Annotated in this window: 41 protein-coding genes, 1 tRNA gene and 1 riboswitch (2 of these 43 only partly in view); of the genes, 13 read left to right on the top strand and 29 right to left on the bottom strand. The window is 71.5% G+C overall.

Translation table 11 applies throughout. The features are described from left to right. Both NQO67_RS14490 and hutU read right to left on the bottom strand, forming a co-directional pair. Positions 1-907: the 5' portion of an allantoate amidohydrolase gene (locus tag NQO67_RS14490; RefSeq protein ID WP_255950409.1), read on the bottom strand. It extends 386 nt beyond the left edge of the window; the window shows 907 of its 1,293 coding nt (coding positions 1-907); it begins with the start codon at positions 905-907; its stop codon lies beyond the left edge, outside the window. 46 nt (positions 908-953) lie between these two features. Then, positions 954-2,609 (bottom strand): urocanate hydratase, encoded by a 1,656-nt coding sequence (gene hutU / locus NQO67_RS14485; protein WP_255950408.1) that lies wholly within the window; start codon positions 2,607-2,609, stop codon positions 954-956. Between the two features lie 509 nt (positions 2,610-3,118). Here hutU and NQO67_RS14480 point away from each other — a divergent pair. Next, positions 3,119-4,639 (top strand): type III PLP-dependent enzyme domain-containing protein, encoded by a 1,521-nt coding sequence (locus NQO67_RS14480; protein ID WP_255950322.1) that lies wholly within the window; start codon positions 3,119-3,121, stop codon positions 4,637-4,639. 148 nt (positions 4,640-4,787) lie between these two features. Here the strand turns inward: NQO67_RS14480 and NQO67_RS14475 are convergent, their stop codons facing one another. Together NQO67_RS14475 and NQO67_RS14470 are read right to left on the bottom strand one after the other, a co-directional pair. Continuing rightward, positions 4,788-5,357, bottom strand: a complete 570-nt coding sequence (locus NQO67_RS14475; protein ID WP_255950321.1) for a hypothetical protein — start codon at positions 5,355-5,357, stop codon at positions 4,788-4,790. Between the two features lie 187 nt (positions 5,358-5,544). Next, entirely contained in the window at positions 5,545-6,390 is an 846-nt protein-coding gene (locus NQO67_RS14470) for a MurR/RpiR family transcriptional regulator (RefSeq protein WP_255950320.1), read from the bottom strand. Positions 6,391-6,584: 194 nt separating this feature from the next. Between NQO67_RS14470 and NQO67_RS14465 the strand changes: the two genes are divergently transcribed. Further along, a complete protein-coding gene (locus NQO67_RS14465; protein WP_255950319.1) occupies positions 6,585-7,004 on the top strand; it encodes a hypothetical protein in 420 nt (139 codons plus the stop codon). 528 nt (positions 7,005-7,532) lie between these two features. On the opposite strand, the gene NQO67_RS14460 is transcribed toward NQO67_RS14465, so the two are convergent. Further along, positions 7,533-8,942, bottom strand: coding sequence for a cystathionine beta-synthase (locus tag NQO67_RS14460; protein WP_255950318.1), 1,410 nt, complete (start codon positions 8,940-8,942; stop codon positions 7,533-7,535). Between the two features lie 157 nt (positions 8,943-9,099). On the opposite strand from NQO67_RS14460, the gene NQO67_RS14455 reads away from it, so the two are divergent. From NQO67_RS14455 to NQO67_RS14445, 3 genes are all read left to right on the top strand, one after another. After that, on the top strand, positions 9,100-10,152 hold the full coding sequence (locus NQO67_RS14455; RefSeq protein ID WP_255950317.1) for an SGNH/GDSL hydrolase family protein: 1,053 nt from the start codon (positions 9,100-9,102) through the stop codon (positions 10,150-10,152). A 458-nt stretch (positions 10,153-10,610) separates the two neighbouring features. Beyond that, complete coding sequence (locus tag NQO67_RS14450) at positions 10,611-11,831, top strand: acetyl-CoA C-acetyltransferase (RefSeq protein ID WP_255950316.1); 1,221 nt, start codon at positions 10,611-10,613, stop codon at positions 11,829-11,831. Between the two features lie 645 nt (positions 11,832-12,476). After that, positions 12,477-13,286 (top strand): hypothetical protein, encoded by an 810-nt coding sequence (locus NQO67_RS14445; RefSeq protein ID WP_255950315.1) that lies wholly within the window; start codon positions 12,477-12,479, stop codon positions 13,284-13,286. 138 nt (positions 13,287-13,424) lie between these two features. Here NQO67_RS14445 and NQO67_RS14440 read toward each other — a convergent pair whose 3' ends face one another. Next, the gene (locus tag NQO67_RS14440) at positions 13,425-13,736 is read right to left on the bottom strand and encodes a hypothetical protein (RefSeq protein WP_255950314.1); all 312 of its coding nucleotides are present in this window, start codon (positions 13,734-13,736) and stop codon (positions 13,425-13,427) included. 101 nt (positions 13,737-13,837) lie between these two features. Between NQO67_RS14440 and NQO67_RS14435 the strand changes: the two genes are divergently transcribed. Then, on the top strand, positions 13,838-14,068 hold the full coding sequence (locus NQO67_RS14435) for a DUF4287 domain-containing protein (protein WP_255950313.1): 231 nt from the start codon (positions 13,838-13,840) through the stop codon (positions 14,066-14,068). Between the two features lie 168 nt (positions 14,069-14,236). Here NQO67_RS14435 and NQO67_RS14430 read toward each other — a convergent pair whose 3' ends face one another. Next, on the bottom strand, positions 14,237-15,154 hold the full coding sequence (locus NQO67_RS14430; protein WP_255950312.1) for a Bax inhibitor-1/YccA family protein: 918 nt from the start codon (positions 15,152-15,154) through the stop codon (positions 14,237-14,239). A gap of 215 nt (positions 15,155-15,369) precedes the next feature. After that, positions 15,370-16,563 carry a 4-hydroxybenzoate 3-monooxygenase gene (locus tag NQO67_RS14425; protein ID WP_255950311.1) on the bottom strand — a complete coding sequence of 398 codons (1,194 nt, stop codon included), beginning with the start codon at positions 16,561-16,563 and terminating at the stop codon, positions 15,370-15,372. 824 nt (positions 16,564-17,387) lie between these two features. Between NQO67_RS14425 and NQO67_RS14420 the strand changes: the two genes are divergently transcribed. Further along, positions 17,388-17,585 carry a hypothetical protein gene (locus NQO67_RS14420; RefSeq protein WP_255950310.1) on the top strand — a complete coding sequence of 66 codons (198 nt, stop codon included), beginning with the start codon at positions 17,388-17,390 and terminating at the stop codon, positions 17,583-17,585. Positions 17,586-17,711: 126 nt separating this feature from the next. Here the strand turns inward: NQO67_RS14420 and NQO67_RS14415 are convergent. Further along, positions 17,712-17,794: transfer RNA gene (locus NQO67_RS14415), tRNA-Leu, on the bottom strand. A 450-nt stretch (positions 17,795-18,244) separates the two neighbouring features. Between NQO67_RS14415 and NQO67_RS14410 the strand changes: the two genes are divergently transcribed. Beyond that, on the top strand, positions 18,245-19,111 hold the full coding sequence (locus NQO67_RS14410) for an ABC transporter ATP-binding protein (protein WP_255950309.1): 867 nt from the start codon (positions 18,245-18,247) through the stop codon (positions 19,109-19,111). 122 nt (positions 19,112-19,233) lie between these two features. Beyond that, on the top strand, positions 19,234-21,768 hold the full coding sequence (locus NQO67_RS14405; RefSeq protein ID WP_255950308.1) for an ABC transporter permease: 2,535 nt from the start codon (positions 19,234-19,236) through the stop codon (positions 21,766-21,768). Positions 21,769-21,820: 52 nt separating this feature from the next. Here the strand turns inward: NQO67_RS14405 and NQO67_RS14400 are convergent, their stop codons facing one another. The 14 genes from NQO67_RS14400 to mfd all read right to left on the bottom strand — a co-directional run bounded on the left by NQO67_RS14400 (position 21,821) and on the right by mfd (position 42,438). Then, on the bottom strand, positions 21,821-23,230 hold the full coding sequence (locus NQO67_RS14400) for an SAM-dependent methyltransferase (RefSeq protein ID WP_255950307.1): 1,410 nt from the start codon (positions 23,228-23,230) through the stop codon (positions 21,821-21,823). A 316-nt stretch (positions 23,231-23,546) separates the two neighbouring features. Next, positions 23,547-24,944, bottom strand: a complete 1,398-nt coding sequence (locus NQO67_RS14395; RefSeq protein ID WP_255950306.1) for an NAD(P)/FAD-dependent oxidoreductase — start codon at positions 24,942-24,944, stop codon at positions 23,547-23,549. A gap of 705 nt (positions 24,945-25,649) precedes the next feature. After that, positions 25,650-26,612 (bottom strand): Ppx/GppA phosphatase family protein, encoded by a 963-nt coding sequence (locus NQO67_RS14390; protein WP_255950305.1) that lies wholly within the window; start codon positions 26,610-26,612, stop codon positions 25,650-25,652. A gap of 108 nt (positions 26,613-26,720) precedes the next feature. Next, on the bottom strand, positions 26,721-27,242 hold the full coding sequence (locus tag NQO67_RS14385; protein WP_255950304.1) for a DUF501 domain-containing protein: 522 nt from the start codon (positions 27,240-27,242) through the stop codon (positions 26,721-26,723). A gap of 122 nt (positions 27,243-27,364) precedes the next feature. Beyond that, positions 27,365-27,871 carry an FtsB family cell division protein gene (locus tag NQO67_RS14380; protein WP_255950303.1) on the bottom strand — a complete coding sequence of 169 codons (507 nt, stop codon included), beginning with the start codon at positions 27,869-27,871 and terminating at the stop codon, positions 27,365-27,367. A 301-nt stretch (positions 27,872-28,172) separates the two neighbouring features. Beyond that, complete coding sequence (gene eno / locus NQO67_RS14375) at positions 28,173-29,462, bottom strand: phosphopyruvate hydratase (RefSeq protein WP_255950301.1); 1,290 nt, start codon at positions 29,460-29,462, stop codon at positions 28,173-28,175. Between the two features lie 427 nt (positions 29,463-29,889). After that, positions 29,890-30,630, bottom strand: a complete 741-nt coding sequence (locus NQO67_RS14370) for a LysM peptidoglycan-binding domain-containing protein (protein WP_255950300.1) — start codon at positions 30,628-30,630, stop codon at positions 29,890-29,892. Between the two features lie 4 nt (positions 30,631-30,634). Next, a riboswitch (cyclic di-AMP (ydaO/yuaA leader) is annotated at positions 30,635-30,862 on the bottom strand. A 263-nt stretch (positions 30,863-31,125) separates the two neighbouring features. Next, positions 31,126-31,941, bottom strand: a complete 816-nt coding sequence (locus tag NQO67_RS14365; RefSeq protein WP_308295662.1) for a transglycosylase family protein — start codon at positions 31,939-31,941, stop codon at positions 31,126-31,128. A 487-nt stretch (positions 31,942-32,428) separates the two neighbouring features. Continuing rightward, positions 32,429-33,688: a cytochrome P450 family protein gene (locus tag NQO67_RS14360; RefSeq protein WP_255950407.1), complete on the bottom strand. Its 1,260-nt coding sequence runs from the start codon at positions 33,686-33,688 to the stop codon at positions 32,429-32,431. A 266-nt stretch (positions 33,689-33,954) separates the two neighbouring features. Continuing rightward, positions 33,955-35,049, bottom strand: coding sequence for a nucleoside triphosphate pyrophosphohydrolase (locus NQO67_RS14355; protein WP_255950406.1), 1,095 nt, complete (start codon positions 35,047-35,049; stop codon positions 33,955-33,957). 214 nt (positions 35,050-35,263) lie between these two features. Further along, complete coding sequence (locus tag NQO67_RS14350; protein ID WP_255950298.1) at positions 35,264-35,929, bottom strand: SurA N-terminal domain-containing protein; 666 nt, start codon at positions 35,927-35,929, stop codon at positions 35,264-35,266. A 201-nt stretch (positions 35,930-36,130) separates the two neighbouring features. Continuing rightward, positions 36,131-37,720, bottom strand: a complete 1,590-nt coding sequence (locus NQO67_RS14345; RefSeq protein ID WP_308295661.1) for a serine/threonine-protein kinase — start codon at positions 37,718-37,720, stop codon at positions 36,131-36,133. Further along, positions 37,717-38,529, bottom strand: coding sequence for a hypothetical protein (locus tag NQO67_RS14340; protein WP_255950297.1), 813 nt, complete (start codon positions 38,527-38,529; stop codon positions 37,717-37,719). Before NQO67_RS14340 ends, NQO67_RS14345 begins: the two co-directional genes overlap by 4 nt. A gap of 351 nt (positions 38,530-38,880) precedes the next feature. After that, entirely contained in the window at positions 38,881-42,438 is a 3,558-nt protein-coding gene (gene mfd / locus NQO67_RS14335; RefSeq protein WP_255950404.1) for a transcription-repair coupling factor, read from the bottom strand. 451 nt (positions 42,439-42,889) lie between these two features. On the opposite strand from mfd, the gene NQO67_RS14330 reads away from it, so the two are divergent. Beyond that, a complete protein-coding gene (locus NQO67_RS14330) occupies positions 42,890-44,263 on the top strand; it encodes a hypothetical protein (protein WP_255950296.1) in 1,374 nt (457 codons plus the stop codon). Between the two features lie 156 nt (positions 44,264-44,419). Here the strand turns inward: NQO67_RS14330 and NQO67_RS14325 are convergent, their stop codons facing one another. From NQO67_RS14325 to NQO67_RS14305, 5 genes are all read right to left on the bottom strand, one after another. Beyond that, positions 44,420-46,990, bottom strand: a complete 2,571-nt coding sequence (locus NQO67_RS14325) for an ABC transporter permease (protein ID WP_255950295.1) — start codon at positions 46,988-46,990, stop codon at positions 44,420-44,422. Then, positions 46,987-47,805: an ABC transporter ATP-binding protein gene (locus NQO67_RS14320; protein WP_255950294.1), complete on the bottom strand. Its 819-nt coding sequence runs from the start codon at positions 47,803-47,805 to the stop codon at positions 46,987-46,989. Before NQO67_RS14320 ends, NQO67_RS14325 begins: the two co-directional genes overlap by 4 nt. A 610-nt stretch (positions 47,806-48,415) precedes the next feature. Then, entirely contained in the window at positions 48,416-49,318 is a 903-nt protein-coding gene (locus NQO67_RS14315) for a coiled-coil domain-containing protein (protein ID WP_305125779.1), read from the bottom strand. 431 nt (positions 49,319-49,749) lie between these two features. Beyond that, on the bottom strand, positions 49,750-52,725 hold the full coding sequence (locus tag NQO67_RS14310) for an SUKH-4 family immunity protein (protein WP_255950293.1): 2,976 nt from the start codon (positions 52,723-52,725) through the stop codon (positions 49,750-49,752). Positions 52,726-52,732: 7 nt separating this feature from the next. Then, a complete protein-coding gene (locus NQO67_RS14305) occupies positions 52,733-53,737 on the bottom strand; it encodes an SMI1/KNR4 family protein (protein ID WP_255950292.1) in 1,005 nt (334 codons plus the stop codon). 620 nt (positions 53,738-54,357) lie between these two features. Here NQO67_RS14305 and NQO67_RS14300 point away from each other — a divergent pair. Both NQO67_RS14300 and NQO67_RS14295 read left to right on the top strand, forming a co-directional pair. Then, the gene (locus NQO67_RS14300) at positions 54,358-55,008 is read left to right on the top strand and encodes a YwqJ-related putative deaminase (RefSeq protein ID WP_374118986.1); all 651 of its coding nucleotides are present in this window, start codon (positions 54,358-54,360) and stop codon (positions 55,006-55,008) included. A gap of 221 nt (positions 55,009-55,229) precedes the next feature. Further along, positions 55,230-55,742 carry an SUKH-3 domain-containing protein gene (locus NQO67_RS14295; protein WP_255950291.1) on the top strand — a complete coding sequence of 171 codons (513 nt, stop codon included), beginning with the start codon at positions 55,230-55,232 and terminating at the stop codon, positions 55,740-55,742. A gap of 113 nt (positions 55,743-55,855) precedes the next feature. Here NQO67_RS14295 and NQO67_RS14290 read toward each other — a convergent pair whose 3' ends face one another. After that, complete coding sequence (locus NQO67_RS14290) at positions 55,856-57,283, bottom strand: sensor histidine kinase (protein WP_255950290.1); 1,428 nt, start codon at positions 57,281-57,283, stop codon at positions 55,856-55,858. 186 nt (positions 57,284-57,469) lie between these two features. Here NQO67_RS14290 and NQO67_RS14285 point away from each other — a divergent pair, with 186 nt between their 5' ends. Next, positions 57,470-57,671, top strand: partial view of a hypothetical protein gene (locus NQO67_RS14285; RefSeq protein WP_255950289.1) — the 5' end (the start) only. It continues 698 nt past the right edge of the window; the window shows 202 of its 900 coding nt (coding positions 1-202); it begins with the start codon at positions 57,470-57,472; its stop codon lies off the right edge, out of view.

The following is a 57,671-nucleotide window of genomic DNA, read 5'->3' as shown; positions in this document are numbered from 1 at the left end:
GGGTCGACTGGTCGGCGGCGCGGGAGTCCAGCCAGCCGCGGACCAGGGACGGGATGGCGTTGACGCCGTTCGGCTCGACGGCGACCTTGCCGAAGGTGGCCAGCGCCCCGGCCAGCTCGGCCTCCCGGCGGGCGGCCAGCACGGTCTCCGCGTACGGCAGCATCGGGTCGCGGCGGTCGGCGAGCCGGGTGGTGCCGGCGTGGTTGGCCTCGCCGCGGAAGTCGAACCGCCACCGGCCGTGCGGCCAGATGGCGGAGGCGATCCCGATCGGGTCGCCCGACAGGTCCAGGGCCCGGCCCTGTTCCACGTGCAGTTCGACGAACGCGCCGATCCGGGCGAGCCGCTGCGGATCCGGACCGATGACCTCCGGGTCGTGGCCGGCGGCCGTCATGGCCTCCGGCAGGCTGACGCCGTCCGCGTCCCGCAGCGCGAACGCCTGCGCCCGGGTGAGGCGACCGGCGGCGAGCCGGGATCCCACGCAGGCGAGGCCGAAGCGTGCGCCCTCCTCGTCACCGAAGTTGACGATGCCGAGGGGGCGGGCGAGCCGGGCGGTCCCGGCGCCGCTTCCGTTGCCGGTACCGGTTCCCGTGCCGGTATCGGTTCCCGTGCCGGTCCCGCGGAGGTCGTCCAACGCGGCGAAGGCGGCGACGATGCCGAGGGGGCCGTCGAAGGGGCCGCCGTCGGGGACCGAGTCCAGGTGGGAGCCGGTGACGACGGCGTCTCCCGCGGCGGGGTCGCCGAGCCAGGCCCACTGGTTGCCGTTGCGGTCGACCTCGTAGGTCAGGCCCCGGGTCTCGGCCTGTGCGCGGAACCACGCCCGGCAGTCGGTGTCGGCGGGGGTCCAGGCGTAGCGGCGGTAGCCGCCGCTGTCCTCGCTGCGACCGAGCGGGTGCAGGTCGCGCCACATCTCGTGGAACCCGGGCCCCGCGCCGGCGTCATGTGCCCCGCGGGCGTTATCGGTCACCGTCGCCGTCGCCCTCGCGCATCGGCACCCGTACTCCCTTGTCGTCCGCGACCTGCTCCGCGATGTCGTAGCCGGCGTCGACATGGCGGATGACGCCGGTTCCCGGGTCGTTGGTGAGCACCCGCCGGATCTTCTCGCCGGCCAGGGCCGTGCCGTCGGCGACCGTCACCTGGCCCGCGTGCAGGGAGCGGCCCATGCCGACGCCGCCGCCGTGGTGGATGGAGACCCAGGAGGCGCCGGAGGCGACGTTGACCATGGCGTTGAGCAGGGGCCAGTCGGCGATCGCGTCGGAGCCGTCCCGCATGCCCTCGGTCTCGCGGTAGGGGGAGGCGACCGACCCGGTGTCCAGGTGGTCGCGGCCGATGGCCAGCGGCGCCGTGATCTCGCCGCTCGCCACCATGTCGTTGAACCGCTCTCCCGCGCGGTCCCGCTCCCCGTAGCCGAGCCAGCAGATCCGGGCGGGCAGGCCCTGGAAGTGGACACGCTCGCCGGCCAGCCTGATCCAGCGGGCCAGCGACTCGTTCTCGGGGAAGAGGTCGAGGATCGCCCGGTCGGTGGCGGCGATGTCCTTGGGGTCGCCGGACAGCGCCGCCCAGCGGAACGGGCCCTTCCCCTCGCAGAACAGCGGGCGGATGTACGCCGGCACGAAGCCGGGGAAGTCGAAGGCGCGCGCGTACCCGGCGAGTTTGGCCTCGCCGCGGATCGAGTTGCCGTAGTCGAAGACCTCGGCGCCCGCGTCCATGAAGCCGACCATCGCCTCCACGTGCCGGGCCATCGACTCGCGGGCCCGCTGGGTGAACTCGGCCGGCTTCGCAGCGGCGTACTCGGCCATGTCCTCGAAGTCGACGCCGAGCGGCAGGTACGCCAGCGGGTCGTGGGCGCTGGTCTGGTCGGTGACGATGTCGATGGGCGCGCCCTCGGCGAGCAGCCGCGGCAGCAGCTCGGCCGCGTTGCCGAGCAGCCCGATGGAGAGCGGGCGGCGCGCGTCACGGGCCTCGACGGCGAGGTGCAGCGCGTGCTCCGGGGAGTCGGCCCGTACGTCCAGGTAGCGGTGTTCGATGCGGCGCTCGATGGCGCGCGGGTCGCAGTCGACGCAGATCACCACGCCGTCGTTCATGGTCACGGCGAGCGGCTGGGCGCCGCCCATGCCGCCCAGGCCCGCGGTGAGCGTGATCGTCCCGGCGAGCGAGCCGCCGAACCGCTTGGCTGCGACGGCGGCGAACGTCTCGTAGGTGCCCTGGAGGATGCCCTGGGTGCCGATGTAGATCCAGGACCCGGCCGTCATCTGCCCGTACATCGTCAGCCCCAGGGCCTCCAGGCGGCGGAACTCCTCCCAGGTCGCCCAGTCGCCCACCAGGTTGGAGTTGGCGATCAGCACGCGCGGCGCCCACTCGTGGGTCTGCAGGACGCCGACGGGGCGGCCGGACTGGACCAGCATGGTCTCGTCGCCCTTGAGGGTCCGAAGGGTGCGCACCATCGCGTCGAACGAGCGCCAGTCACGGGCGGCCTTGCCGGTGCCGCCGTAGACCACGAGCTTGTCGGGGTGCTCGGCGACCTCCGGATCGAGGTTGTTCTGCAACATGCGCAGCGCCGCTTCCTGCGGCCATCCCAGGGCGCTCAGTTCCGTACCGCGCGGGGCCCGCACCGGAACTGGGGGCGGCCCGTAGGGCTTCGTTTGAGGGTGGTGGCGGGAGACGGGCGGGCGTGATCCTGACATGATCTGCCTCCTCGCGGACTCTTCGCGCGTTCATCGAGGGTGTTCGGGGACCGGGACCCTGACTATTGAGCTTGTTATTCATATCCTGGTTACGTGAATAGGGCTAGTCAACATCGAGGGGACTCCGGGCCGGGTCCGGCGTCATGACGCGCGGGCCGGTGCCCAGGTCGGTGCATGACGCCGGTGCGTGATTGGCCGCGGCGGGGCGGGGGACTCAGAGCGGGTGCGGTACGCAGCAGCCTGTAGATGGGCAATAAGTAGGAAGTTCGCCGCCCGGAGGCCCGCCCACCAGGGCCTTGACCTGCTACGACGCGGACGATCACGGGACAGCGTGAAACCGCGTTGAGCGGGGCCGAGCGGGTGGTGCACGGTGGGGAACGGACGGTCGACGACGCGCGCACACCGGGTGGCGCCACGAGAGGACGGATCGGGGTCTGATGAGCGACAGCAACCACGACGGGGCCGGTGAGACCGCACACCGGCACGAGGGCACCATCGCCCACGACGCGGTCACCCGCCGGGACGCCGCCGTCCGGGCCGCCGTGGCCCAGGGCCTGGTGGGACCGGAGGCACCCCTCGTCGCGCTCCTGGATGTGACCGGCATCCGTGCCTCCGCGGCGGCGTTGCGTGCCGCGTTCGACCAGGTCAGCGCGGACGGCAGCCGGGTGCTGCACGCCTTCGCCGTGAAGGCCACCCCGCTGGTGCCGGTGCTGCGGTTGCTGCACGACGCAGGGATCGGCGCCGAGGTCGCCAGCCCGGGCGAGCTGGCCCTGGCCCGCGCCGCGGGCATCCCGTCCTCGAACATCGTGCTGGACTCGCCCGCGAAGACCACCGCGGAGCTGCGCGAGGCGCTGACCCTGGGGATAGCCCTCAACGCGGACAATCCGCAGGAGCTGGCCCGCATCGACGCCCTCGTCGCCGCGCTCCCCGCCCCCTCGCACCCGGCGGCCGCACGTCCCACGGACCTGCCCGCCACGGACACCACGCTCACCGCCGGCACCACCGGCGCCACCACCGGCGGCACCGCGGACGCCGCCGCGATCGCCGCGACCCGCGCCCCCGCGCCCGTGGGTCTTCGGGTGAATCCGCAGGTCGGCAGCGGTGCGATCGAGGCGCTTTCGACGGCCACCACGACCTCCAAGTTCGGCGTCCCGCTGCGCGACGCGGGGGCGCGGGAGTGGGTGGTGCGGGCGTTCCTGGACCGCCCGTGGCTGACCAGGCTGCACATCCACTCGGGATCGCAGGGCGTCGCCCTGGACCTGATCGCCGAGGGTCTGGCGGCGACGTACGACCTGGCCGAGGAGATCAACGCCAAGGCAGGGCGGCAGCAGATCGACACCATCGACATCGGCGGCGGCCTGCCGGTCAACTTCGGCTCCGACGAGCAGATCCCCACCTACGCCGCGTACGCCCGCCTGCTCGCCGAGCGGGTGCCGGGTCTGTTCGACGGACGGTACGGGTTGGTGACCGAGTTCGGCCGTTCGCTGCTCGCCAAGCACGGCACCGTACTGGCCCGGGTCGAGTACGCGAAGTCGGCCGGCGGCCGTCCGATCGCCGTCACGCACGCGGGCGTGCAGGTCGCCGCACGCACGGTGTACGCGCCGGAGTCCTGGCCGTTGCGGATCGCCGCGTACGACACCGAGGGGCGCCCGAAGGCGGGTGAGGCGGTGGCCCAGGACATCGCGGGTCCGGCCTGCTTCGCCGGCGACCTGCTCGCCCGGGACCGGGAGCTTCCGCTCCTCGCTGCGGGGGACCACGTGGCCGCCCTCGACACCGGCGCGTACTACTTCGCGCACCACTACGCGTACAACTCGCTGGCCCGGCCCGCGGTGTACGGATTCGCCGCGGACGACGCGGGGGGTGTGCGGTTCGCGGTCGTGCGCCCCGCCCAGACCGTCGACGAGATCGTCGCCGAGTCGGGCGGCGCCCACACCACGTCACTCACCAAGGGCCTGTGACCAAGGGCCTGTGACCAAGGGCCTGTGAACGGTCGGCGGTGAGTGCCGTCGACTTGGGGGCGGGCGGCGTCATGCGCCGCGCGGGCTGCCGGGCGCGACGGTACTGCCGAGTGCGAAGGGGCTGGCGTTGCGCCCGGCGGGCTGCCGGTCAGCGTCGCCGGCCGCCGCCCGGTGCCGCGTCGCCCGCGGCGAGTCCCGTGGCGCGGTACGCCTTGACGCCAGGGCCGGTGGGGCGACCGCCGTGCCGGGTGAGCCAGTCGACGCGCGTCCACAGCAGGGCCCCGTCGGAGCGCTCCCGGCGGCCGAGCTGGACCGCCTTCAGCCACAGCCCGGCACCGCAGCCGGCGAGCAGCATTCCCCCGGCGATCGGCACTGCGAAGTTGCTCGCGACCGCCACGACGAACCCGCCCAGCAGCCACCAAAGATGCCCGCGCCGCCAGTTGCGCACCGTCACCCGCCGGTCCTGGAGCACATCGTGCTTGCCGGCGCGCACGGCGCCATGCGCCAGCTCGGCGTACCGCTTGCGGCGCACGTACGCCACCGTGGCGGCGGCCACCAGAAACAGCGCCGCGCCGGCGTACGCCCCGATGTGCCGGCCGGTCAGCCCCGGTATCAGGCATCCGACCCCGGCCGCCACCACCCCGGGCCACCACAGGGGTGCGGCTCCGGCCCGCACCACCACCGCCACCCTGGCAAGCCCCTGCCCTCCGCGCGCCACGCCCGCCTCCCGACTCGACACCCGACACCGCCGGCCCGACCGGCTTTCCGGCCGGGCAGATTAGTGGCGTTTTCTGAGGTTCCGATGAGAAGCCGCGAACGCTCCGTCCGGCCTACCCGACTGACCTACTGGCTCACCCGGCGCACTCGACCCACTCGGCCCACTCGGCCCACTCGGCCCACTCGGCCTACTCGACGAAGAGTCCGCGTGCCGCCGCGCTCGCGTCGAACTCCTCCAGGCGGGCCTGGGCATCCGGGAGCGCATCGCACATGGCTTCGAGGAGGACACGGCCGAGCAGCATGGGCGCGGCGGAGGTGTCGAAGACCAGGCCGGTGCCGACGGCGGCCGGGAGCAGCAGGTCGGACTCCTTCGCCACCGGCGCGAAGGCGCTCTCGGCGACGGTGACCACGGTGAGGCCGGCCGCCCGCGCGCAGGCCAGCGCGTCCAGCGTCTCGCGCGGATGACGGGGCAGCGCGAAGCACAGCAGGGTGCTCGCACCGGTGCGGGCCGCCGCCTGTATCCGGTCACCGAGCACCGTGCCCCCCTCGTCGAGGAGGCGTACGTCCGGATGCACCTTGGCGGCGAAGTACGCGAAGCCGCGTGCCGGTGCGGCGGCGGCGCGCAGTCCGAGGACGGGCAGCGGACGGGACTCGGCGAGCAGCCGCCCGGCGCGTACCACCGGACCCGGCTCCGCCAGCAGCTCGGCGAGCTGCCGCAGATTCGCCATCTCCGCCGCCACGGCCTGCTGGTAGGTGTTGTACGAGGCCGCGTCCGCGGCGTCCTCGGAGGCGCGCGCCGGCGCCACCTCGCGCAGGTGCCGGCGCAGCGCCGGATACCCGTCGAAGCCGAGCGCCACCGCGAACCGGGTCACCGACGGCTGGCTCACCCCGGCCAGCTCCGCGAGCTCGACGCTGGACAGGAACGGCGCATCCGCGGCGCGCCGCACCATGCAGTGCGCGATCCGACGCTGGGTGGGCGTCAGCCGGTGCCCCTCGAACAGCGCTTGCAGTCGACTTGCCGGGCTGTCGCTCATCACGTCCTCTTGCCGTCGCCGCACGTCCGTGCACCATATGCCTTATTCAGTCAACGTAACTCTGCATGGACGTATGCACCACGGCAAGCCGGGCGGGGTGCGCCGGCCTCTCGTCGGGGTGTGCTTCACCGCAGTATGAAGAGGGGGGTTAGCCCCACTGTGCGGGGCGTCGGGGGTGCGTAGCGTACGGGGTTATGGACGCCCCCGACCCCGAACTCAAGAAGGACCTCGACGCCACCCTGCACGCGCGCAGGGAGCTCGGCGAGGAGTACGAATCCGCGCTGGTCGACTCGTTCCTGGAGAAGGTCGAGCAGCGCCTGGACGGCACGGTCGACCGCCGGGTGCGGCGCCAGCTCGCCGAGCAGCAGATGGTCGTGGCCCGGGGTGCCTCGGCGCCGCGCTCGGCGGACAGTTGGGGCGAGCGTTTCGGCTTCGGAGTCATCTCGCTGATCATGGCGATACCGCTCTCCGCGATAGCCGCCGTTCAGGCCGGCCTGGCCGGCCTCTTCGTGACCTGGGCCGGCATCGTGGGGGTCAATGCCTTCCAGGCGAGTCACGGCCTCCCCTCCCTCAGCCGCAAGGGTCGCGGCGACTCCTCCGACTGGGAGGAGTGAGCCGCCACGGGCGACCACGGCGACAGGGGCCGGGTAACCGCCGTGGGCCGGGGAAAGGGCTGGCGCGGAGACCGCCGCACCCCCTTGTGCGGGGGGCGGGACGACGGCGGTCCCCGCGCGGGACGCGGGCCGGGTCAGGGCCGGGCCAGGCGCGTCCTCGGCGTCCAAGGAGGTCCGGGAGCCGCTCCGGAGTTTCCGTGGCGCCGTGCGGTGTCGATGGGGGTCAGCTTCCCGTGCTCACCTGGTGGGGAAGGACCGTGCCCCGCCGACATCCACCAATGTGCCGGAGGCGTGTTACGTGGGTGCTGCGCGCACATGACACGCTCGTACCACTTGGGAAAATCACAACGGCACCATGGCCCAGGCCCCCGTGCACCCCGGGTGCCCCCCGGCGCGCGAGGCGCGCGCCAGGAGACCCGTGGCAGGGGTGGCGGGGGTGTGAGCCAGGGGACATGGCCCCAGCGCGGGCCGGCACAGGCCGGACACGATCAGTGTCGACAGAACACGATCGGTGTCGGCAGGACACGATCAGCGCAGACCGGAGTGGCTGGAGTGGCTTGCGTTCTGCGCCAGGAAGGCCAGCAGGTCCTGTCGGCTGACCACCCCGGTCGGACGCCCGTCGACCAGCACTATCGCCGCATCGGCGGTGCCGAGTACCGCCATCAGGTCAGCCACCGGCTCACCGGAGCCGACCTGCGGCAGCGGCGGGGACATGTGCTTCTCCAGCGGGTCCTCGAGCACCGCACGCCGCGCAAAGAGCGCGTCGAGCAGTTCGCGCTCCACCACCGAGCCGACGACCTCGGCCGCCATCACATCCGGGTGCCCGGCACCCGGCTTGACGATCGGCATCTGCGAGACGCCGTACTCCCGCAGCACCTCGATGGCCTCCCCGACCGTCTCGTCAGGGTGCATGTGGACCAACGAGGGCAGGGCACCCTCCTTGTAGGAGAGCACGTCGGCGACGAGCGGCTGGCCCGCCTCGGCCTCCAGGAAGCCGTAGTCGTTCATCCACTCATCGTTGAAGATCTTGCTCAGATAGCCGCGGCCACTGTCCGGCAGCAGGACGACCACCACGTCGTCGGGCCCGAGCCGTTCGGCGACGTGCAGCGCCGCCACGACCGCCATACCGCAGGAGCCGCCGACCAGCAGCCCCTCCTCCTTGGCCAGGCGGCGGGTCATCTGGAAGGAGTCCTTGTCGGAGACGGCGACCACCTCGTCAGCGACGGAGCGGTCGTAGGCGTCGGGCCAGAAGTCCTCACCGACGCCCTCCACCAGGTACGGCCGTCCGGAACCGCCGGAGTAGACCGAGCCCTCCGGGTCGGCGCCGACGATCCGGACCCGACCGTCGCTGGCTTCCTTGAGGTAGCGCCCGGTGCCGGAGATCGTGCCGCCGGTGCCGATCCCGGCCACGAAGTGCGTGATCTTCCCCTCGGTCTGCTTCCACAGCTCGGGGCCGGTCGAGTGATAGTGCGAGAGCGGGTTGTTCGGGTTGCTGTACTGGTCCGGCTTCCAGGCACCCGGCGTCTCGCGTACCAGGCGGTCGGAGACGTTGTAGTACGAGTCGGGATGCTCGGGGTCGACAGCGGTCGGGCAGACGACGACCTCGGCTCCGTACGCCCGCAGGACATTGATCTTGTCCGTGGAGACCTTGTCAGGGCAGACGAAGATGCACTTGTAGCCCTTCTGCTGGGCCACGATCGCCAGCCCCACACCGGTGTTGCCACTGGTGGGCTCCACGATCGTGCCGCCGGGCCGGAGCTCGCCGCTCTGCTCGGCCGCCTCGATCATGCGCAGCGCGATGCGGTCCTTCACGCTGCCGCCGGGGTTGAAGTACTCCACCTTTGCCAGCACCGTGGCCGAGATTCCGGCCGTCACCTTGTTGAGCCTCAGCAGCGGGGTGTTGCCGACGAGGCTGATCATCGAATCGTGGAAGTGCACCGAGGTCTCCGGGCTCCATGAAGGGCGGGATACGGGGTATGTGATGCGCTCAGCCTACGCGTCGCACACGGAGGGTTCGTTTAACCGCACGATTGGCTCACCGTCCGTACGGGGCAAGGTGTTCGTTGGAGAGGACCGAGGGAGGTGGCTGGTCGGCATGTCGAGAGCGCGGGTGGCACGTCGGATCGCTGCGGGCGCGGCATACGGCGGGGGCGGGATCGGGTTGCTCGGCGTGGCAGCGGTGGGGGTGCTGGTGGCCGAGGTACAGCTGGCCAAGCGCCAGGTGGGCAACCACGGCGGCGACGACATGCCCCCACCGCGCGCCGACGGCGTGTACGGCAAGGGGTTCGCGGGACCCGGGGCCGCCATCGAGCCGTTGCGGTTCGCGATGCTCGGCGATTCGACGGCGGCGGGTCAAGGAGTGCACCGCGCACGGCAGACACCAGGTGCGCTGCTCGCCTCGGGGCTCGCCGCGGTCGCCGAACGCCCTGTGGAGTTCCGGAACGCGGCGCTGTCCGGCGCGCGCTCCGACGATCTCGAACGACAGGTGACGCAGGTCCTGTCCGACCCCGCGTGGGTGCCGGACGTATGCGTGGTGATGATCGGTGCGAACGACGTCACGCACCGCATGCCGCCCACCCGCTCGGTGCGATGCCTGTCGGCGGCGGTACGCAGGCTGCGCACCGCGGGCGCCGAAGTCGTCGTCGGCACCTGCCCCGACCTGGGCACCATCGAGCCGGTGTACCAGCCACTGAGCTGGCTCGCGCGGCGCGCTTCGCGGCAGCTCGCGGCGGCTCAGACGATCGGGGTCGTGGAGCAGGGCGGACGGGCGGTGTCCCTGGGCGACCTGCTGGGCCCCGAGTTCGCCGCGAACCCGCGTGAGCTGTTCGGTCCCGACAACTACCACCCGTCCGCCGAGGGGTACGCGACCGCATCGATGGCGGTACTGCCCACCCTGTGCGCAGCGCTCAGCCTGTGGCCCGAGGAGGAGCGGCCCGACGTCGCTCGGGACGAGGGCTTCCTGCCGGTCGCCCGCGCCGCGGCGGAGGCGGCGGCCGAGGGCGGTACCGAGGTCAGCGCGGCGATCGAGGCGGGACCGAGGGGCCCATGGGCACTACTCAAGCGAAGGCGCCGCCGGCGCATCTCGTCGGACGGAGAGTCCCCGTCGAACTCCGACACACCCGCGACGGACGGCACGGCACTCCCCTGAGCGCAAGCACCCGCACCCCACGGGGGGTGCGCCCCGCAGGGGCGCGGGGAACTGCGCGACCAGCCCCCACCGGCCGGTGGCCCGAACACGACAGAAACAACCCCTTCAGGCCGGTAGCGACCGCAAGGTCGCGTCGTAGCCGGTCGCGCCCCGCGCCGAAGCCGCAAGATGTCACAGCCCCGCGCCCCTTTTTCGTACGCACCCTCGGCCGCCAGGCCGACGTCGCCGTCACGCCGCCGTGCGGCCCACCGTCCCACCTCCGGCAGGAAGCCGTCGCCACAGGAAGCCGTCGCCAAGGGAACCCGTCGCGCAGCAAGGCCCCGCGGCCTGAGCAACCGCTTAGGATGATGCGGTACGGGTCACACCCCCCAACCCGTGACCTGAACCGTACGCACGGGTAACTTCCTGGGCGGCGCGGCTCGCCGCCCAGACCCGCCCCCGTCATCCATGGAGCCGTGATGCCCGAAGCCGTGATTGTCTCCGCCGCGCGTTCGCCGATCGGGCGGGCCTTCAAGGGCTCGCTGAAGACGCTGCGGGCCGACGACCTGACCGCCACCATCATCCAGACGGCACTCGACAAGATCCCCGCGCTCGACCCGACCCAGATCGACGACCTGATGCTCGGCTGCGGCCTGCCCGGCGGCGAGCAGGGCAACAACCTCGGCCGTATCGTCGCCGTCCAGATGGGCATGGACCACCTGCCGGGCTGCACCATCACCCGGTACTGCTCGTCGTCGTTGCAGACCTCCCGCATGGCCTTCCACGCCATCAAGGCGGGCGAGGGCGACGTCTTCATCTCGGCCGGCGTCGAGATGGTGTCGCGCTTCGACAAGGGCAACTCCGACAGCCTCCCGGACACCCACAACCCGGTCTTCGCCGAGGCCGAGGCCCGTACGGCGGCCGTCGCCGGGTCCGAAGGCGCCGGTTGGCACGACCCCCGCGAGGACGACCTGGTCCCCGACCCGTACATAGCGATGGGCCAGACCGCGGAGAACCTGGCCCGGCTGAAGGGTGTCACCCGCGCGGACATGGACGAGTTCGGCGTCCGCTCGCAGAACCTCGCCGAGCAGGCCCTCGCCAAGGGCTTCTGGGAGCGCGAGATCACGCCGGTGACGCTGCCCGACGGCACGGTCGTCGCGAAGGACGACGGCCCGCGCCCCGGGGTCACCATGGAGGGCGTGGCCGGCCTGAAGCCGGTGTTCCGCCCGGACGGCCTGGTCACCGCGGGCAACTGCTGCCCGCTCAACGACGGCGCCGCAGCGCTCGTCATCATGAGCGACACCAAGGCCGGCGAGCTCGGCCTCACCCCGCTCGCCAGGATCGTGTCCACCGGCGTCTCGGGGCTCTCGCCCGAGATCATGGGCCTCGGCCCGGTCGCGGCGTCGCAGCAGGCGCTGGCACGCGCCGGGATGGGCATCGGCGACATCGACCTCGTCGAGATCAACGAGGCCTTCGCCGCCCAGGTCATCCCCTCCTACCGCGAGCTGGGCGTCGACATCGACCGGCTGAACGTGAACGGCGGTGCGATCGCCGTGGGCCACCCCTTCGGGATGACCGGCGCGCGGATCACCGGGACGCTGATCAACAGCCTCCAGTTCCACGACAAGCAGTTCGGCCTGGAGACGATGTGCGTGGGCGGTGGCCAGGGCATGGCCATGGTCATCGAACGCCTCAGCTGACTCGCGCTCCGGGGGCTCTGCGGCGTTCCAGGCTCTCTGGAGGACGGGCACCCAGAGCCCCCCGGTGACCCCACGAAGGCCTCCCCGAGCCTTTCCGGGGCCTCTCCCCGGCGTCCCCGAGCTCCCCGGGCCCCCGGACCCTTCCCGGGCTCTTCGGGCGTACCGGGGCGCTCCGGGGCGTTTCGAGAGCCCTCGGAGGCGTCTCGGGGCGCGCCACCCAGCGGCCGCCCGACACCGCACACCGCACGCCACACGCCACACACCGCACGCCACACGCGGCACGCGGCACGCGGCACGCGGCACGCCGGGAAGGATCGGCACCGCACACGCACCGGAAAGATCGACACAGCATGCCGTCGGCGCCCGCGACAACCCTCCGGAGTGCCCGAAGCGGCGCCGGGGCGTGCACCACGGGGCGCCCCCTGACCCCCTTGGCTCCGGCATCATTCTGTGACCGAATTTCCACCAGGATTGTGATCTGCCTCCCGGAACTGCCACATCGTCGCAGGTCACAGCGGCAGAGCGAATCGGGCCCCAGCCCCTACCGTTGTCCGGTTCGTAGGATATTGCCCGGCCGGCACCGTAGCCGGCCCGTCAGCCTGAGGTAGGAAGTCGGGGATCAGACCGGACAACGGGAGTACGTCAGTGAGCGCCTTGTCTCTTGCCCTGCTGCTCACCACGGCCGCCGCGACGGCCGTGGGCGCCGCCACCCTGCGCGCCGCACACGGACTGCGCAAGCAGATCACCGCGCTGCGCACCGAGCTCGCCGAGGCGACCACCGCGCAACCCGTCGTACCGGCGCCACGGGTCGGAGCCGACGCCGACGAGATACGCAGCGCCGTGGCCGAGGCCCTGGCGGACGAGCGGGAGCGGGAGATGGCCGAGGCACGGGCGTTCTGGGCCGCGCAGGAGGCCCGCGACGCCTCGTCGGACGCCTCGCTGCTCGGTCCGGCGCCCGACGACCCCTGCATGCCGCGCCAGGGCGATCTCGTGGGTCTGTTCGGCTTCGATCCGCTGGAGCCGCCGACCGACCCGGACGAGTTCCCCGGCGACTCCCCCGAGCTGGCGGCGGCGCGCCGTCGCCATCCTTCGCACCCCGACTTCGTGCCCGCCCAGTCGTCCCGGGCCGCGCAGGCGCCGTTCCCGGCCGGGGGCAGCGATCACGAGGCCATCGTGGCCTGCCTCGAAGGCCTCGCCCACGCCCGCACCGCGCTCGCCGACGTCCGCCCCGGGCCGCTCGGCACGCTGGACGTCTACGTCTTCGTGGACGGCACGACGCTGTGCATGACGCCCGGGAACCGTGAGACCGCCGAAGTGCTCGCCGAGGCCCTGCGGAGTGGCGACACGCCGTTCCTGCTGGGGGGCTCCAGCGTGTCCGGTTCGTATGCGCTGACGTTCTCCTGCGGCGCCGAGAACATCTACATCCTCGCGGACCGTGTGATCGCATCCCACTGAGCGCACCCCCAGCGCGCTACGAACACGCCCACGGCGCTCCAGCGCCCCTGAAGCGAGCGGGAGGCCGTCCGGCCTCGTATGGCCCGGGGAGATCCCGTCACATGCCGGCCGGCGCCACTGCGTGGAGGGAGGGGGACGTCAGACCCCGGCACGCCGCTGCGCCTCCGCGACGAGCTCCACCGCGCGCGTCACCTCAGCCTGATCTGTCAAGACCACCACGAGATCGCGGCCCGCGACCGTGATCTGGTCCGCGGCGGCGAACATCCCGGCGTCCGGCATCTCGCGCGGCGCCCCACCGGGGTCCTCGATGCGCTGCGCCCAGCGGGCGAATTCCCTGGCCAGGGCCAGTGCCTCGGCCGCCGCACCGCGCTGGAGACGGCTCTGCGGCGCGGCGCGCAGCCGGTCGGCGAAGTGGTCCACGGCGGACGTCAGGGGTGAAGTATCGACCACGCCGCGACCCTACGCGCCTGACCGGGACTGTTGCCAACGCGCAAACCCTCAGGCACGGTGGCGTGAAGGACGGACCACATCGAAAGCCGCCGGAGGCGCCGATGTCTCAAGTCTTCTCCCAGGAGACCCACCGCAACATGCTCGCCCGTATCCCCCAGTGCACTGGTCGTGATATCTCCGACTGGCTCCGCACCGTCGACGAAGGTCCCGCTCTTTTCCGCTTCGAAGAAAAGGTCAGCTGGCTACGCGCCGAGCACAACCTCGCGTACGGCCACGCGAAAGCGATCGTCCACGAATACGATCTGCGACGCGCCGCACGCAAACTGCTCTGACACCCCATACCTGGAAACGATCAATCCGGAAACGATCACATCCATCCGCCCCGGCCCACCGGGGCCAGTGACGCGAAAGGGCCCGCGAGCATCTCGCTCGCGGGCCCTTCGGCTGTCTGCTGTCCCCCGCCCGGGGGACGGGCCGAGCCGGTGCGTCGGTGCCGCCGGTCAGTTGTCGCCCTGCAAGATGGCGATCAGCCGCAGGAACTCCAGGTAGATCCAGACCAGGGTCAGCGTGAGACCGAACGCGGCCAGCCACGCCTCGTTACGCGGCGCGCCGTAGGCGATCCCCGTCTCGACCTGCTTGAAGTCCAGGGCCAGGAAGCAGGCGCCGATCAGCACGCCGAGGATGCCGAAGGCGATGCCGAGGCCACCGCTGCGGAAGCCGAGGCCGTCACCGCCGCCGAAGACGGCGAAGAGCATGTTGATCGCCATGAGGCCGATGAAGCCGAGGGCGGCGGCCATCACGAAACCGTAGAAACGGCGGTTGACCCGGATCCAGCCGGCCTTGTAGGCGACGAGCACACCGGCGAACACGGCCATCGTGCCGAGCACCGCCTGCATGGCGGCGCCGCTCGCGATGCGGTTGTCCACGACGCTGGACAGCACGCCGAGGAACACGCCCTCCAGCGCGGCGTACGACAGGATCAGCGCGGGCGCCGGGCTGCGCTTGAAGGACTGGACGAAGCCCAGGACCATCGCGATCAGCCCGGAGACGACCGCGATGCCGTACGAGCGGTTGATGTGCGCGTCGTCGACCGGCAGCAGGACCCAGGCCAGGGCGGCCGTGACGACGAGCACGCCGAGCGTGGTCGCGGTGCGCGCGACGACGTCGTCCATCGTCATGCGGCCGGTGGTGGCCGGGGCCTGCGGCGGGGCGCCCTGGAAGCCCTGCTGGGCGTACGGATTGGCGTAGGGGTTGCCGGTGGGCTGGGCGTACGGGGCGCCCCCGTAGGGGTTACCGCCGTAAGGGCCTGCCTGCGTGCCGACTGCGGGTCCCCCGGCCTGCGGCCCCGCGTGGAAACCCGCGTAGCCGTTGTCGCGGCTGAACCCCCGTCGCGAGAAGACCGGGTTACTGCTCCTCATGTCGCTCCTCCATAACCACCCTGCGTGGCTTTTGGGCTCAAGAGTAATGGGTGGGCAAAGAATTGGCTCTCCTGCTCTGGGATGATCCTTACCCGCCCCGATGCCCCACACCGTACGCCCGAAGACAAATCCATGCGCCATGACGGTCAAGCCTGTGGATAAACCGCACCAAGAGACCACCCGCGCCTGTGGACAACGTGTGTCGCCCTCAGGCCTCAGCCGAAGGGGAACCCCGTGTAGCACTCGGCGAGGTCGGTCTCGGCGGCGCGTGAGGTTGCGATCCGGTCCAGTCGGGCGCGCTGGATGCGGTCGTCGAAGGGCGTGGCGTCCGGCGCGCGGTGCAGCATCGTCGTCATCGCGTACGAGAAGCGCTCGGCCTGCCAGACGCGGTGCAGGCAGGTCTCGGAGTAGGTGTCAAGGAGCGAGGTGTCGCCGGTCCTGCGGAAGTGCACGAAGGCGCGGGCGAAGGTGACGACGTCGCCGACGGCGAGGTTGAGCCCCTTGGCGCCGGTGGGCGGCACGATGTGCGCGGCGTCCCCGGCCAGGAAGAGGTTGCCGTGCCGCATGGGCTCGTGGACGTAACTGCGCATCGGCGTGACGGACTTGGCGGTGATCGGGCCACGGTGCAGCGCCCAGTCGTCACCCGGCGCGGTCTCCAGCCGTCGATCCAGTTCGTCCCATATCGCCTCGTCGCTCCAGTCCGCGGCGTCCTCCTCGGCCGGGACCTGGAGGTAGAGCCGCGAGACCGTCGGGGAACGCATGCTGAGCAGGGAGAACCCACGGTCGTGGCGGGCGTAGACGAGCTCGTCGTGGGACGGCGGCACATCGGCGAGTATGCCGAGCCAACCGTACGGGTACGTGCGTTCGAAGACCTGGGAGACGGCGGCCGGCACGGCATCGCGCGACACGCCCCAGAAACCGTCGCAGCCGACGACGTAGTCGCACTCCAGGACGGATTCCTCCGTTTCCGCCGCGCCGCGGTGCACGAAACGGACGCGGGGGCGGTCGGACTCGGCGCCCTCGACGGCCAGCGCTTCCGCCTCGAAGAGCAGCGGCCCACCCTTGGCCAGCTGGAGCGCGACGAGGTCCTTGACCACCTCCGTCTGGGCGTAGACGGTCACGGACCTACCGCCGGTGAGGCCGGGGAAGTCGACGCGGTGCCGGCGGCGGTCGTAGCGCAGCTCGATGCCGTCGTGACGCAGCCCCTCGCGGTCGAGCCGCTCGCCGGCCCCGGCGGAGCGCAGTACGTCGACGGTGCCCTGCTCCAGGATGCCGGCCCGCTGCCGTCGCTCCACGTAGGCGCGGTCGCGGCTCTCCAGGACGACCGAGTCGATACCGGCGTTGTGCAGCAGGCGGGCGAGGAGCAGCCCTGCGGGACCGGCTCCGATGATGCCGACGGTGGTGCGCATGGCGCTCCTGATGGTGGGAGGGACCGCTTACCCAAGCGGGCGTTCGCATAGTGAAATTTCATTCGCTGAACTTCAGGGAGTTTCTGCCCGCCCCCTGCCGCTGTCAACGGCTCCGGGTGGAAGGGGCGTAGGGAGCAGGGGGCAGGCAGGGCCCTGCCGAGCTCCGAGCGTTCGAGGCGGCCACGGCACCACGGCACCCGAGAGCGGCGCGCAGCGTGGCGGAGGCGAAGTGGCCGCGACTGGCAACGTTCGCCCCTTAGCGCGCGCCCCAGCGGCGTCGCACGCCCCACCCGCGACACCCTCGCCGCACCGAAGGGGCGGACCGGTGCGCGCACCACCGGTCACGCCGCACCACCACGCCTCCAGCGAACCCTGACGCCACTCCCCAGCGAGACGGACATCACCCCCTTCCGAAGCCGGACATCGCTGCCCCGCAGAGACGGGCATCAGCGCTCCACGGAGACGGGCGTCGCCGCCTCACGGAGACGGACGTGAACCGCCGCAGAGTCGGGCACCTCACCGCCCCGCGCCGCGCCGGTGGGCACCCGCATGGATCCCGACCGGCCGGGTGCACGAGCGGGCCAAGGTGACGGCGCCTTCACCCGGAGCGCTCGGGGGAAGCCGGGCCGGCCGGCGTCGCATCTGCACACGACCGGCATCAAGGGGCCCTGCGCCTGCACGGTCGTGATGCCCCTGGGGGTCGCCGTTGCCCGGTCAGGGCCGGGGGTGTGACGCAGCCTCTTGCCAGAGCGCCTCTCACGGTGCTGTCCTGGTTTCGAGACCTTTCACGTTGCCTTCACGGCCTTACCCGTAAGCTTCACACCATGCCCACGACTCCTGAGCCCGTACCCGCGCGTTCTGCCGCCGCGGTGAATGAGGAGATCCGTGCGCTGTGGCTGCGTGCCGGAGGGCGGTTGTCGACCGAGCAACGCCGGGTCTACGAACGTCTTGTCGCGGAGTGGTCCGCCGCCGTGCGCGTGTCGCGTGAGCACGATGACTGTGATCGGAGCGAGGTGGCCTGACCGGCGCCACGCCGTTCTCGCACGGGGCGCCGGGCTTCACATCTTCCGGACGATGGGCGATGAGTCGCGCATGTCCTTCCCGGGCCTTGCATCCGCCCAGGTGGCGGCCGGTGATCTCGTCGGAAGTGCCCGGAACCGGACTTGAACCGGTACGCCCGCGAGGGGCAGCGAGGTTTAAGCTCGCCGTGTCTGCATTCCACCATCCGGGCAGGCCGTGCGCTCCGTTGAGGGTCCGAGCCTATCGGGACGCCTCCTCCGAACTACGGTGCGATGAAGCGATGTTGTCTTATTTTATTGAGCCCTGAGGGCCCGTCAGAACCGGCCCATGGCTGTTCACAACTGCCGACGCTCTTTCAGATGCCCCGTAGCGTCCCGTACGGAATGACGGAATTTCACCGTACCGACGGACGGTTTCACAGCTGTGATGAACGGTTACCGACGGGTACCCCATGACATACCCGCGGTGATGTCGGCCGATGCCTCCGTCAGGACCGGCCTGACGGACGCCTCAGGGTCGGACGTCCTCCTCAGGTAGGAGGCCGACGCGGCGGATGCGACCACAGGCGGGTACGGGAACGGGAACCTGGGGTGAGTACAGCCCGACGGGCCTGCCCCCACCATGGACGGGCACCTCCGTCCACCGACAGGAGAAACCTCCCGTGACCACCTCACGCACCACAGGTCCGGCCGGCACCGCGGTGGCGGCCCGCGCCACGGAGCTCACCAAGGTCTACGGCCAGGGCGAGACCCGGGTGGTCGCGCTCGACCAGGTCTCGGTGGACTTCCGGGCCGCCGAGTTCACCGCGATCATGGGTCCCTCGGGCTCGGGCAAGTCGACGCTGATGCACTGCGTGGCGGGCCTGGACGACTTCACCTCCGGTTCCGTGCGCATCGGCGAGACCGAGCTGGGCGCGCTGAAGGAGAAGCAGATCACGCGGTTGCGCCGGGACAAGGTCGGCTTCGTCTTCCAGGCGTTCAACCTGCTGCCCACGTTGACCGCGCGCGAGAACATCACGCTGCCCATGGACATCGCCGGCCGCAAGCCGGACCAGCAGTGGGTGGAGAACGTGATCGACATGCTGGGGCTCGCCGACCGGCTGGGCCATCGACCGCGCCAACTCTCCGGCGGCCAGCAGCAGCGCGTCGCGGTGGCCCGCGCCCTGGCGTCCCGGCCCGAGATCGTCTTCGCCGACGAGCCGACCGGGAACCTGGACTCCCACGCCGGCGCCGAAGTCCTCGGATTCCTCCAGAACTCGGTGCGGACGTTCCATCAGACCGTCGTCATGGTCACCCACGACCCGGTGGCCGCCGCCTACGCCGACCGGGTCGTGTTCCTCGCCGACGGCCGCATCGTCGACGATCTGTACGAGCCGACGGCCAACGCCGTGCTCGACCGGGTCCGGACGCTCTCCGGCGGCCTCGGCACGGCACAGGACAACACCCCGGGCGCCGGCGGATTCGGCGCGGCACAGCACGACGCCCCCGGCGCGGGCGGCCGGCACGCCGCACCGCGCGACACCGTCTGACCTGGTCGCTCCGGCCTGTCCCGGCCGCCCCGTTCCCCGCCTGCCGCTCCGTCCGCCGCCCTTCCCCCGAGCGGCCGCACGCGCACGACCAACACCCGAACCAACGCGCCCCCAGGACCCCCATGTTCCGTACCGCCGTGCGCAACGTTCTCGCGCACAAGGCCAGGCTGCTCATGACCATGCTCGCCGTACTGCTCGGCGTGGCGTTCGTCGCCGGCACCCTGGTCTTCACCGACAGCATGTCCCACGCCTTCCAGAACAGCTCCGCCAAGGGCTTCGACCGGGTCGACGTGGCCATCCGCGCGAAACACTCGGCGAGCAGCTCCGACAGCGGGCCCGTCAGGGACCCGAAGCTGACCGAGCAGCTGCGCTCCACCGCCGCGCACACCCCGGGCGCCGCCGTCGCGACCGGTGTCGTCGACGGCTTCGCCGCGATCGCCGACAAGCACGGCAAGCTGATCGGTGCCGGTCTCAGGTCCGAGGGCGGCAACTACTGGGCCGGCCACGACCCCCGCTACCCGCTGCGGGACGGCCGCCCGCCGAAGGGCGCCGACGAGGTCGCCCTGGACGCCAAGACCGCCGACCGGGCCGGCTACCACGTCGGTGACCGGATCAGGCTCTCCGTCGACGGCACCGTCCGCACGCCCCGGATCAGCGGCGTCTTCACCACGGACGACGGCAATGTCACGGCGGGCGGCAGCCTCACGCTGTTCGACACGCGGACGGCGCAGCGGCTCTTCCACAAGGAGGGCACGTACGACGAGATCGATGTGCAGGCCGCGCCGGGCACCGGCCAGGACGAGCTGCGGTCCGCGCTCGCCCGGGCGCTGCCGGCCGACCGCACCGAGACGAAGACGGGCCGGCAGCTCGCCGACGAGCAGGCGAAGAGCATCGCCGCCTCCATGGACAGCATGCGCACGGGCCTGCTCGCCTTCGCCGGTATCGCGCTGTTCGTCGGCGTCTTCATCATCGCGAACGCCTTCACCATGCTGATCGCGCAGCGCACCAAGGAGCTCGCGCTGCTGCGTGCCGTGGGCGCCACCCGGCGGCAGGTCACCCGGTCGGTGCTGTTCGAGGCCCTGGTGGTGGGTGCGGTCGCGGCCGGCGCCGGGCTGCTGGCCGGGATCGGCATCGGGGCCGGGCTGCGCTCCCTGATGAGCTCGATCGCCGGCACCACCGTCCCCGAGGGGCCGCTCGTCGTCTCGCCCCGCACCATCGCCCTGTGCCTGGTCGTCGGGATCGGCGTGACCGTGCTGGCGGCCTGGCTGCCCGGCCGCAGGGCGGCGAAGATCCCGCCGGTGGCCGCGATGAGCAGCGTGTACGCGCCGCCGAGCAAGCGGTCGCTGGTCCTGCGCAACACCATCGGGGCGCTGTTCGCCGCAGCGGGCACCGCGCTGGTGCTGGCCGGCGCCGCCAAGTCCGGCAGCGCGGGCCGGGGTCCGGTCGCCGCGGGTGCGGCCGTCCTGGTGATCGGGGTCTTCATCCTCACCCCGTTGCTGTCCCGGCCGCTGATCGCGGCAGGCGCTCCGCTGCTGCGGGCCTTCGGGGTGTCGGGGCGCCTCGCCCGGCTGAACTCGGTGCGCAATCCGCGGCGTACCGCCACGACCGCGGCAGCGCTGATGGTCGGCCTCACCCTGATCACCGGTCTGACGGTGATCGCGAGCAGCGCCCAGCGGTCCATCGACAAGATGGCCGTGTCGTCGCTGAAGGCGGACTACGTGGTCTCCATGGCCAACTACAACACGCTCTCGCCCACCGTGGAGAGGACCCTCGGGGACACCGACGGCGTCACCGCCGTCACCCCGCTGCGCAACGCGCCGTCCCGCGTCGACGGCAAGCTCGAGTACCTGACGGGCGTCGACGGCCGGACCATGGGCCAGCTCACCCGTCTGCCGATCACCGAGGGCACCGAGCGGGTGGGCGGCCGGAACGTCCTCGTCGACCACCACCGCGCCGAGCAGCACGGCTGGCGGGCCGGAGACACCTTCACCGCCACCTACGAGGACGGTGCCACGCAGCGGCTGACCGTGGCGGGCGTGTACACCGGCAACCAGGTGATCAAGGGGATCATCCTCGACGCCGCCACCCTGCAACCGCACCAGGCCCACCCCAGCGACATGAACATCCTGGTCAAGGCGGACCACGGCCCGTCCGCGACCATGAAGAGCCGGATCCAGGCGGCGCTCGGGAACAATCCCGCGATCCTCGTGCAGGACAAGGAGGACGTCTCCGCGGGCATCGCGAAGGTCTTCACCCTGATGCTCAACATCCTCTACGCGCTGCTGGCGATGGCGGTGATCGTCGCGGTGCTCGGCGTGATCAACACGCTGGCCATGTCCGTCTTCGAACGCTCCCAGGAGATCGGCATGCTGCGCGCCATCGGCCTCGACCGGTCCGCCGTCAAACGGATGGTGCGGCTCGAATCGGTGGTGATCTCGCTCTTCGGCGGCGTGCTGGGCGTGGGCCTCGGCCTGTTCTTCGGCTGGGCGACGGGCCGGCTGATGTCCGTCCAGATCTCCACGTACGAACTCGTGGTGCCCTGGGGCCGCATGGTGCTCTTCCTGGTGATGGCCGCGATCGTCGGTGTCCTCGCCGCACTGTGGCCGGCCCGTCGGGCGGCGCGCATGAACATGCTCGCCGCCATCTCGGCGGAGTAGGCGGAACGGTCCTGGGCGCCCGGTGCCGAGCAGGGCACCGGGCGCCGGGACGTCAGTTCCAGGTACGGGCCCGCAGCGGCATCCCGGAGGTGCCGGCCGCGGGCGTCTTCACGGCGAGGACCTGGTTGACGCCGATGCGGTTGCGCTCGAACGACAGCGCGCAGGCCGCCATGTAGAGGCGCCAGACGCGGGCCCGGCCCGGACTCGTCAGCCGTACGGCCGTGCGCCAGCCGGCCTCCAGGTTGGCCACCCAGCGGCGCAGGGTGAGCGCGTAGTGCTCGCGGATCGACTCCACGTCGCGCACCTCGAAGCCGGCCCGCTCCAGCAGCCCCACCGTCGTCCCGACCGGCGCCAGCTCACCGTCTGGGAAGACGTACGCGTCGATGAACGGGTCCACCCGGTAGGCGGACTCGTCCTGCACCGGGCGGCGCGCGATCTGGTGGTTCAACAACCGCCCGCCGGGCTTCAGCAGCGCGTACAGGTCCTGGGTGTACTCCAGGTAGCGGACGGAGCCGACGTGCTCGGCCATCCCGATGGAGGAGATCGCGTCGTACGGGCCGTCGACGACGTCGCGGTAGTCCTGCACGCGGATCTCCACCCGGTCGGTCAGGCCCTCGTCCGCGATCCGCTTTCGGGCGTACGCGGCCTGTTCCGTGGAGAGCGTGACGCCGACCACCCGTACTCCGTGCTCCCGGGCCGCGTGGATCGCCATGGAGCCCCAGCCGCACCCGACGTCGAGCAGCCGCTCGCCCGGCTTCAGGTCGAGCTTGCGGCAGATCAGCTCGAGCTTGTCGCGCTGGGCGTTCTCCAGGGTGGCGGCGTCGCCGGGCTCCCAGTAGGCGCAGGAGTAGACCATGGACGGGCCGAGCACCAGTTCGTAGAAGTCGTTGCCGACGTCGTAGTGGTGGCTGACGGCCGCCTTGTCGCTGCGCTTGGTGTGCAGATGGCCGCGGCCGGCCCGGCGCGCCTCCTCCCGGGGCGGCGGCGGGGGCGGCAGCGGTCCGGCGAGGGCGGCGAACGAGGCGAGGGCGGCGCGCACCTCCGGGTCGCGCAGGGCGTCGACGGCCACCTTGGCGTTCCGGACCGGCTTGGGCAGTGCGGCGGCGAACCCGGACTTCCGGGCGGGCGCACGGCTGCCGGCGCCCGACGTGCCGTGTGGGACAGGGACGCCCGCATCGCGGGTGTCGTCGTCGCGGTCCCACACCGTGCCCGCCAGCCGGTCCAGTGCCTCGTAGAGGTTGCCCTCGACGTCCAGCTCACCGGCCACCCAGGCGCGCACCAGGCCCAGTTCGCCCGGCTTCCACAGCAGCCGGCGCAGGGCACGGCGACGGCGCACGACCAGGACCGGCGCACCGGGTGGGCCCGCCTCCGAACCGTCCCAGGCCCGCAGTCGTACCGGGAGGGGGGCTCCCAACACCTGCTCGGCAAGCGACTTCAACCGCGACGCCGCGGCTTCCGGCATGGCACACCTCCATGAGTGAGCTCCCCGTCCGCTCGGATCGGCAGAGCCGTCGGAGCGCAGGGATCACGGAACGGTTCAACACCACGTAAACACGGGCGGGCTGGTCGCGCAGTCCCGACGAGCGTCACGGAAGGGCAAAAATAATTGTAAGAACCATGTATTTGGTGGCGCGTCATGGCCGGCCGCAGCCGCGCCCCGCGTGCGGGCGCCAACACGCCCGCGTGCGGGTGCGGACGGGTGCGGACACGCCGAAGGGGCGCCCGCACCACGGATGGCGGGCGCCCCTTCGGGCTGAGCGTGCGCGCAGCGCGCCTGGTCAGGAGGCCTTGGCCTTCTCACCCTCGGACTTGCTGCTGGCGACCGGCTGCGCCGGGGCCGGGACCGGCCTGGCGGCCTCGTAGAACTCCTCGCGCGGCGACTCGATGGCGCCGAGCGAGACGACCTCGCGGCGGAGGAACGTGCTGAGCGTCCAGTCGGCGAAGACGCGGATCTTCCGGTTCCAGGTCGGCATGGCGAGGCCGTGGTAGCCGCGGTGCATGTACCAGGCGAGACGGCCCCTGACCTTGATCTTCATCTTGCCGATGACGATCATCGCGACGCCCTTGTGCAGACCGAGCCCGGCCACCGCGCCCTTGTTGGCGTGGCTGTACTCGCGCTGCGGGAAGCCGCGCAGGGCGGAGATCACGTTGTCGCCGAGGACCCGGGCCTGGCGCAGCGCGTGCTGGGCGTTCGGCGGGCACCAGGCGTTCTCCACACCGGCCTTGCGGGCGGCGACGTCCGGGACCTGGGCGTTGTCGCCGGCGGCCCAGATGTGGTCGGTGCCCTGCACCTGGAGGGTGGCACCGGTGTCCACGTGGCCGCGCGGACCGAGCGGCAGGCCGTAGCGGGCCAGGACCGGGTTGGGCTTGACGCCCGCGGTCCACACGATCGTGTTGGAGTCGACTTCGAGGCCGTTGTTGAGCACCACGTGGCCGTCGACGCAGGAGTCCATGCCGGTCTTCAGGTAGACCTCGACACCACGGCTCTCCAGGTGTTCCTTGCCGTAGGCGCCGAGCTTGGGACCGACCTCGGGGAGGATCTTGTCGGCGACGTCGACGAGCACGAAGCGCATGTCGTCACGGGTGACGTTGGTGTAGTACTTGGCGGCGTCGCGCGCCATGTCCTCGACCTCGCCGACGGTCTCCGCACCGGCGAAGCCGCCGCCGACGAAGACGAAGGTCAGCGCCTTGCGGCGGACCGCCTCGTCGGTGGTGGAGTCGGCCTTGTCGAGCTGCTCCAGGACGTGGTTGCGCAGCCCGATGGCCTCTTCGATGCCCTTCATGCCGATGCCCTGCTCGGCCAGGCCGGGGATCGGGAAGGTGCGGGAGACGGCGCCGAGGGCCACCACCAGGTAGTCGAAGGGCAGCTCGTACGCCTCACCGACCAGCGGGGCGACGGTCGCGACCCTGCGGTCCTGGTCGATGGAGGTGACACGGCCGGTCAGCACCTCTGCCTTGGGCAGCACGCGGCGCAGCGGCACGACGACATGGCGGGGCGAAATGCTGCCTGCCGCGGTTTCGGGGAGGAAGGGTTGGTAGGTCATGTACGACCGCGGGTCGACGACGGTGACCGTCGCCTCGCCGTAGCGCATCTTCTTGAGGATGCGACGAGCCGCGTACAGGCCTACGTACCCACCGCCTACGACGAGGATCCTGGGACGCTCCGTGGTGCTCATGCCATCGAGTATCCACCCAGATGGCCGGGCACTTCGTGCGGCCCTTCACAAGGTTTCGGGAGGGATGTGCTACCCTGCGCGACCTCTACGGAGTGACCCGTTCCGGCCCATATGACGCCGATGTGAACCACGTCACCATTCCGCGCCGCCCGCTCGACGTGCGCACCCCTTGTGAGCTGCTCCTCAGTCCGATCGCCCACGCCGCTCCGCCCACCCGGCAACCCCCCTTGTCATCAAACTGACACATGCGGGCCATCGAGCGGTGGAGATCCGCGAGAGCGACGTCGCGCACCGCGCCGGTTCCGACGGCCCAGAAGGGCCTCAACTGGAACGAATTCCTTGTGAATAACTTCACGAAGCTTCCCGCCGGTAGGGCGCCGGAAGGGCCCGCGAGGGCTGTCGGAAGCACTCGGCGGAGGGCTTACGAGGGGCTCGCAGAGGGCTTCTGCGGAGGGTCGGGAGGGTCCGGAAGGGCCGGAAGGGCCGGAAGGGCCGGGAAGGACCGGCAAGAACCGGAAGGGAGTCGGCGGGGCGGCGCGTACGGCCGCCCGAGCCGCACGCACCAGCGGCATCCGCCCGGCGGGCGCCGCAAACCGCGGTCGTCACGGTGCCGCTGACGGCGCATCACCTCGGATGACCTGGAGGGGTGGCGCACCGGCACCGTGGTCGTTCTGCTCGACGACGGCCACCCGCCGTCCCGGCGTCCTAGTGGTCGCTCTCCACCGCTTCCGCCGCCTTGTAGGCGACCCCGTCAAGGATGTCGTGCTCGCTGACGACGACCTCGTGGGCCCCCGTGCGCTCCATGATCGCAAGGAGGATGAGCGCACCGGATCCGATGACGTCGACGCGCCCCGGGTGCATCACGGGGATCGCGGCACGCTCGGCGTGGCCGGCGGCGAGCAGGGAGCGGCTGATCTCGGACACCTGGTCCCGGGAGACCCGCGAGTGGTGGATCGCCGCCGAGTCGTACTCCGGCAGGCCGAGTGCGATGCCCGCGACCGTGGTGACCGACCCGGCGAGCCCGACGAGGGTGCGGGCCTCGGCGAGCGGTACGTCCCGCGCCGCGACGTCGAGCGCGGCCTCGACGTCGGCCCGTATGGCATCGATCTGGGCCGGCTCGGGCGGGTCGCTCACGACACCGTCCCGCACCAGATGCCGCTCGGTCATCCGCACGCACCCGATGTCGACGCTGCGCGCGGCGCGCACCCGGTCGTCACCGACGACGAACTCGGTGGAACCGCCGCCGATGTCCACCACCAGGTAGGGCCCCGCCAGGTCGGCACGTCCGGCGAGTTCCCTGGTCGCGCCGGTGAAGGAGTACTCGGCCTCCTGGTCACCGGTGATCACCTCCGGCTCGACGCCGAGGATCTCGCGTACCCCGCCGAGGAACTCGTCGCGGTTGGCCGCGTCCCGTGACGCGGAGGTCGCCGCGAAGCGGACGTGTTCCACGCCGTGCGCCTTGATCTTCTGCGCGTACTCCCGGCAGACGGCGAACGTCCGCTCCAGCGCCTCGGGCGCGAAGCGCCCCGTGCGGTCCACGCCCTGCCCGAGCCGGACGATCTCCATCGTCCGCTCCAGGTCGACGAGGCTGCCGGCGGCCGGATCAACGTCCGCGACCAGCAGACGCAGCGAGTTCGTACCGCAGTCGATGGCGGCGACGCGGGGCATGGGGTGCTCCTGTTCGGGGTCCGGGGTCGGGGATCGGTCGGAGATCGGCATCGGGGTCCGGGTCGGGGGCGGAATCGGAATCGGGATCGGGGTCGGGATCGGGGTCGATCAGTCGCCGGCGGGGAGAGCGCACGGCCCCTTCCGCCACCACTCCGGCAGCATCGCCAGCGCCTCGTCCCCCAGCGGGTTCACGCCGGGCCCGGCGGCCAGCGAGTGCGCGACGAGCACGTGCAGGCACTTCACGCGGTCCGGCATGCCGCCCGCGCTGGGGAACCCGACGAGCTCCTCGATGACGTCACGCCGGCGCAGATAGTCCTCGTGCGCGGCCCGGTACGCCGCGGCCAGCTCGGGGTCGGTGGCCAGCCGCTCCGTCATCTCCTTCATGACGCCCTCCGCCTCCAGCGTGCCGATCGCGGAGGCGGCACGCGGGCAGGTCAGGTAGTAGAGCGTCGGAAAGGGCGAGCCGTCCGGCAGCCGCGGTGCGGTCTCGACGACGTCGGGCTGCCCGCAGGGGCAGCGGTGCGCCACGGCCCGCAGCCCGCGCGGCACCCTGCCGAGCTGCCGCTCGACGACCGAAAGATCGGCGTCGGTCGGCTCGGTAGGGGCAGTGGACGGCGGAGGGGTCTGCATGGCCGGGGTTCTCTCATGAAGGTCTCGTAGGCGAGTGGGGCGGTGAGGGAGGACGGGTTCGGATGGATGCGGGCAGAGTCGGGTAGAGCAGGGCAAGTTCGACAAGAGCGGACGTAGAGCGGTCATTGCCTCGGGGCGGCAGTCCGGTCGGCCTTGTCGACCGTGTCCCACACGTTCGCGTACCAGGGCTGCCCGGCGGGTCCACGCGCGCCCTGTTCGGCGCGCGACTGCTCGTCGGCGCCCGGTTCGACGACGGTGTAGCCGGTCTCGCCGGGCAGCACGTAGTGCAGCCGCTTGCGGATCTGCTGCTGGGCGTAGGCGTCGTCCTGCCAGCGCGCCTTCAGGTCACGCAGCCGCTCGACGCGCTCCCTCGCCTGCTCCCTTTGCCGCTCCATCTCGCCGATCTCGGCCCGTTGGGAGACGTACTGCCGTATCGGATAGGCGAGCGCCACGATCAACGAGCAGAGCACCAGCGCCAGCAGGGCCGCCCGGCCGGTCAGCCGGGAGCGGCGGGCCTGGCGCCTGCTCTGGGAGCGGTAGACACGGGCCGCGGTCTGCTGGCCGAGAATCCGCAGCCTGGTCGCGGTGGAGAACCGGTCGCGGCCGGAGCCCCGGTCCGTTCCGGGCACTGTCTTCCCGCCTCCCCTGTTGCCGTCCTGTACGTGTCCTGTACCTGCCCCTTGTGCGCGTGCGCGCGTGCGCCGGCGCACCGGACACTCCTGACGCATCGAACGCACCCGCGTCCCCGCACACGGTACGGGACCGAGCACGGGGACGCGGGTATCCAGGGGCTTTCCTGCGGCGGGGCGGGCCGACCGGTGCGTCGGGCCCGCGGGGCGGTGGTCTGCTGGACGGGCCCCGCGGGCCGGTCCGCCACGAACCCGGCACCGACCCTGCCGCCGAGCCCGCCGGACTCCGGGCGATCGTGGACTACTGGTCCGCCGAGCGGAACCGCGGGAAGGCGCTGCGGCCGGCGTACACCGCGGCGTCGTCGAGGATCTCCTCGATGCGCAGCAGCTGGTTGTACTTGGCGACGCGCTCGGAGCGGGCCGGGGCGCCGGTCTTGATCTGGCCGCAGTTGGTGGCGACGGCCAGGTCGGCGATGGTGACGTCCTCGGTCTCGCCGGAGCGGTGCGACATCATGCACTTGAAGCCGTTGCGCTGGGCCAGCTCGACCGCGTCCAGGGTCTCGGTGAGCGAGCCGATCTGGTTGACCTTGACCAGCAGCGCGTTGGCGGCACCCTCGTCGATGCCGCGGGCCAGCCGCTCCGGGTTGGTGACGAACAGGTCGTCGCCGACCAGCTGGACCTTGTCACCGAGCTTGTCGGTGATCGTCTTCCAGCCCTGCCAGTCGTCCTCGAACAGCGGGTCCTCGATGGAGACCAGCGGGTACGCGTCGACCAGGTCGGCGTAGTAGTCGGTCATCTCGGCGGCGGTGCGCTCCTTGCCCTCGAAGAGGTAGACACCGTCCTTGTAGAACTCGGAGGCGGCGACGTCCAGGGCGAGCGCGATCTGCTGGCCGGGCGTGTAGCCGGCCGCCTGGATGGCCTCGACGATGAGGTCGAGGGCCTCGCGGTTGGAGCCGAGGTTCGGCGCGAAACCGCCCTCGTCGCCGAGCCCGGTGGACAGGCCGCGCTCCTTCAGGACCGCCTTGAGCTTGTGGTACACCTCGACGCCCCAGCGCAGCGCCTCCGAGAAGGACTCCGCGCCGGTCGGGGCGATCATGAACTCCTGGATGTCCACGTTGGAGTCGGCGTGCGAGCCGCCGTTCAGGATGTTCATCATCGGCACCGGGAGCAGGTGCGCGTTCGGGCCGCCGAGGTAGCGGAACAGCGGCAGGTCGGAGGCCTCGGAGGCGGCGTGCGCGACGGCGAGCGAGACGCCGAGGATGGCGTTGGCGCCGAGGCTGGACTTGTCCGGGGTGGCGTCCAGGTCGAACATCGCCTGGTCGATCAGCCGCTGCTCGGTGGCGTCGTAGCCGACGAGCTCGGGACCGATCTGCTCGATCACGGCGAGCACGGCCTTCTCCACGCCCTTGCCGCCGTAACGGTTGGCGTCCTGGTCACGGAGCTCCAGCGCCTCGAACGCGCCCGTGGACGCACCGGAGGGGACGGCGGCACGGCCGGTGCTGCCATCGTCGAGGCCGACCTCGACCTCGACCGTGGGGTTGCCTCGGGAGTCCAGGATTTCCCGGGCTACGACGACGTCGATGGACGGCACGAGCATCTCCTTCTGGGATGTGACGCATGAAGGGTGAAGGTTCTGTTGCCTTGCGGCATGAGCCTAACGGGCCCGGCGCAGCCGACCCGCGACCGCCCGCCCCCTGGGACGAAAAGACGCCCTAAATGGGAGTGAAACCAATGAATCCGACATCATTACCGACCGGTACGAGAAGATCACGGATACGCGAAGATCGGACCGGAAGGGGCAGGCGCCCCCAGTCACCCCCAGCCACCCCAGGCGCCCCCAGTCGTCCCCGATCGCGCGGGAGCCCCGCCCCGGCGCGCGGGGGAAGACGCGCCGGGACGGGGCGGACTGGGAACGGCCCTGACGGACCGGCTCGGTGGGGACCGGCTCAGTGACCGGCTCAGCGGAGACCCGCTCAGCTGGGACCGGTCCAGCGGGGACCGGTCCAGCGGGGACCGGCTCAGTGGAGGTGGAGCTGCTGACCGGGGTAGATGAGCCGCGGGTCGTCGACGATGTTGGCGTTGAGCTTGAACAGCTTGCGCCAGCCGCCCTTGACGTGGTGCTTCTCGGCGATCTCGCTGAGCGTGTCGCCCTTCTTGACCCGGTACTCGCCGTCGCCCTTCTTGACCTTCTTGCCGCTGGGCGTCTTGACGGTGTGGTGCGCGAGGGAGCCGCGCTCGTGGGAACGCGAGGCGTGCTGGCCGGAGCCGGAGTCGCTCCCGCCGCCCTGCCCGGCCTGGCTCTGGCCGGAGCCCTGGCTCGACTGGCTGGGCGCGGCCGGCTGGCTGGAGCCCGACCCGCTCGAACCCCCGTCGTACGGGGTGTTGGAGAGCCCCGTGCCGCACACCGGCCAGGCACCCTTGCCCTGGCCCGCCAGCACCTTCTCGGCGACGGCTATCTGCTGCTCCTTGGTGGCCTGGTCGGCGCGCGGGGCGTAGGCGGTGCCGCCGTAGCCGGACCAGGTGGAGTTGGTGAACTGGAGGCCGCCGTAGAAACCGTTGCCGGTGTTGATGGACCAGTTGCCGCCCGACTCGCACTGGGCGACCTTGTCCCACTCGGAGGCGGTGGCGGCGGACGCCGGGCCCGAGGCGACGAGCGGGGCGGCGACGGCGGCGCCCGTGACGCCGATCAGCGCGGCGGCACGAGTGGTGCGGTTGAACGCGGTCGGGCGGCGGTGCCGGCCCTTACCGGAAAGCAGCATGGATCGATCCCCTCACCGACGCCTGCGAGGTGAGCTGTCGGGTTCGGGCCGATGGGGTTGTCCCCGTTCGCATACGAACGCTGGACGCTTGTGCCCGGCCGCGCGACCTGCGCGCGGCTTCACCCCAAGCCGTTCCGCGCACCGGAGCGACCGCTGTGCTGCTGGCCGCCCAAGTGCCGCGTACCGGCACTTACCTTGGGTCCCCCGCTCCTGCCTACGGCGCTTGACGCGACGACTGTCCCCGTACGGACGCCGGCAGGATTCGGCGTGGCGTCCGAGGGTGCCCACTGTGCGAGCGGACAAGACGCTAATCATGTGATGCGTCAGTTTTCAAAGTGAGAGGTGGGTTGTGAGACCCATCTCTCATTTGAGCAAATTGGGACAATCACCTCGAAGTGCTGCTGCTTTTCGTCCGATTCAGCGGTAAAGATCAAGAACTATCAGGAACCAACCTTTGCGATCCGGTCCGATCCGATCCAGTCCGATCCGGGTCTTTCAGGCGAGATCGAGCTGCTGGCCGGGGAGGATCAGGTCCGGGTCGTCCCCGACGGTGCCCTTGTTGGCGGCGTAGAGAGCGGCCCATCCGCCCTTGAGGCCATGGTCCTGGGCTATCGCCCACAGGTTGTCCCCGGGGCGCACCGTGTACGCCTCGTCCGCATGGCCGCCGTCGCGCGAGGCGTGGCGGCCGGCCGCCTCTCCCGCACGCCCGTCACGCTCGTGATCGCTGCCCCCGCGATGCCGCCCGGAGCCGTCGGATGAACCGCTGCCGTCCGACGCGCCGCCCTGGCGACTCGAACCGCCCGCCCCGCCGGAGGACGCCCCGGAATCGTCGGACGCAGAAGGACGCGGGGACTCCGAAGAGTCGGACGAAGGGGACGATTGGGCCGAGCTACCCGAATGGGACGGCTTGTCGGTCGCGTCCGAGCTGGCCGAGGGGTCGGGGTCCGCGGAGGCGGAGGCCGACGGCTCGGAGTCGGGGTCGGAGCTCGACGGCGACGAGCTGTCGCTCGGCGTGAGGCCCACGAGGATGGCGCAGTAGGGCCACGCACTCGGCCCCTTCTTGGCGAGCACCTTCTCGGCGACGGCGATCTGCTCGGAGCGACTGGCCAGGTCCGGACTCACCGCATAGTCCAGCCCGCCGTACGTCACCCACATCTCCTGCGTCAGCTGGAGGCCGCCGTAGTGGCTGTTGCTCTTGGCGGACCAGTCGCCTTCGCTCTCGCACTGGGCCAGTCGGTCCCAGGTCACCCCGTCTGCCGCGTGTGCGTTTGCCGCACCGAGCAGCGGGATGGCGATGGCTGAGCCGGTCACTCCCGCCGCGACGACAAGGGCGGGTGCCTGACGGGGGCGACGGTGTCGACCGTTCCCGGAGAGCATGCGATGGCCTTTCGCGAGGCGAACAGGGCTATGGAGCGGTCGCGTCGGCTGCGTGAAACCCCAGCACGATGGTGCAAACCTGACCGCTCCACCGGGCCCTTCGAGGAGCCCGTGTGACAGATGTGACGCCTGTGACAACAGCCGTCGGTCGAAGGTGAAAGTAGCGGTGTCGAACGCTTGTCACAAGTCGATGCAGTGGAGATCACATCAACATCACGTTACTGACGGTTCATCAGTGACCGTGTGACGTCCGGCAGTAACGAACGAACCTGCTCCTCATCCAGACACCTCCCACATGTTCGAACCTATTCGACTCCATTCGAACCTATCGGATTCAGCGGCAATACCGGTCTCGGCGTCCCGATCCGTTTCAAAGCCTCCATTGGCGCCGCGCCCACGGCTCTCCTGGCTCTTACGGTGGTCACAGTCCTGTCGGGTCCTGCCGTCCTCGCTGCTGCGGTCCCAGGGGCTCCTGCGGGGTGAACCGCACGGGAAGTGTCCGCAGGCCGCGCATGATGAGGCCGCCACGGCGGCGCAGTTCCTCGGGCGGCACGCCCAAGTGCAGGTCCGGCAGGCGGCGCAGGAGGGTGGCAAGCGCGGTCCTGCCCTCCAGGCGGGCGAGCGGTGCGCCCAGGCAGTAGTGGATCCCATGGCCGTACCCGAGGTGCTGGTTGTCCGCTCGGCCCAGGTCCAGCAGGTCCGGGGCGACGAACTGGCCGGGGTCGCGGTCGGCGGCGGCGAGCACGACCAGTACCGGGTCGCCCGCCGCGATGTGCTGCCCGCCGATGGTGAGCGGCTGGGTCGCGAACCGCCAGGTGGCCAGCTCCACGGGTCCGTCGTAGCGCAGCAACTCCTCGACTCCGGTGGCGAGCAGGTCAGGCTCGCCCGCGGCCAGTGACCGCTGGAGCCGGTCGCGCTGCTCGGGGTGGGTGAGCAGCGCCAGCATGCCGTTCCCGATCAGGTTCACGGTCGTTTCGAAACCGGCGAAGAGCAGGATGAACGCCATCGCCGCCGCCTCGTTCTCGGTCAGGTGCTCGCCGTGGTCGGAGGCGCGGATCAGGCCGGAGATGAGGTCGTCACCCGGGCTGGCCCGCTTGCGGTGGATGAGGTCGGCGAGATAGCTGCGCATCTTCTTCACGGCACGGGCCACCCCGCCTCTGGGTGCACCACCGTGGCGGATCATCATGCCCGCCCAGTCGCGGAAGTCGTCCTGGTCTTCGGCGGGGACGCCGAGCATGTCGCAGATGGCGTAGATGGGCAGCGGGAAGGCGAACTCACCGATCAGATCGGCCTCTCCACGCGCCGCGAAGCCGTCCACCAGCCGGTCCGTCAGCTGCTGCACCCGGGGCTCGAACGCGGCCACCCGGCGTGGCGTGAACGCCTTGGACACCAGGCGACGCAGCCGGGTGTGGTCCGGCGGGTCGATGTTGAGCAGGTGGGTCATCAGCTCGGCCTTGCGCTCGCCGGGGATGCCCGTCCTGCCCCGGGCGTGGCTCGGCTCGTCGTGATGCGCCGGGTTCTTGCTGAGCCGCGCGTCGGCAAGGGCCTGCCGTGCGTCGCCGTACCGCGTCACCAGCCAGGCCTCCACGCCACTGGGCAGCCGCGTGCGGTGCACGGGGGCGTGCTCGCGCAGCCAGGCGTAGGCCGGGTACGGATCGGCGGCGAACTCCTGGGTGAACAACTCGGGGCCGCCCTCAGAGCCCCGGGGATCGCTTTCGGGTCCGCAGGCGCGGGCCGGCGGACTGCCGGCGCTCTCGGACCCCGCGGACCCGGAGCCGCCTGCGGACACGGGGCAGCCGCCCTGAGCGGCCGGCGGGCGGCTCCGCGGGGTGTCGGCTGAAGGCTTCTCGGTCGTCACTCTTCGACGGTATCCGCCCGCTCCGACACTCCCCCGCGCCCTGTGGACAACTTCGGGCCCGGTCTGCCGGCTCCCCCTGGCCGTCCGCCCTACGCCCGCTGGCCGCGCTCGCCCTCCGCGGCCCGTATCGCGTCCCGATACGCCCGGGCCGCGGCCCGCAGTGCCGCCTCGGGGTCGATGCCGTGCCGCTCCGCCCGGACCGCCAGCGCGAGCAGCTCGTACCCGACGCCGCCGTGGCCGTCGCCGGCCCCGTTCGCGTGGCTCGGCCCTTCGCCGGACGGCAGTGGCACGTCGAGCCCCGCCGTGCGCGCCCGTGACGCCAGCTTCGCGGCCAGTGCGAGGCCGGGCTGCCCGAGCGGAACGCCCTCGGTGACCGATGTCCGCCTCTTCTCCTCGGCCTTGGTGCGCAGCCAGTGCTCCCTGACGTCCTCGGGGGTCTCGGCCGTGTCCTCGCCGAAGACGTGCGGATGGCGGTGGATCAGCTTGGCGACGATGCCGGCCGCGACGTCGTCGATCGAGAACGCCCCGCCGTGCCCCGCGGCACCGCCTTCCTCCGGATCGTCCCCCGAGGTGGCCGCGGCGTCCCCGGCGTCCCGCCTGTCCTCCCCGTCGTCCCTGTCGTCCCCGTCGTTCTCCTCAGGGCCCTCCTCCGCGATCCGGGCGTGGAAGACCACCTGGAGGAGCACGTCCCCGAGCTCCTCACGGAGTTCGTCACGGTCTCCGTCCTCGATGGCCTCCACCAGCTCGTACGCCTCCTCGATGGCGTACTTGGCCAGGCCCCGGTGGGTCTGCCGGGAGGACCAGGGGCATTCGGCACGGATGCGGTCCATCACCTGGACCAGATCGAGCAGCCGCGCGCCGGGCAGGTCGTAGGAGGCGGGCAGCAGCTCCAGATCGGGCATCCTGACCCGGCCGGAACCGGCGAGCCGGGCCAGTCCGTCGGTGAGCCGCGGCTCGCCCTCGCCGGTCGCGACGACGACCACCGTGGCCCCGTTCGCGCAGGTGTCCACCAGGTGCTCGGCGGTCGGCGCGGCATGCTCGACGGTGACGCCCGCTTCGCGCAGATACGGCAGCTGGGGGTGGTCGGGGTCGGCGCACAGCACCCGGTCGGCCGCGTGCAGCGCGCGCCAGGCGGGCCAGGAGAGCAGCCCGGGGGCCACCCGATGGCTGGTCGTGAGCAGGATGACACGGCCCGGGGTCGAGGCGTCACCGGTCGCACCGGAGGCGTCGGAGGGTCCGGGAACGCCGCCGGATGCGTCGGAAGGCCCGGGGACGGCGGACGAGGCACCAGAAGTGCCGGTCGCGGAAGGGTTCACCCCTCGAACGTAACCCAGACACGCGGACCGAAGCCCGCGGCCCGCCCCGGGCCGGTGGTGCTGGGGAGGGCCTGGGCGGGTCCTAGGCCTGCTGCTGGGACGGGGCGGGTGCGGTGACGTCGCGCAACCAGGGGGTCTTGGCGTCCACGCGGCTGTTCTTCTTCGCGTCCCAGGTGCCGTAGCGGGGGTTCATGTCGATGTTCATGTGCTCGGCCGTGGTCGAGATCTTCTTCCAGAACGCGTTCTGGCCGGCCTGCGTGTTCATGTCGACGCCGAGCTTCCCGGCCAGCTTCTGGGCCTCCAGCTCGGTGCGCAGGTTCTCCTCCAAGCGCTCGGGGGCGACCCCGTACTGCTGGAGCCAGCCTCGCTCCAGCGCCTTCGCGCCGCCCGCCTGCTGCTCCAGGCCGGTGCGCATCTGCTGGATCTCCTTGCGGCTCGCCGCAGCGTCGGCGTCGACCGCGGCCCGGTGCACGACCTGGTCGATCACCATCGTCTGGAGGGTGCTGCGGGTGAGGTTGCCGGTCTTGGCGACGACCTGCTCGTACTGCGTGTTGTCCGGCACCGCGTCCCGCAGGGCGTCGCGGATCTCCTGGACCCGGCCCTGGAGCTGCGAAACGGTGATCCGCTGCCCGTCGACGACGGCTGCCGTGCCGGCGTGCTCGTCGCTGCCGCAGCCGGTCAGGAGGGGTGCCGCGACGAGCAGCGCGGCGGACGAGACGAGGAGCGCGGTGCGACGGCGGCGGTGCAAAGGAGCCTCCCGAGGAGATTGTGCAACGGAGCACAAGCTTGCGGTGATCGATGGTATGCAGTCTCGGTGGGCAGCGGCCACCGATTCGGCCGACTATTCGACCAATGATGCGGAGACAGTCGGGGCGCACCACGCCGTACCACCCCAATTGGGCACCCCGTCGGCTCTCCACACCCCGGGGTCGTCGTGGTTGCGCCGCGGCTAGGCCATCACCTGGCCGAGCCATTGCAGGGTGCGCTGGATCTCCGCCGGGAAGGGGTGCGCGGGCCCGTGCTGCCGCTGGGCGTCGTGCAGCAGCTTGACCAGGGTGTCGCTGGCGGCTCCACGGTCGCCCAGGGCGAGTTGCAGGTGGCCGATGCGGCGCCGGATGTCGAGGGCGACGGACGGCTCGTAGCCCGAGCCGATACCGGGCGGGCGGTGCTGGGTGCCCTGGTCGCCCGCGTAGTACGGCAGCAGGGCGTGGTATTCGGACAGCGCGGCCGCGGCCTCCCCGAGTTGCTCCAGGCACTGCGCGGCCTCGTAGCGGAACCGCAGGGACTGCGCGTCTCCCACGCCGACCTCGGCGGCCCGCTCGTCGGCCAGCCTGCGCAACTCGGGCAGCGCACGCCGGTACTGGCCGTCGTCCATCAACGTGGCCGCGTACTGCTTGCGCAGGGTGCGCACGACCGGCGAGTGCTCGCCGTGCTGGGCGGCTGCCGCCGGCAGGATCGCGCCGAGGGTGTCGACGGCCTGGGTGATGCGGCCCTCGCCGAGCAGCCGTTTGATCTCTTCGACGGCCGCGACGACGTCCTGCCACGCGGTGCCCTGGGCGGGCGACCGGGTGGGCCGGGGCGGGGGCGCGACGGCCCGATCCGGCCAGGGGGCGTGCGGGCGCAGGAAGGGGCGGGTGGGGTCCAGCGGGCCGCCGGTGATGACTCCCGGGGATCCGCGGGTGGGCAACAGCGGGGCCAGTTCCTCGTAGACCTCGTGGGCGGAACGCGGCCGGTGCTGGGGGTCCTTGGCGAGCAGCCGCGTCACCAGGTTCTCCAGGGCCGGCGGGACCTCCGGGCGCAGCTGGCGCACCGGCAGCGGTGTTTCATTGAGGTGGCGGTAGAGCACGCCGAGGACGTTGGCGCCGGTGAACGGCACGCTGCCGCTGAGCAGCTCGTAGAGCAGCACGCCGAGGGCGTACAGGTCCGTGTACGGGCCGACGGCGCCGCCCATCGCCTGCTCGGGGGCCATGTAGGCGGGCGAGCCGATGGCCGAGCCGGTATGCGTCAGACGGGTCGTGTCGGTGTCCATGACCGCGGCGACACCGAGGTCGAGGACGGTGAGGGTGCCGTCCTGGCCGATCATCACATTGCGGGGCTTGAGGTCGCGGTGGACGATCGGCACGGCGTGCACGGCGCCCAGCACGGCGCACAGTTGCGCGGCGACCGCGACCGCCCAGGGCCAGGGGTACGGGCGCTGCTCGACGCCGTGCTGCGCGAGGTGCGCGGCGAGGTCGACACCGTCCACGTACTGCATCACCAGGTACAACTCGGCGCCGTCACTGCCCGCGTCGTGCACGGTGACGAGGCCGGGATGGTCGACCTGGGCGGTGACCCGGCACTCCCGCTCGAAGCGGCCGCGCAACTGGGCCATCTCGCGGCTCTCCCCGCCGCCCGGCCCGGTCGCCTTGTCCGGGTGGAGCAGCTTGACGGCGACGCGACGGTCCAGGCGCTGGTCGTAGCCCGTCCAGACCTGGCCCATGCCGCCCTCGCCGACGAGCGTGGACAGCTCGTAGCGCCCCGCGATGGTGCGTGCGGTCACCGGCCGCCCTCCGGGCCCCAGGTGTTGCCCGGCTCACCCGCGGCGGGCGGGCCGGCCTGCCCCGGGTGCTGCGCGTCGTCGCCCTGGCGGCGCAGGTAGTCGCTCAACTCGTCGAGTTCGGCGCGCACCTGGTCGATCCGGCCGTGGCCGGACTGGGGGGCGGGTGTCACCGGGGGCGGGTACGGGGTGCTGACGGGACCCGGGCCGTTGTTCACGGGCGGCGGGGTGTGCGGGCCGCCCTGCATGGGGCTGGTGGCGGCGTACGGGTTGGGAGGCTGGCCCAACGATGCGGGGTACGGCATGGTGTGCTGCCCCACGGACGGGCCGGAGTTCGGTACGGCCGTCCCCACGGGGCCCGGGACGGTGCCACCCGAGCCCTGCTGCGGATAGCCGTAGGCGGCGTGCGGCAGGTAGCCGGTCGCCGCTGCGCCGCCGGCCGGCAGCGGGCCGGGATGCGCCGGGTACTCGCGTGCGTCGTAGTGCCGGATGTCCGCGTACAGGTAGTACGCGGTGCTGCCTATCGCGGAGACCAGCAGCAGAGCCATGCCGAGGTAGCCGCGCCAGGTGCTGATCTCCTCGGTCGGGTCGGACATCAGGAAGACGGTGCCGGCGACCACCGTCACCAGCCCGGTCCAGAACACCGCCCAGTCGTGCTTCTTGCGGGTCACGACGGCGACCCGCAGCAGCGCGGCCCAGGCGAGGAATCCGATGCAGCCCATCGCCAGCGTCACGAAGACCACGCGCAGCAGGATCAGGCGGGCCGTCGGGGGGCGTCGCGGCTGCGGCGGCGCGTAACCAGGGCCGTACATGCATGCTCCTTGGGACCTGACGGTGCCGGGACCAACGTGCCCGGCGGTGCCTGAGGGTGCCCTGCCACGGCGCTCGGCGATGCCCTGCGCACGAAGCAGATTCCGCTTTGCCGGCCGGACTTGTGACCGTCGGTGCGGCCGCCCAGCGCGCGAAGCAGAGTCAGAGCGTATAGCGCAGATCCGGTGGAGGACTGCCGTGCCGGCCGTCCTCTTCCGACCGATCAAACCGGAATGTCACACTCCGGCCACGCCGCGGTGCGTTTCACCACCGAGCGCGGCCACTCGCCTACGTTCCGTGCCCGAACATGCCGCTCGCTCCCCCTCGTCGTTCAACATCGCCGGTACAGCCCGTTACGAGTCCAGGATCGTCGTCAGGAACTCACCCGTCCACGAGAGCAGTTCACGCCCGGCCAACGGCTTGCCGCCCACCCTGGCCGTCTTGGGCCGGGGCACCAGGATCTGGCGGGTGGCAGGCTTGTGCAGGGCGCCCGGGTAGATCCGCTTGAGGCGCAGCTCCTGGGACTCGCGCAGCTCGGCCACCGGGGAGAAGCGGATGCTGCTGCCCTGGAGGACGATCTCGCCGACTCCGCAGGACCGGGCCAGCATCCGCAGGCCGGCGACCAGGAGCAGGTTCTCCACCGGCTCGGGCAGCTTGCCGTAGCGGTCGGTCAGCTCCTCGCGCACCGCCTTGATGTCGTCCTCCTTGGTGATGGAGGCGATGGCCCGGTAGGCCTGGAGGCGCAGGCGCTCGCCGGGGGCGTAGTCGTGCGGGACGTGCGCGTCGACGGGCAGCTCGATCTTGACTTCCAGCGGCGCCTCCTCGGGCTCGCCGCCGCCCTCGACCGAGGCGCGGTAGTCCGCGACGGCCTCGCCGACCATCCGTACGTACAGGTCGAAGCCGACGCCCGCGATATGCCCGGACTGCTCCCCGCCGAGCAGGTTGCCCGCGCCGCGGATCTCCAGGTCCTTCATGGCCACGTACATGCCGGCGCCCATCTCGGTGTGCTGCGCGATGGTGGCGAGGCGTTCGTGCGCGGTCTCCGTGAGGGGCTTCTCCGGCGGATAGAGGAAGTACGCGTAGCCGCGCTCGCGACCCCGGCCGACCCGGCCGCGCAGCTGGTGCAGCTGGCTCAGGCCGAAGGTGTCGCCGCGCTCGACGATCAGGGTGTTGGCGTTGGAGATGTCGATGCCGGACTCCACGATCGTGGTGGACACCAGGACGTCGTAGCGCTTCTCCCAGAAGTCCACCACCACCTGCTCCAGCGCCTGCTCCGACATCTGGCCGTGCGCGGTGGCGATCCGTGCCTCGGGCACGATTTGGCGGAGCCGGGCGGCGGCACGGTCGATGGACTCGACGCGGTTGTGAATGTAGAAGACCTGGCCTTCGCGGAGCAGCTCCCGGCGGATGGCGGCGCCGATCTGCTTCTCCTCGTAGGGCCCCACGAAGGTGAGCACCGGGTGGCGCTCCTCCGGCGGGGTGGTGATCGTCGACATCTCGCGGATGCCCGTGACCGCCATCTCCAGGGTGCGCGGGATGGGGGTGGCGGACATGGTCAGGACGTCGACGTTGGCGCGGAGCTTCTTCAGCTGCTCCTTGTGCTCCACGCCGAAGCGCTGCTCCTCGTCGACGATGACCAGGCCCAGGTCCTTGAACCTGGTCTCGGACGAGAACAGCCGGTGGGTTCCGATGACGATGTCGACCGAGCCGTCCCGCAGGCCCTCGATGACCGCCTTGGCCTCGGTGTCGGTCTGGAAGCGGGACAGCGCCCGCACGCTCACCGGAAACTGCCCGTAACGCTCCGAGAACGTGCTGAAGTGCTGCTGCACCAGCAGGGTCGTCGGCACCAGCACGGCGACCTGCTTGCCGTCCTGGACGGCTTTGAAGGCGGCGCGCACCGCGATCTCCGTCTTGCCGTACCCCACGTCGCCGCAGATCAGGCGGTCCATCGGAACCGTCTTCTGCATGTCTTCCTTGACCTCGGCGATGGTCGTGAGCTGGTCGGGGGTCTCGGCGTAGGGGAATGCGTCCTCCAGCTCGCGCTGCCAGGGGGTGTCAGCGCCGAACGCGTAGCCGGGTGCCGCCATGCGGGCCGAGTAGAGCCTGATCAGGTCGGCGGCGATCTCCTTGACGGCCTTCTTCGCGCGGGCCTTCGTCTTCGTCCAGTCGGCGCCGCCGAGGCGGTGCAGGGTGGGAGCCTCACCGCCGACGTACTTGGTGATCTGCTCCAGCTGGTCGGTGGGGATGTAGAGCCGGTCGCCGGGCTGGCCGCGCTTGGCGGGCGCGTACTCGACGACCAGGTACTCGCGGGTGGCGCCCTGCACGGTGCGCTGGGCCATCTCGATGTAGCGGCCCACGCCGTGCTGCTCGTGGACGATGTAGTCGCCCGCTTCGAGGGTGAGCGGGTCGATGGTCTTGCGACGCCTGGCGGGCATCCGCGCGCCGTCCCGGCCGGCGGCCTTCTGGCCGGACAGATCGGTCTCGGTGAGCACGGCCAGGCGCAGCCTTGGGTCCACGAAGCCGTAGTCGATCGAGCCGCACGAGACGTGCACCACGGACGGGGTGAGCTCGGTCAGGTCGGTGTCCAGCCGGGCCGGGACGCCCTCGCCGCCGAGCACCTCCACGGTGCGCGCCGCTGTGCCGTGGCCTTCGGTGACGAAGACGGTGCGCCAGCCGTCGGCCAGCCACTGCTTGGTGTCGGCGAGCGCACGTGCGGTGTCGCCGCGATAGGTCTCGGGGGCGTGCATGCTGAGCTTGAGGGTGTCGGCGACGTCGTCCGCCAGGGCGTCGGCGAGCTCTTCGTCCGAGGCGAACGGCGAGATCGACCACCACATCATGCCCAGCTCGCGGGCGCGCTCGCGGATGTCGGCGATGGACCACAGGGAGGCCGCGCCGACGTCGATGGGCGCCTCCCCTCCCCCGGCGCTCGCCGCCCATGACGCCTGGAGGAACTCCTGGCTGGTGGCCACCAGATCGGCGGCTCGGGTGCGCACCCGCTCCGGGTCGCACACCATGGCCATGCTCCCTATGGGGAGCACATCGAGCAGCAGCTCCATGTCGTCGACGAGGGCCGGGGCGAGGGACTCCATGCCCTCCACGGCGATGCCCTCGGCGATCTTGCCGAGCAGCTCGCCCAGCTCGGGGTGGCACTCGGCCAGCTCGGCGGCCCGGGTGCGCACCTCGTCGGTGAGCAGCAGCTCACGACAGGGCGGCGCCCACAGCCCGTGCTCGGCCACTTCGAGGGAGCGCTGGTCGGCGACCTTGAAGTAGCGGATCTCCTCGATGTCGTCGCCCCAGAACTCGATCCGGAGCGGGTGCTCCTCCGTGGGCGGGAACACATCGAGGATGCCGCCGCGCACGGCGAACTCGCCGCGCTTCTCCACCAGCTCCACGCGGGCGTAGGCGGCGGCGGCCAGCGCGTCGACGGTCTCCTCCAGGTCGGCCTGCATGCCGGTGCGCAGAGCCACCGGCTCCAGGTCACCGAGGCCCTTGACCTGCGGCTGGAGCACCGAACGCACGGGTGCGACGATCACCGAGACGGGGCCGGCGCCGGGGTCGTCGGCGCTCGGATGGGACAGGCGGCGCAGCACGGCGAGGCGGCGGCCGACCGTGTCGGAGCGGGGGGAGAGCCGCTCGTGCGGCAGCGTCTCCCATGAGGGGTACTCCACGACGTCGTCCGGCGGCAGCAGGCTGCGCAGCGCCGCTGCCAGGTCCTCGGCCTCCCGGCCGGTCGCGGTGACCGCCAGTACGGGGCGCTTGGTCTCGCGGGCGAGCGCGGCCACTGCGAAGGGACGGGCGGCCGGGGGGCCCACCAGATCGATGTGCATGCGGTTGCCGTCGGTGGCCGCCGTGATCGCTTCCGCCAGGGCAGCATCCTCGGTGACGGCGTCGAGCAGGCCGTACAGGCTCATGAACAGGTATTCCGTCCGGGTGGGCAGCGAGGGGCCCGCCCGCATGCGTAGGCGGGTGGGCAAGGAATCTCCAGCCTACGTCGCCGACGACCCGCGGTGCGGACCCGGACCTGTGCCTGTGGACAACTCCGAGACAAGGGGACCGGCCGCCACCGGAACGAGTGAGCCGCAGGTGCCCGACGGCATGGACCCCCGTCGTGGGCAACAGAATGTACGCACGGGATTGCGCACAGCGATAGCCGGGCGGTATACAGACCACCGTACCGAGGGCCAGAGTCGAGGTCTGGGGGCACTTCGACGGGGGCAGCCTGGCTCCGCACATCTTCCGATCATCCTTCCGCGCGAACCGGCAGACGCATGGATCCGTGCCGTTCGACAGGCCACTTCCGGTGCAGCTTTTGGCATGGCCATGACTATCTTCGGGCTCGCGCGCGCTCCCTGGAGGACCCTCATGCAACTGCACCGATACCGGCGGCCCCGGATGTGGTTGGCCGCGACCGCCGCAGCCGTCGCCGGCCTGGTGGCCACCACCTTCACCGCACAGGCGGACACCAGCCCCTCGACGACCGCTTCGATCACCGACAACCCGGCGTGGGGCAAGGAGCCACCGCCGGCTGACGCACCGATCAGCCACGCCTACGACCTCATCGTCAACGGCACCGGGTACACACCGCGCGCCGGTGAGTGCTCCAAGGAGATCCACGCGCGGTACTGGACGTACGGACCCGACGGCAAGGTCTATCCGACCTGGCACCCGGCGAAGGACCCCAGCGGGTGCGCCTTCGGGCACGAGCACGGCGACGACCCGCGCACCTCCGAGCTGTTCTCCACGGCCGGCTGGCCGGCCTTCGGCTACACCAGCGAACGGCTGATGGAATCGTCACCGGAGTCCAGCCACCGCCACGAGGACCACGTCGGCCACAAGGTCCTCGCGGTCAACAACGTCAACGTGATCCAGGGGGACGACGGCACCAGCTTCTACCCCCCGAACGGCACCACCATCGCCACCTGCGACGTGCTGTTGAAGATCCATCAGGGCACGCACTCGCCGGACGCGTTCACCAACAACGTGCACGAGCTGATCGACAACTTCCGCTGCACCTACAACAGCACCGGGCAGACCGTCGAGGCCAGGTTCAGCGCACTGATCCCGTTCGGCACCCCGGGCGGCTTCCGGAGCACCGACTGTCCCGGACCCAACTTCGGGGAGCGGTTCACGAACGTCGGTCCCGCGGTCCCCGGGGACTCGCCCTCGGACACCCGGTCGCTCGGTCGGCTCATCACCTCAGCCGACTGCATCCAGGCGATCAGGGACGGCAAGACCCACTACGAGCCCACCACGGGCACATACGTCCCGTTCGACAGCTATGACCTGCACGAGTTCTGGTTCTCCGATGTGACCATCAGCAGCTCGCAGCTGAACCTCCACATCGCCCCGCTGTTCTACGTCCTCAACCCCAGCCGCTACTACGACCCGAACAGCGCGAACAAGCTCGCCCGCCAGGTCGACCTCTGCTACAACCCGGGCATCCCCGGCTACTACTGCGACCAGGTCCGCCAGCAGTCCGGCACCGTGACGTGGGACGACACGCGTTCACCGTTCAAGGGGACGCTGCGTGAGTTCCGGCCGGGCACGCTGACGCTGAAGAACAGCGGCCCGACCACCGTCTACACCGACGCTTACGGCCGCAATGTCTCGGCCACGCCGTTCGACGGGTCCATCGCGCAGTACTTCTCCGGCAACAGCCCGGTCGACGCGTACGTCCGGGGCGCCACCAGGGACTACGCGGCCAACCCGTCCGACAACATCCACGCACCGAACTGATCCCTTCGAGCGTAGGGAACCGGCCGCCCACAAGGAGAGGCACCCGCAACGCAAGGCCCGGCTACCGGATGCGTTCCCTCATCCGGTAGCCGGGCCTTCCTTTCCCCGTTCCCCGTGTCCCCGCCCGGTGGTCAGCGGAAGGGGTCCCCCGTGGGCCTACTCCGTCGCGATGGCGTTCAGCACGTTCATCCGGCCGGCGCGGAACGCCGGGACCAGCGCCGCGAAGAGACCGACGAACGCCGAGGCGATGAAGACCGTGATGATGGTCGGCCAGGGAATGTCCAGGGTGCGCAGGCCCTCCAGCGCCAGGAGCTTCTGAGCGGTGGCCCCCCAGCCCATGCCCAGACCGAGCCCCAGCAGGGCACCGAAGAGGGCGATGACGACGGACTCCAGGCGGATCATGCGGCGCAGCTGGCGGCGGGAGAGACCGATGGCGCGCATCAGGCCTATCTCACGGGTGCGCTCCACCACCGACAGGGCCAGGGTGTTCACCACCCCGAGCACCGCGACGATGATCGCCAGGGCCAGCAGACCGTAGACCAGGTTGAGCAGCTGGCCGATCTGGTCCTTCAGGTCCTTCTTGAAGTCGGTCTGGTCCTGCACCTTGTACTGCGGGTACGGGGCCAGCGCGTGCTTCAGGGCGGCGTAGGCCTGCTTCTCCTTGCCGTCCTCCGCCTGGGCGAACATGATCATGTCCTTGGGCAGCCGGTCGGCCGGGACGTACTTCTGGGCCGTCGTGATGTTCGTGTACATCGCGCCCTGGTCCAGGCTGGTGTCGTCGGACGTGATCGCCGCGACCTTCAGCCGGGCCGTCTCGCCCGCGGTGAAGTCGACGGTCATCACATCGCCGACCTTGATGTGGTGCTTCTTCGCGTACTCCGCTCCGACCGACATGGCGTTCTCGCCGTAGGCCGCGGTCAGGGTGCCCGCGGTGGTCTCACGGCGCAGGTCCTTGGCGTAGGTCGGGTCGGCGGCGACCAGGTCCTGCTTCTCCGAGGTGCCGTTCGGCGCGGTGACCTTGCTGGGGACGGCCAGGTAGTGGGTGACGTGGTCGAGGTCCGGCGTGGCCTCCATGGCCTTCGCGGCCTGCGGCACGATCTTCTGCCCGGTCGGGGACTGCACGATGAAGTCCGCGCCGACCGACTTGTCCAACTCCTCGGTGGCCGAGGCCACCATGGACGAGCCGACCACCGACAGGCAGGCGACCAGGGCGAGACCGATCATCAGGGCGGCACCGGTGGCGCCGGTCCGGCGCGGGTTACGCAGCGCGTTGCGCTCGGCCATCCGGCCCACGGGCCCGAACAGGCGGAGCACCACCGCGCTGATCACACGCACCACGACACCCGCGAGCAGCGGCCCGATGATGATGAACCCGATCAGGGTGAGCACCACGCCGAGACCGAGCCACAGCGAACCCTCGCTGGACTTCGTCGCGTCGGCCGAGGCGTACAGCGCGACCGCGCCCGCCGCCGTGAGCACCACGCCGAAGACGGCGCGCACCCGGCCCGCCCTGCCGTCCGCCTGCGTGCCCGCGTCGCGCAGGGCCGCCATCGGCGAGACCTTGCCTGCCCGGCGGGCCGGGAGGTAGGCGGCGAGCACGGTGACGACGATGCCGAGGAGCAGACCGGCGGCGGGCGTGGTCCACTTCACCGTGAGGTCACCGGTGGACAGCTTCATCCCCATGGTGGCCATCATCTTCATCAGCCCGACCGCGAGGCCGACACCACCGGCGACGCCGAGCGCCGAGCCGAAGACGCCCAACAGCACGGCCTCGACCAGCACGGACCTGTTGACCTGCTTGCGGGACGAGCCGATGGCGCGCATCAGGCCGATCTCGCGGGTCCGCTGCGCAACCAGCATCGAGAAGGTGTTGATGATCAGGAAGATGCCGACGAGGAAGGCGATCCCGGCGAAGCCGAGCATCGCGTACTTCATCACGTCGAGGAACGAGCCGACCTGCTCGCGGCTGCTGTCCGCGCTCTCCTTCTGCGTCTTGATGGAGTAGGGCCCGTCGAGCGCCGTGATCAGGCTCTTCTTGACCTGGGCGTCGGTGAAGCCCTGGTCGACGACGACGTTGATATGTGTGAAGCGGTCGGTGCTGCCGAGCAGCTGACGCTGCGCGGTGGGCAGGTCGAAGTAGACGATCGCGGCGCCCGGGTTGGTCACCTGGAAGGTGGCGATGCCGGAGATCTTCGCGGTGAAGTCACCGGTGGCCGTGATGGTGCGCAGCGTGTCACCGAGCTTGAGGTGGTGCTTGTCCGCGGTGTCGGCGTCCACCATCACCTGGGACGCGCCGTGCGGGGCGTGACCCGAAGTGACCTTCATGGACCGGTGGTCGTCACGGGTCCAGGTGGCGGCGATGGTGGGGGCGCCGGTGTCGGAGCCGATGCTCTTGTTGTGCGCGTCGGCGACGGTGACGGCCACGCTGGAGGCGGCGCCCTCGGCGTACTGCACGCCGTCCACCGAGCGGACCTTCGCCAGGGTGGCGGCCGACAGCGAGTCCGGGGTGCCGCTGTCCGTCTGCTCGTCCTCCTTGGCACCCTTGGGGCCGACCGTGACATCGGCCGAGGTCACGGCGAAGAGCTTGTCGAAGGTGGTGTTCATCGTGTCGGTGAACACGAGGGTGCCGCAGACGAAGGCCACGGACAGCAGGACGGCGATGGCGGAGAGCGCCATGCGTCCCTTGTGCGCGAAGAAATTGCGCATCGAGGTCTTGAGCACGGTCATGACCGGTGCCCCCCGCTCTCTGCACGGTGGGCGGTCGACTGCTCGCCGGAGAAACGCAGCATGCGCTCGAGGACCTGGTCCGCCGTCGGGTTGTACGTCTCGTCGACGATGCGGCCGTCGGCCAGGTACAGCACACGGTCCGCGTAGGCGGCGGCGACCGGGTCATGGGTGACCATCACGATGGTCTGGCCGAGCTCGTCCACGGAGCGGCGCAGGAAGCCGAGGATCTCGGCGCCGGCCCGGGAGTCCAGGTTTCCGGTGGGCTCGTCACCGAAGATGATCTCCGGGCGGGCCGCCAGCGCACGGGCCACGGCGACCCGCTGCTGCTGACCGCCGGAGAGCTGCGACGGGCGGTGCTTCAGCCGGCCGGCCAGCCCGACGGTCTCGACGACACGGTCCAGCCACTGCTGGTCGGGCTTGCGGCCGGCTATGTCCATCGGGAGCGTGATGTTCTCCAGCGCATTGAGCGTGGGCAGGAGATTGAACGCCTGGAAGATGAAGCCGATCCGGTCCCGGCGCAGCCGGGTGAGCTTCTTCTCCTTCAGCCCCGTGATCTCGGTCTCGTCCAGATAGATCTGGCCAGAGGTCACGGTGTCCAGGCCGGCCAGGCAGTGCATCAGCGTCGACTTGCCGGACCCGGACGGGCCCATGATCGCGGTGAACTGGCCCTTGGCGATGTCCACGTCGACGTTGTCGAGGGCCAGGACGCGGGTCTCGCCGGCGCCGTAGGCCTTGACGACCTGCCGGGCCCGGGCGGCTGCGGCCGTACGCCCTCCAGTGCCCCCGTGCCTGGGAATGGTTACAGCCGTAGTCACGGTAAGTCTCCTATGTCGGTCGGAGGACCGGACGGTCTTCGTCCGACCGGTCGGGTGCGATGGGGCATGACGTCGATGACGCCCTGCCTGGTGGTGGGGGCCACAACGGCCACGGTGCCGCGGCTGCCCCCCACAGAATCCGCTTGAGCCCTGCTGCGCTCGATGCCTTCAGTCTGCCGCCACGACGGGCCCGGCCGCGCTGAGGTACAGCGCAGTCTTTTGCTGGGGAAAACCCCACCCCCCAAACTGCGGTGCAGCGCAGGAGACGCGGCAATCGTGGTCCCGGCGCCGCCCCCGGCGGTACAACACCCGCCTCGGCTCCGGCCACCGACGATCGCCCCGTCGCCCCGATCCGTCGTGTAAAGACAGATTAAGTGGCGGCCGGCACCGACTCGTCCTCCAGCAGTACGAACGTGCCCCGGTCCGAAGTACGGAGGATCCCCTAGGGGCACTCCACCCGACGTATGACCCGGCCTCGGGGTCCTCTCCACCCCAGCGCTCACACAGCATCCACCCTCCCGCTACGGGAGGGGCAAACGCACAGCCTGCACCCCTCTCAGGGGCACCCCCAGGCTCTCAGGGAGGACCCTGAACCCACCCGGCGGGACGCTCAGGACGGCTCCTCCGGCGGGGTGTCACACACCGGCAGGGTCTTGAGGCCGCCCAGGAGGCGGCCCAGTTCGGACCGCATCGCCTCCCACTGCGCACGGTGCTCGTCGAGCTGCCGATCCGTCGCACGCCCGATCCGCTCCTTGCGCATCCGCGCTTCGGAGAGCAGCTCCGCCGCGTACGCCTCCGCGTCCTCCTGCGCGTGCCCGGCCGCCTCCTGCGCCTTCGCATAGGTCAGCTGCGCGTCCCGCAACCCTGCCTGGGCCGCGACCGCCAGCTCCGTGTAGTGCTCCTTCAGGTGCGCCGCGCGCTCGGCGATCTGACGTTCGGCAGCCGCCCACCGCTCGCCCTGCTCGCGCTCCTGCTCGGCGAGCAGACCCGTCACGCGCTCCCGCATCTCGCGCAGCAGGGCAAGGCTCGCCGCGCGCGTCTCCTGGGCGTCGTCGCCGGCGGCCGTGCGCAGCTCCTCGGCGCTCGCGCGGTCGGCCGACACCCGCTCCCCGGCCCGCTCGTCCGCCTCCGCACGCAGCGTCTCCGCATAGGCGCGCGCCGCCTCGCGCACCTCGCGCGCCTCGTGCTCCGCCGCCTCCGTGAGCTGTCGCGCCTCCTCCTGGGCGCCCGCCCGCACGACGAGCGCCTCCTCCTGGCTCAGCGCCAGCAACTGCCTCGCCCGCGCGCCCAGCGACTCGTACGTCTGCGGGGCCAGCCGCGCCACGGCCGCACGCAGCCGTTCCGCCTCCGCCTCCATCTCCCTGACGAGGACGGTCAGTCGGGCCGCCCGCTCCCATGCCCCGTCACGCTCCCGGGCCAGGGCCACAAGGCGCTGGTCCACCTGCTTGGGACGGTAGCCACGGCCTCGTACGACGGCGAAGCCGTGCGGCGATGCGGATCCCCTGCTCACCATGATTCCCCTTCTCCGGCCGGCACGAGCTGCACGCGGCACGCCGCGCTGCCCGATGCGCGCGGCGCAGTCGGACGCATCGCACGCGTACCACGCGATGTGGCGCACATCTTGATGGATCAAGCGGAAGTACTCATAACGCGACACTCCGCCCATTCACCCAAGAAAGAATGCACCCCTTGATGCCGAAAGTCCGAATCTGGAGGCGCCTACGTGCAGACCGCGCCCTCGACACCGGCCCGGAACGGCACCAATTGGACGTCGCAGCGCGCCGGAAGGACACCAAAGGAAACGTCCCGTATGCGCGTGGTAGCACGCGCATACGGGACGTCGTCCACGTTTGCGTAAGGGGTGCCCCCTCCGCCGGAGGGGAGCAACCGGCCTTAGACCGGCCCTATAAGCGGCCGGTCAGAGCAACCCCTATAAGCGACCGGTCAGAGCAACCCGTCCCACATCTGTTCAAGGAGGACGGACCACCAGCTCTCCGGGGACCCCAGTGCGGCCGGGTCGAGGGAGGCCAGCTGGGACTGGAAGTCGACGGTCCAGCGGCCCGCCTGCTCCTGGTTGAGCCCCACTCGCAGCTGCCACATACGACCCAGCAGGGCCAGGCAGCGGACGAACTCGGGGATCCCCGTGTTCACGAACTGCGGCGGCACGGGTGCACCACCCGGACCGGCCTCCACCGGCACGGCGACGATGTGCGCGGTGCCGTACTGGACACAGATCGCACGCCCGAAGTCGCTGCCGACGACGAGATAGGAACCCGCGTCGGGGGCGGCCGGCACGCCACGCTCCTGGGCCATCTCCAGCAGGGTCGGCACCGGACGGCCCGGCTGGGCCTGCGCCCAGAAGAACGGCCTGATCTCGACGGGCAGCCCCGCCCACATCAGGGTCGTCGCCACCGCTTCCGGGACGCCCTGCCGGGACACCGCCCGCTGGTCGAAACGGAAGACACCGGGACCGAAGGCGGCAGCCATCTCCTGGGCGATGCCCTCCGGAGGCAGCGGCGGCGCCGGCGGCACGGGCGGCAGCGGGGCGCGCATCGGCGCAAGCCGTGCCGGGCCGTCCGCCACCTGATGCAGCTCCCCCTGGTGCGCGAGGAGCTGCTGCATGCCCTGCTGCCGGGACGCGTGGTCCCTGCCGTACGGAGCGATGGACGTGATGCGGGCCTGGGGCCAGTTCTCCCGGATCATGCGGGCGCAGTACGCACCCGGCAGCTCGCACGACTCCAGCTCCGTGTGCAGTTCGAGCACCTGCTGCGGAGGCACGTTCATCGCCTGGAGCTCATGCAGGATCTGCCACTCCGGATGCGGGGTGCCGGGCGCCGAGCGGCGGATGATCTGCTGCTCGGAGCCGTCGGCCGCACGGTAACGCAGCACCGCCTGGTAGCCGGGCCCCACGGTCGGCTGGCCCGTGGGCTGCGGCGGATAGCCGTACGTGGCGGGCGGCGGAGGGGCGCCGGGCATCCCCTGACCGGGCGGGGGCGGGGGCGTACCGGGGCCACCCTGCATCCCCGGGGGCGGCGGCGTGGACCCGGGCGGCGGAGGCGTCGCACCGGGCGGCGGAGGCATACCGGGGCCGCCGACGGCGGGACCGGCCAGCATCGTCGCGGCCTGGTGCACGTTGTTGCCGGGCGTACCGCGCGGCGGGGTGCCCGGAGCGCCGGGCGCACCCGGCGGAGGCGGCGGCGTCGCACCGGGCGGCGGGGGCGGCGTGCCCGGCGCACCGGGACCAGGCGGCTTCGGGATGCTCAGGCCGCCCTGGCTCGGGTCCGCCAGCATCGTTGCCGCGTGGTGCACGTTGCCCGACGGCGTGCCGGGCGGAGGCGGCGTGGAACCAGGCGGGGGCGGGGTCGAGCCGGGCGGCGGAGGCGGCGTACCGGGGACCGCCCCGATCCCGTCAGGACCGCCGAGTGACTGCACCAGCTGCGTCGGCACGTAGCCGCCCGCAGGGCCGCCACCGGGCGCGCCCGGTCCAGGCGGAGCGGGCGGTGCACCGGCTCCCGGGGCACCCGGGGCGGGCGGCGCACCGGCACCAGGCGTGCCCGGGGCACCCGGTGGAGGCGGCGTCCCGGCGCCGTGCCGACGGGGCGGCGGCGTGGCCTTGCTGGTGGCGGCGTCGGCGATGTCACTGGCCGACACGGCGCCTTGGGGCGCGGAGGGTTGCGAGCCGCCCTGCGACGCGTCGTGCGGGGGCGCACCCTGAGGTACACCCGGGCCGTAGGGCCCCTGAGGAGCTCCATCGGGTGCGCCCGGCGCGCCCGTACCGCCCGGCGCGCCCACTCCCGGAGCCCCCGGAGCCCCGTGCGCTCCCGGAGCCTGTGGATAGCCGTACGGCGGCGGCATCCCGGGGCCGCCCAACGCGTCGAGTGCGGGCGCCACGGCCGTCTGCGGCAACTGGCTGCCGCCCGACATCAGGGCCGTCTTGGCTTCAGGACTGGTCACCGGAGGCGGCGTCGGCTCGTCGTCCAGACCGGCCAGCGGCGGTGCGAAAACGGTGGCGGGCAGCGGTACCGAGCGGTCCTCACCGGCGTCCGCGTTGGTGTCCGTACCGGCCCAGGGCGTCGCCCCGGCCGCGTCACCTGAGTGCGCCGGCGCGCCCCCTTCAGCACCCGCAGCCGGGCCCTGCCCAGCGGCGGGGACCGCCGGACCACCAGCGGCTCCCGCATCCGGCACCCGACCGGCACCGGCACCGGCAGGCCCATCGGCCTGAACGGGCCCAACGGGCCCCGGCGCACCGGCCGAATCGGAAAGTGAAGCGCCCGACCCCGGACCCGCCTCCGGCCAGGCCACCGGACCCGCGTCGGAGCCCACCGGGGAGCCGGCACCAGAATGCGAGCCCGTGTCCGAGCGAGCGCTCGAAGCCGCACCCGAGTCCACACCCGAGCCCGTGTCCGAACGGGTGCCCGAAGCCGCACCCGAAGCCGCACCCGAGTCCGCATCCGGGCGAGCGCCCGAACCCGTATCGGAATCCGCTTCCGATACGGCCGCCGCGCCCGTGCCCGCCGCCGCGGCATCCGCGCGCCGGTCCGGAACGCCCATCCGGTCCGCCGCCTCCTGGAGCCACTCCGGGGGGCTCAGCAGGAACGACGTCTGGTTGAGGTCGACATTCTCCGGGGTCGGAGCCGTGGCGGCGGGCGCCGGCTCGTCCGGGGCGCCGTACTCCTCCTCGTACCGGCGGATCACCTCACCCACCGGAAGGCCGGGCCACAGCGTCACCTCGCCGCTGTCCCGTGCGATGACGAGCCGCTGCGCACCGCCCTCCGAACGAGGGCCGTCCGCCCGGTCCTCCGCCCACCCGACGAAGCCCAGCTCGAACTCCCGCAACCGCACCTCACGGTGCTGGTACGCGGGCACGCCACCGTTGATCCATTCCTCGGCGCGGTCCTGCGCCTGCGCGAACGTCACCATTCGAGCCTCACTCCCCCACCGGGACGGCACGTGCGAATCCGCCGTCCACCATCAGGTTCGCCACCGTCTCCAACTCCGGCGGATTGCCCGCGAGCCGTGCCAGGAAGGCGTCGAAGTCATCACCGCACGGCAGCAGCAGATGCGCCACGCGATCGGCCACCGGCCAGCCGTCCTGGTCCCGCGCGTCGTCGTACGCGCAGAACCACACCGAACCGGTCCGGTCACCCTTGACCTTCACCGCGAGCAGGCCGCCCTGCACGAACCCGATGCCCAGGTAGTCCTTGGTCAGGTGATCGCGCAGGCATTTGTTCATATAGACGAGGTCATCGATCGCCGGCTCGCCGCGCACCGTGAAGAACGGCTGGTCCACCAGCAGACCCAACTCCGCGTCGAGCGCCGCCCCCACCGGGGCGCACCCGCCCGCCGCCTTCAGGAACGTCCGGTACGCCCCCGGCAGGCGGTAGCCCAGGTCCTCCTCGATGCCCTGCACCTGCTGCTCGGACACCGCAAGACCGGACTTCGGCAGGCCGAAATGCGTCGGCCGGGTCTCCTGGAGGGCGCGCGTACCGCGCTTGTTCTGGTCCACCGCTGCCGTCGCAAGCCCGGCGTGGTGCCGCAGCAACGCCTTGACCTCGACCGGCACCAGCTCCAGGCGGCGGGTGCCCACCGTGTGGTGCCACGTCCAACCGTGCGGGGTCGCCACCGCGGGGATCGCGCTCCACAGGGGGTTCCCCTGCGCCGACAGGGCCGCGTTCGCCGAGACATAGTCCGTCAGGCGCAGTTCGTCGACGCCGAAACCCTCCGGCGGCTCCGCGATCTCGGCCGCGGCCCGCGCGTACGGCGAGAAGTCCGGGTAGCCCCGCTCGTCCACCCGGACACCTCTGGGATGCCGGGCGGCCCGCACCGGGTCCGGGAAGTGCACGACCTGCCCGGCGTACGCCGCGTTCGGCGGTGCGGCTTGTCCCCCGGTCGGCGCACCGGGCGCCCCAAGACCGAGCCGACCTGTCGTCATGGCGGTAGCCCCCTGCTGCGTCCTGCTCTTGCTGTCCTAGTGACTGCTGTGGCTTTTATGTCTGTTGCGACTGTTACGTCGTTTACGTCGGTTACTTGTCGTGCGGGTACTGCTCTTGCCTGTCGAGCGCGTGCTGCGTGCGCCGTGTGCGCTGTCCGGATGTGCTGTGGCTGTTGTATCTGCTGCGGCTGTGACGAACGCCGCGTCCGCGACACTGTGACGAACGCCGCCTCCGCGACGGCTGCGCTCCGGTGGCACCCGCCACGTACCGGGTCCGTGCCCACGGTCCGCCCGCCCGCTTGCCGGCCACCGCCCACGGCGACCACACCGTCCACGCCGTCGTGCCCAGTGTGCTGGGTGTCCCCACCTGCCCGCGCGCGGCATGCCACGGATGACGACAGCCTAAGCGGTAGGACTCCAGCGGTCATCGGGCCTCCGTTTCAGTGACCCTCAGTTACGTCAATATGACGGGCGGAGATGTCACCCGCGTGTCGACGGGCCTCAGCTACCACGGCGGCCACGCCATTTGGCAGGCTGTCCCCGCACCTCGGGGGCGTGACGGCCGCGACAGTGCACCGCATCACGGGGCCACAGCCGGGGGTCGGGAGGGAAGCACGACCATGTACAGCACACAAACGAACACCGGCACACACGCCATGACCGACACGGACCGTCACGGCCCGGCGCCGCATGGCCCGGACCCCCATGCCCCCACGCCCCAACTGCCCCACCAGGCCGCACCGCACACCACCGCAGGCGGACCATACGGCCACCAGGACCCGCGAACCGGCCATCACGACCCGCGAACCGACCCGCACGGCACCGGACTTCCGCCCGCGCCACTGCTGCGGCACCGCCGCGACGGCATCCTGCCCAACGTCGCCGCCGCGCTCTCCGTCCAGGGCACCACCCTCACCGGCACCGCGGCCCGCGGCGACACGGCACCGACCCTGCACCCGCTCGTCCAGGAGTTCCTCGACACCCTGGTCAGCGACCAACGCGACCGCTTCACCGGACGCTGCGCGGAGACCCTGCTCGTCTCCCGCCACATCGACGCCACCGACACCGCACGCAGCAAGCGCGCCCAGCGCAAACCCATCAGCCTCAACGAAGCCCGCAAGGCCTTCAAACACGCCAAGCTCACCGCGCGCCGCATCCGCGAGGACGGCGACCCGCTGCACGGCAGCTACGCCGCGCCCTGCCGCGCCTGCACCGCGCTCGCCGCCCACTTCGGCGTACACGTCGTGGACACCGCAGCCCCGGACAGCTGAACGCCCCCGCGCACCCGCGCGGGCGCCCACACGCGCCCCGGCGCCACCCGCACCACCGGCCTCACCCGCGCCCAACCAGGCGCCCCCGCACCACCGGGCACCACCGGCCACCCGCCGACCGCCCACCACGGCCGCACCCCCCACGCCGACCGCACCAGACAACGTCGGCACGGCCCGCGCACCGCCGCAGCCACCCCGACCGCCCGAACGAGACGACACCGATGCACCCCGACCGCACGTCCACCCGCTTCCCCGCCCCCGTCGACACCGCCCTGCGCGCCGCCGGCTGGCAACCCGGCCGCCGCAACATCAAACAGGCCGAATACTGGGCCGACACCCTGCGCGACCACCTCTCCCCCGCCGGGCACCGGCACGCCCTCTTCCCCGCCGCCGTGGAAGCCTGGGCCGAGTTCGGCGCCCTGCACATCGCACCCACCGACCCCGGCCACCGCATCGCCGCCGCAACCGTCCACATAGACCCCCTGCACGGCCTGCACATGGCCCGCACCCTCAACGACCTCGGCCGCGCCCTCGACACCGAGATCAGTCCCCTGGGCCAGGAGATCACCACCACCGGCGACACCGGCGAACCCCAGGCCCTGCTCGCCATCGACACCACCGGACGCGTCTACAGCCTCGACCACAGCGGCGACTGGTACCTCGGCCCCGACCTCGACCACGCCCTCGTCGCGCTGCTCTGCGGAACCCCGCCCCTCCGGCTCACCACCGCCTGACGCCACCCCGCGCCCGGAACGCCTGACACGCCACGCGGCACCGACGCCGCGCGCGCCGCCACGCCCCGATGCAGGCCGCCGCACGACACCCGGGCGCCGCCCCGCCCCAACCCCTACTGCCCGACCGCCGCCGGAATCACCGCCGAAACCCGGAACCCGCCCCCGTCCGTCGGCCCCGACACGAACACCCCGCCCAGCGCCGAAACCCGCTCCCGCATCCCCACCAGGCCGTTTCCGCCGCTCGGCAACCTGGCGCTCGCACCGTCGCCGTCCGGCACCGACTCGTTCTCCACCTGCATCGCGATCTCCGCCGCGCGATGCGCCAGCCGCACATACGTCTTCGCACCCGCCGCATGCTTGTGGACGTTCGTCAGCGCCTCCTGCACCACCCGATACGCCGTCTGCTCCACCGCACGCGGATACGAACGCTCCACACCCTCCACCAAGAGCTCCACCACCACGCCGGCGGCCCGCGACTGCCCCAGCAACTCATCCAGCTCCGCCAGGCTCGGGCCACCGTCCGACGCCCCGTCCTGCGGCTCCCCCACCCCGTCCGCCGCCTCCGCAACCGCACGACGCGCCGCCGCCGCCGCGGCCTCCCCCACCGCCGCCAACGGCACCGGCTCCGGCTCCCGCTCCGGCCCGGACAGCGCCGACCCCGCAGAAGCCGACGGCTCCGCAGCACCCACCGACCCCACGGCAGAAGCCGGCTCCGACAGGCTCTGCCCCGCCCGCAGCACCCCCAGCATCTCCCGCAACTCCGTCAACGCCTGCCGCCCCATGTCACCCACGATGGCCGCATTGCGCACCGCCTTCTCGGGATCCTTCAAGGCCACCGCCTGCAACGCCGCCGCATGCACCACCATCAGGCTCACCCGGTGCGCCACCACGTCGTGCATCTCCCGCGCGATCCGCGTGCGCTCCTCACCCCGCGCCCACTCCGCACGCTCCTCGGCACGCTCGGCCAGCAGTTGAAGCTCGCGCTCCAACGAATCCGCCCGCTCCCGAAGACTCTCCATCAACCGCCGGCGCGCCCCCACGTACAACCCCAGCAGCACCGGAGGACCCGTCAACCCCAGCGACATCGTGATCGCCAGGAACGGAACGGCCCAGTGCCCCACGGTCAGATCACCGTGCGCCATGCCCTGCCACGCCCGCACGAACGTGACGATCAACGTCGCCGTCAACGACATCCCCGCCAGCGCCCCGATGACCCGCCGCGGCAACTCCGAAGCGGCCAGCGTGAACAGCCCGGCGACCGACATCAGAAAGCCCATCCAGGCCGGCGTCACCGCGATCGACACCAGCACGACCGCCACCGGGAACCGCCGCCGCAGCACCAGCACCGAACCCGCCAGCAGCCCGAACACCACGGCGACGGGCACCGGCACACCCGTGGCCCCCGCGAAGTCGACCCCCTCGATCCCGCACTCCAGGGCCGACAGCACACCGAGCCCCACGTCCAGCACGGCCCCGCGCGGACGCTCCCACCACAGGGGCCCACCCGGGGCCACTGCGCGGTCTTCCCCCTCCGTGGTCATGCCCCCAGCGTACGGGCGGGGGACGGGCCTTTTTCGAGGGGTTTTCCCGGCGGGTTCCCGACGTTTTCCAGTGATCCCGGACACGACCTGCGTTCGAATAAAGACGAAAAGAATACTGATTACCCGAAACGGTGAATTGCACAAGTTCAGCGCCGGAAGCCGGTATTCCGCACAAGAGTGCGGTTCATGAACAACGGCCACAGCGACACCGACACCGACAGCCACCGCAGCACCGGGTACGCCGACTTCGAAGCCCTACGCACCCAGGCCCTCACCCTGCGCCGCGCCGGCCTCAGCCGCCGCCAGATCCGCGACCGCCTCCACGTCCACAACAACGACATCCTCAACCGCCTCCTCCAGGGCGAACCCGCCCCCGAATGGACCACGC

Source organism: Streptomyces odontomachi (assembly GCF_024435355.1).
Classification (GTDB): domain Bacteria; phylum Actinomycetota; class Actinomycetes; order Streptomycetales; family Streptomycetaceae; genus Streptomyces; species Streptomyces odontomachi.
This window is presented reverse-complemented; position numbering and strand designations above follow the sequence as displayed.

What these genes read in the sequence shown, in the direction of transcription:
- NQO67_RS14310 (WP_255950293.1), bottom strand. Translation starts at nt 52,725, where the DNA reads ATGGTGACGTTCGCGCAGGCGCAGGACCGCGCCGAGGAATGGATCAAC.
- NQO67_RS14465 (WP_255950319.1), top strand. Translation starts at nt 6,585, where the DNA reads ATGGACGCCCCCGACCCCGAACTCAAGAAGGACCTCGACGCCACCCTG.
- NQO67_RS14385 (WP_255950304.1), bottom strand. Translation starts at nt 27,242, where the DNA reads ATGCAGACCCCTCCGCCGTCCACTGCCCCTACCGAGCCGACCGACGCC.
- NQO67_RS14420 (WP_255950310.1), top strand. Translation starts at nt 17,388, where the DNA reads ATGCCCACGACTCCTGAGCCCGTACCCGCGCGTTCTGCCGCCGCGGTG.
- NQO67_RS14340 (WP_255950297.1), bottom strand. Translation starts at nt 38,529, where the DNA reads ATGTACGGCCCTGGTTACGCGCCGCCGCAGCCGCGACGCCCCCCGACG.
- NQO67_RS14430 (WP_255950312.1), bottom strand. Translation starts at nt 15,154, where the DNA reads ATGAGGAGCAGTAACCCGGTCTTCTCGCGACGGGGGTTCAGCCGCGAC.
- NQO67_RS14295 (WP_255950291.1), top strand. Translation starts at nt 55,230, where the DNA reads ATGCACCCCGACCGCACGTCCACCCGCTTCCCCGCCCCCGTCGACACC.
- NQO67_RS14390 (WP_255950305.1), bottom strand. Translation starts at nt 26,612, where the DNA reads ATGCCCCGCGTCGCCGCCATCGACTGCGGTACGAACTCGCTGCGTCTG.
- NQO67_RS14305 (WP_255950292.1), bottom strand. Translation starts at nt 53,737, where the DNA reads ATGACGACAGGTCGGCTCGGTCTTGGGGCGCCCGGTGCGCCGACCGGG.
- NQO67_RS14300 (WP_374118986.1), top strand. Translation starts at nt 54,358, where the DNA reads ATGTACAGCACACAAACGAACACCGGCACACACGCCATGACCGACACG.
- NQO67_RS14370 (WP_255950300.1), bottom strand. Translation starts at nt 30,630, where the DNA reads ATGCTGCTTTCCGGTAAGGGCCGGCACCGCCGCCCGACCGCGTTCAAC.
- NQO67_RS14400 (WP_255950307.1), bottom strand. Translation starts at nt 23,230, where the DNA reads ATGCCGGAAGCCGCGGCGTCGCGGTTGAAGTCGCTTGCCGAGCAGGTG.
- NQO67_RS14405 (WP_255950308.1), top strand. Translation starts at nt 19,234, where the DNA reads ATGTTCCGTACCGCCGTGCGCAACGTTCTCGCGCACAAGGCCAGGCTG.
- NQO67_RS14395 (WP_255950306.1), bottom strand. Translation starts at nt 24,944, where the DNA reads ATGAGCACCACGGAGCGTCCCAGGATCCTCGTCGTAGGCGGTGGGTAC.
- NQO67_RS14330 (WP_255950296.1), top strand. Translation starts at nt 42,890, where the DNA reads ATGCAACTGCACCGATACCGGCGGCCCCGGATGTGGTTGGCCGCGACC.
- NQO67_RS14450 (WP_255950316.1), top strand. Translation starts at nt 10,611, where the DNA reads ATGCCCGAAGCCGTGATTGTCTCCGCCGCGCGTTCGCCGATCGGGCGG.
- NQO67_RS14435 (WP_255950313.1), top strand. Translation starts at nt 13,838, where the DNA reads ATGTCTCAAGTCTTCTCCCAGGAGACCCACCGCAACATGCTCGCCCGT.
- NQO67_RS14425 (WP_255950311.1), bottom strand. Translation starts at nt 16,563, where the DNA reads ATGCGCACCACCGTCGGCATCATCGGAGCCGGTCCCGCAGGGCTGCTC.
- NQO67_RS14290 (WP_255950290.1), bottom strand. Translation starts at nt 57,283, where the DNA reads ATGACCACGGAGGGGGAAGACCGCGCAGTGGCCCCGGGTGGGCCCCTG.
- NQO67_RS14325 (WP_255950295.1), bottom strand. Translation starts at nt 46,990, where the DNA reads ATGACCGTGCTCAAGACCTCGATGCGCAATTTCTTCGCGCACAAGGGA.
- NQO67_RS14480 (WP_255950322.1), top strand. Translation starts at nt 3,119, where the DNA reads ATGAGCGACAGCAACCACGACGGGGCCGGTGAGACCGCACACCGGCAC.
- NQO67_RS14470 (WP_255950320.1), bottom strand. Translation starts at nt 6,390, where the DNA reads ATGAGCGACAGCCCGGCAAGTCGACTGCAAGCGCTGTTCGAGGGGCAC.
- mfd (WP_255950404.1), bottom strand. Translation starts at nt 42,438, where the DNA reads ATGAGCCTGTACGGCCTGCTCGACGCCGTCACCGAGGATGCTGCCCTG.
- NQO67_RS14455 (WP_255950317.1), top strand. Translation starts at nt 9,100, where the DNA reads ATGTCGAGAGCGCGGGTGGCACGTCGGATCGCTGCGGGCGCGGCATAC.
- NQO67_RS14315 (WP_305125779.1), bottom strand. Translation starts at nt 49,318, where the DNA reads ATGGTGAGCAGGGGATCCGCATCGCCGCACGGCTTCGCCGTCGTACGA.